The 49,365-nt window shown below is 73.3% G+C and carries 40 protein-coding genes, 1 pseudogene and 1 riboswitch; of the genes and pseudogenes, 17 read left to right on the top strand and 24 right to left on the bottom strand.

Going from position 1 to position 49,365, the window contains the following annotated elements; genetic code table 11:
- Positions 1–311, top strand: a pseudogene (locus ABZ693_RS03640) (hypothetical protein); the annotation flags it as partial.
- Between the two features lie 57 nt (positions 312–368).
- Here ABZ693_RS03640 and ABZ693_RS03635 read toward each other — a convergent pair.
- The 3 genes from ABZ693_RS03635 to glyA form a co-directional block, all read right to left on the bottom strand.
- Positions 369–959, bottom strand: coding sequence for a 2'-5' RNA ligase family protein (locus tag ABZ693_RS03635; protein WP_359872897.1), 591 nt, complete (start codon positions 957–959; stop codon positions 369–371).
- Positions 960–1,107: 148 nt separating this feature from the next.
- Positions 1,108–2,121, bottom strand: a complete 1,014-nt coding sequence (gene trpS / locus ABZ693_RS03630; protein WP_359872895.1) for a tryptophan--tRNA ligase — start codon at positions 2,119–2,121, stop codon at positions 1,108–1,110.
- 171 nt (positions 2,122–2,292) lie between these two features.
- Complete coding sequence (gene glyA / locus ABZ693_RS03625; RefSeq protein ID WP_359872893.1) at positions 2,293–3,564, bottom strand: serine hydroxymethyltransferase; 1,272 nt, start codon at positions 3,562–3,564, stop codon at positions 2,293–2,295.
- An 87-nt stretch (positions 3,565–3,651) separates the two neighbouring features.
- A riboswitch (ZMP/ZTP riboswitch) is annotated at positions 3,652–3,741 on the bottom strand.
- A gap of 110 nt (positions 3,742–3,851) precedes the next feature.
- Between glyA and rocD the strand changes: the two genes are divergently transcribed.
- Complete coding sequence (gene rocD / locus ABZ693_RS03620; protein ID WP_359872891.1) at positions 3,852–5,060, top strand: ornithine--oxo-acid transaminase; 1,209 nt, start codon at positions 3,852–3,854, stop codon at positions 5,058–5,060.
- A gap of 132 nt (positions 5,061–5,192) precedes the next feature.
- Here rocD and ABZ693_RS03615 read toward each other — a convergent pair whose 3' ends face one another.
- The 3 genes from ABZ693_RS03615 to ABZ693_RS03605 form a co-directional block, all read right to left on the bottom strand.
- A complete protein-coding gene (locus ABZ693_RS03615) occupies positions 5,193–6,383 on the bottom strand; it encodes a glutathionylspermidine synthase family protein (protein WP_359872889.1) in 1,191 nt (396 codons plus the stop codon).
- A 6-nt stretch (positions 6,384–6,389) separates the two neighbouring features.
- Positions 6,390–6,683, bottom strand: coding sequence for a hypothetical protein (locus ABZ693_RS03610; protein WP_359872887.1), 294 nt, complete (start codon positions 6,681–6,683; stop codon positions 6,390–6,392).
- A gap of 173 nt (positions 6,684–6,856) precedes the next feature.
- Positions 6,857–7,861, bottom strand: a complete 1,005-nt coding sequence (locus ABZ693_RS03605) for a GlxA family transcriptional regulator (RefSeq protein ID WP_359872885.1) — start codon at positions 7,859–7,861, stop codon at positions 6,857–6,859.
- A gap of 96 nt (positions 7,862–7,957) precedes the next feature.
- Here ABZ693_RS03605 and ABZ693_RS03600 point away from each other — a divergent pair, with 96 nt between their 5' ends.
- Positions 7,958–8,866, top strand: a complete 909-nt coding sequence (locus ABZ693_RS03600) for a dienelactone hydrolase family protein (RefSeq protein ID WP_359872883.1) — start codon at positions 7,958–7,960, stop codon at positions 8,864–8,866.
- A gap of 29 nt (positions 8,867–8,895) precedes the next feature.
- Here ABZ693_RS03600 and pdxR read toward each other — a convergent pair whose 3' ends face one another.
- Positions 8,896–10,362: a MocR-like pyridoxine biosynthesis transcription factor PdxR gene (gene pdxR / locus ABZ693_RS03595; protein WP_359872880.1), complete on the bottom strand. Its 1,467-nt coding sequence runs from the start codon at positions 10,360–10,362 to the stop codon at positions 8,896–8,898.
- 47 nt (positions 10,363–10,409) lie between these two features.
- Here pdxR and ABZ693_RS03590 point away from each other — a divergent pair, with 47 nt between their 5' ends.
- Together ABZ693_RS03590 and ABZ693_RS03585 are read left to right on the top strand one after the other, a co-directional pair.
- The gene (locus ABZ693_RS03590) at positions 10,410–10,958 is read left to right on the top strand and encodes a carboxymuconolactone decarboxylase family protein (protein ID WP_359872878.1); all 549 of its coding nucleotides are present in this window, start codon (positions 10,410–10,412) and stop codon (positions 10,956–10,958) included.
- Positions 10,955–11,767: an isocitrate lyase/PEP mutase family protein gene (locus ABZ693_RS03585; RefSeq protein WP_435842332.1), complete on the top strand. Its 813-nt coding sequence runs from the start codon at positions 10,955–10,957 to the stop codon at positions 11,765–11,767. Before ABZ693_RS03590 ends, ABZ693_RS03585 begins: the two co-directional genes overlap by 4 nt.
- Before the next feature lie 21 nt (positions 11,768–11,788).
- Here ABZ693_RS03585 and ABZ693_RS03580 read toward each other — a convergent pair whose 3' ends face one another.
- From ABZ693_RS03580 to ABZ693_RS03555, 6 genes are all read right to left on the bottom strand, one after another.
- The gene (locus tag ABZ693_RS03580) at positions 11,789–12,685 is read right to left on the bottom strand and encodes a serine/threonine kinase C-terminal domain-containing protein (RefSeq protein WP_359872877.1); all 897 of its coding nucleotides are present in this window, start codon (positions 12,683–12,685) and stop codon (positions 11,789–11,791) included.
- Position 12,686: 1 nt separating this feature from the next.
- On the bottom strand, positions 12,687–13,070 hold the full coding sequence (locus ABZ693_RS03575) for a hypothetical protein (protein WP_359872875.1): 384 nt from the start codon (positions 13,068–13,070) through the stop codon (positions 12,687–12,689).
- Positions 13,063–14,919, bottom strand: a complete 1,857-nt coding sequence (locus tag ABZ693_RS03570; RefSeq protein ID WP_359872873.1) for an AbeC-like domain-containing protein — start codon at positions 14,917–14,919, stop codon at positions 13,063–13,065. The genes ABZ693_RS03575 and ABZ693_RS03570 overlap by 8 nt, the downstream gene beginning before the upstream one ends.
- 278 nt (positions 14,920–15,197) lie before the next feature.
- Positions 15,198–16,187: a malate dehydrogenase gene (locus ABZ693_RS03565; RefSeq protein ID WP_359872871.1), complete on the bottom strand. Its 990-nt coding sequence runs from the start codon at positions 16,185–16,187 to the stop codon at positions 15,198–15,200.
- Positions 16,188–16,605: 418 nt separating this feature from the next.
- The gene (locus tag ABZ693_RS03560) at positions 16,606–17,265 is read right to left on the bottom strand and encodes a DUF3017 domain-containing protein (RefSeq protein WP_359872869.1); all 660 of its coding nucleotides are present in this window, start codon (positions 17,263–17,265) and stop codon (positions 16,606–16,608) included.
- Positions 17,266–17,267: 2 nt separating this feature from the next.
- Positions 17,268–18,128 carry a bifunctional methylenetetrahydrofolate dehydrogenase/methenyltetrahydrofolate cyclohydrolase gene (locus ABZ693_RS03555; protein WP_359872867.1) on the bottom strand — a complete coding sequence of 287 codons (861 nt, stop codon included), beginning with the start codon at positions 18,126–18,128 and terminating at the stop codon, positions 17,268–17,270.
- A 258-nt stretch (positions 18,129–18,386) separates the two neighbouring features.
- Between ABZ693_RS03555 and ABZ693_RS03550 the strand changes: the two genes are divergently transcribed.
- The gene (locus ABZ693_RS03550; protein ID WP_359872865.1) at positions 18,387–19,112 is read left to right on the top strand and encodes an RDD family protein; all 726 of its coding nucleotides are present in this window, start codon (positions 18,387–18,389) and stop codon (positions 19,110–19,112) included.
- A gap of 89 nt (positions 19,113–19,201) precedes the next feature.
- Here ABZ693_RS03550 and ABZ693_RS03545 read toward each other — a convergent pair whose 3' ends face one another.
- Complete coding sequence (locus ABZ693_RS03545) at positions 19,202–20,701, bottom strand: DUF2079 domain-containing protein (protein WP_435842330.1); 1,500 nt, start codon at positions 20,699–20,701, stop codon at positions 19,202–19,204.
- A 102-nt stretch (positions 20,702–20,803) separates the two neighbouring features.
- Between ABZ693_RS03545 and ABZ693_RS03540 the strand changes: the two genes are divergently transcribed.
- The 4 genes from ABZ693_RS03540 to ABZ693_RS03525 all read left to right on the top strand — a co-directional run bounded on the left by ABZ693_RS03540 (position 20,804) and on the right by ABZ693_RS03525 (position 24,617).
- Positions 20,804–21,649 carry an FHA domain-containing protein gene (locus ABZ693_RS03540; protein WP_359872861.1) on the top strand — a complete coding sequence of 282 codons (846 nt, stop codon included), beginning with the start codon at positions 20,804–20,806 and terminating at the stop codon, positions 21,647–21,649.
- Positions 21,646–23,130: a protein kinase domain-containing protein gene (locus tag ABZ693_RS03535; protein WP_359872859.1), complete on the top strand. Its 1,485-nt coding sequence runs from the start codon at positions 21,646–21,648 to the stop codon at positions 23,128–23,130. Before ABZ693_RS03540 ends, ABZ693_RS03535 begins: the two co-directional genes overlap by 4 nt.
- 54 nt (positions 23,131–23,184) lie before the next feature.
- Entirely contained in the window at positions 23,185–24,084 is a 900-nt protein-coding gene (locus ABZ693_RS03530) for a peptidoglycan DD-metalloendopeptidase family protein (protein ID WP_359872858.1), read from the top strand.
- A 143-nt stretch (positions 24,085–24,227) separates the two neighbouring features.
- Positions 24,228–24,617 (top strand): hypothetical protein, encoded by a 390-nt coding sequence (locus ABZ693_RS03525; protein ID WP_359872856.1) that lies wholly within the window; start codon positions 24,228–24,230, stop codon positions 24,615–24,617.
- Positions 24,618–24,704: 87 nt separating this feature from the next.
- Here the strand turns inward: ABZ693_RS03525 and purH are convergent, their stop codons facing one another.
- Positions 24,705–26,270 (bottom strand): bifunctional phosphoribosylaminoimidazolecarboxamide formyltransferase/IMP cyclohydrolase, encoded by a 1,566-nt coding sequence (gene purH, locus ABZ693_RS03520; protein ID WP_359872854.1) that lies wholly within the window; start codon positions 26,268–26,270, stop codon positions 24,705–24,707.
- On the bottom strand, positions 26,245–26,874 hold the full coding sequence (gene purN / locus ABZ693_RS03515) for a phosphoribosylglycinamide formyltransferase (protein WP_359872916.1): 630 nt from the start codon (positions 26,872–26,874) through the stop codon (positions 26,245–26,247). Before purN ends, purH begins: the two co-directional genes overlap by 26 nt.
- Positions 26,875–27,185: 311 nt before the next feature.
- Between purN and ABZ693_RS03510 the strand changes: the two genes are divergently transcribed.
- The gene (locus ABZ693_RS03510; protein WP_359872852.1) at positions 27,186–27,929 is read left to right on the top strand and encodes a hypothetical protein; all 744 of its coding nucleotides are present in this window, start codon (positions 27,186–27,188) and stop codon (positions 27,927–27,929) included.
- A gap of 93 nt (positions 27,930–28,022) precedes the next feature.
- Here the strand turns inward: ABZ693_RS03510 and ABZ693_RS03505 are convergent, their stop codons facing one another.
- Entirely contained in the window at positions 28,023–29,642 is a 1,620-nt protein-coding gene (locus tag ABZ693_RS03505) for a cell division protein PerM (RefSeq protein ID WP_359872851.1), read from the bottom strand.
- 119 nt (positions 29,643–29,761) lie between these two features.
- On the opposite strand from ABZ693_RS03505, the gene ABZ693_RS03500 reads away from it, so the two are divergent.
- On the top strand, positions 29,762–30,988 hold the full coding sequence (locus ABZ693_RS03500; protein WP_359872849.1) for a sigma factor-like helix-turn-helix DNA-binding protein: 1,227 nt from the start codon (positions 29,762–29,764) through the stop codon (positions 30,986–30,988).
- Positions 30,989–31,161: 173 nt separating this feature from the next.
- Here ABZ693_RS03500 and sucD read toward each other — a convergent pair whose 3' ends face one another.
- The 5 genes from sucD to ABZ693_RS03475 all read right to left on the bottom strand — a co-directional run bounded on the left by sucD (position 31,162) and on the right by ABZ693_RS03475 (position 38,604).
- Positions 31,162–32,046 carry a succinate--CoA ligase subunit alpha gene (gene sucD / locus ABZ693_RS03495; RefSeq protein ID WP_359872847.1) on the bottom strand — a complete coding sequence of 295 codons (885 nt, stop codon included), beginning with the start codon at positions 32,044–32,046 and terminating at the stop codon, positions 31,162–31,164.
- Between the two features lie 20 nt (positions 32,047–32,066).
- Complete coding sequence (gene sucC / locus ABZ693_RS03490) at positions 32,067–33,245, bottom strand: ADP-forming succinate--CoA ligase subunit beta (RefSeq protein ID WP_359872845.1); 1,179 nt, start codon at positions 33,243–33,245, stop codon at positions 32,067–32,069.
- 504 nt (positions 33,246–33,749) lie between these two features.
- The gene (locus ABZ693_RS03485; protein ID WP_359872843.1) at positions 33,750–34,958 is read right to left on the bottom strand and encodes a vWA domain-containing protein; all 1,209 of its coding nucleotides are present in this window, start codon (positions 34,956–34,958) and stop codon (positions 33,750–33,752) included.
- Positions 34,955–37,468: a DUF5682 family protein gene (locus ABZ693_RS03480; protein WP_359872841.1), complete on the bottom strand. Its 2,514-nt coding sequence runs from the start codon at positions 37,466–37,468 to the stop codon at positions 34,955–34,957. The genes ABZ693_RS03485 and ABZ693_RS03480 overlap by 4 nt, the downstream gene beginning before the upstream one ends.
- Positions 37,465–38,604, bottom strand: coding sequence for an ATP-binding protein (locus ABZ693_RS03475; protein WP_359872839.1), 1,140 nt, complete (start codon positions 38,602–38,604; stop codon positions 37,465–37,467). The genes ABZ693_RS03480 and ABZ693_RS03475 overlap by 4 nt, the downstream gene beginning before the upstream one ends.
- Positions 38,605–38,928: 324 nt before the next feature.
- Between ABZ693_RS03475 and ABZ693_RS03470 the strand changes: the two genes are divergently transcribed.
- Both ABZ693_RS03470 and ABZ693_RS03465 read left to right on the top strand, forming a co-directional pair.
- Positions 38,929–40,398 carry an SWIM zinc finger family protein gene (locus ABZ693_RS03470; RefSeq protein WP_359872837.1) on the top strand — a complete coding sequence of 490 codons (1,470 nt, stop codon included), beginning with the start codon at positions 38,929–38,931 and terminating at the stop codon, positions 40,396–40,398.
- A 54-nt stretch (positions 40,399–40,452) separates the two neighbouring features.
- Complete coding sequence (locus tag ABZ693_RS03465) at positions 40,453–42,036, top strand: DUF5691 domain-containing protein (protein ID WP_359872835.1); 1,584 nt, start codon at positions 40,453–40,455, stop codon at positions 42,034–42,036.
- 113 nt (positions 42,037–42,149) lie between these two features.
- On the opposite strand, the gene icmB is transcribed toward ABZ693_RS03465, so the two are convergent.
- The gene (icmB, locus tag ABZ693_RS03460; RefSeq protein ID WP_128976030.1) at positions 42,150–42,557 is read right to left on the bottom strand and encodes a coenzyme B12-dependent isobutyryl CoA mutase small subunit; all 408 of its coding nucleotides are present in this window, start codon (positions 42,555–42,557) and stop codon (positions 42,150–42,152) included.
- Between the two features lie 227 nt (positions 42,558–42,784).
- Here icmB and ABZ693_RS03455 point away from each other — a divergent pair, with 227 nt between their 5' ends.
- Complete coding sequence (locus ABZ693_RS03455) at positions 42,785–43,726, top strand: lipase family alpha/beta hydrolase (RefSeq protein WP_359872833.1); 942 nt, start codon at positions 42,785–42,787, stop codon at positions 43,724–43,726.
- Positions 43,727–43,923: 197 nt separating this feature from the next.
- Positions 43,924–45,525 carry a M23 family metallopeptidase gene (locus tag ABZ693_RS03450; RefSeq protein WP_359872831.1) on the top strand — a complete coding sequence of 534 codons (1,602 nt, stop codon included), beginning with the start codon at positions 43,924–43,926 and terminating at the stop codon, positions 45,523–45,525.
- A gap of 111 nt (positions 45,526–45,636) precedes the next feature.
- Here the strand turns inward: ABZ693_RS03450 and pcrA are convergent, their stop codons facing one another.
- Positions 45,637–48,138: a DNA helicase PcrA gene (pcrA, locus tag ABZ693_RS03445; protein WP_359872829.1), complete on the bottom strand. Its 2,502-nt coding sequence runs from the start codon at positions 48,136–48,138 to the stop codon at positions 45,637–45,639.
- A 351-nt stretch (positions 48,139–48,489) separates the two neighbouring features.
- Here pcrA and ABZ693_RS03440 point away from each other — a divergent pair.
- Positions 48,490–49,365, top strand: an 876-nt coding sequence (locus ABZ693_RS03440; RefSeq protein ID WP_359872827.1) for a coiled-coil domain-containing protein, incomplete at its 3' end; no start/stop codon positions are given.

Below are 49,365 nucleotides of genomic sequence, written 5' to 3'. Positions count from 1 at the left end.
GTGGACCGGCACCTTCGTACGCACGGCGCGGCGGTCCTCCGATTGCTGATGGATTGCTCGGCGAATCCTATCGTCGGGCGAAAGCTTCGGGGGCGGAGGGGCCGGCGTCCGAGGGGCCGGTGTCGGAGGGATCGGCGTCCGAGGGGCCGGTGGAAGCGGCGCTCGCGACCACGCCGGAGGCGGTCGCGACGGCGATCGAGCTGGGGCTGCGGCGCCGCTCGGAGACGGTGTGGGTGCCGGGCGCGCTGCGCGTGGTGATGACGGCGGTACGGCATATGCCACGCCCACTGTTCCGCCGCCTGCCGATGTGACCGGCGGGAAGGGAGCGGGCGAGGCGGCAGCGGGGAGGCATATGCCCCGCCGGGAGGTCAGCGCGTGGTGCTCGGCTCGTCGACCGGGCTGCCGCCCTGCGCCGGGACGGCGGTGATCGCCCGCCCGCTGCCGAACTCGTACTCGCAGAGCTTGCGCCACACCTCGTCCGCGCCCTGCTCGTACAGCGCGAAGGAACAGCAGGTCCACGCCGCCTCGAAGCCGGCCAGCTCCGCGAATGCCTGATCCATGGCCTCTTCGGCGATGCCGTGGGCGACGGTGACGTGCGGGTGGTACGGGAACTGCAGCTCGCGCGGCACGGGCCCGGCCTCGTCCCGGATGCGCTGCTGGAGCCGGTCGCAGCCGTCGGTGCCCTCGGCGAGCTTCACGTAGACGACCGGGGACACGGGCCGGAACGTGCCGGTGCCCTCCAGGCGCATCGCGAACGGGTCGCTGAGCGCGGCGATCGCGGCCAGGTGCGCCTCGACGGCGGGCAGCCGGCCGGCCTCCACCTCGGTCGGCGGGAGCAGGGTGACGTGCGTGGGAATGCTGTACGCGGCGGGATCGCCGAAGCCCGCGCGCCGCTCCTGGAGCAGGCTGCCGTGAGGCTCCGGGACCGCGATCGAAACGCCGAGCGTTACGGTCCCCACGTCGTTCTCCTCAGTCGTACGTCGTCGTCCGTCGATGGTCGGGTGCTGTCGGACGGTGCAGTCGCCAGTGTGCGTCCTGCACCGCCCTCCTGGCCAGGGCCCTTGGCCTCCGGGCCGCCGGTCCGCGGCTGCTCGGCCGCCGGTCCGCTCAGTGGCGGGCGGAAAGGAAGCCGATCCGCTCGTACGTCTGCGCCAGCGTCTCGGCGGCGACGACCCGGGCCTTCTCCGCGCCCTTGGCGAGGATCTTGTCCAGGGTCTCCGGGTCGTCCAGGTACTCCTGGGTGCGGGTCCGGAACGGCGTGACGAAGTCCACCATGACCTCGGCCAGGTCGGTCTTCAGGGCGCCGTACATCTTGCCCTCGTAGCTCTTCTCCAGATCCGCGATCGGCGTCTCGGTGAGCACGGACATGATGGTGAGGAGGTTCGAGACGCCGGCCTTCTCCACCGGGTCGTACCGGATCACGGTGTCGGTGTCGGTGACCGCGCTCTTGACCTTCTTCGCGGTGGCCTTCGGGTCGTCGAGCAGGTTGATCAGGCCCTTGGGGCTGGAGGCCGACTTGCTCATCTTGATCGTCGGGTCCTGCAGGTCGTAGATCTTCGCGGTCTCCTTGAGGATGTACGGCTCAGGGATCGTGAAGGTGTCGCCGAAGCGCGTGTTGAAGCGCTCGCCGATGTCGCGCGTCAGCTCGATGTGCTGGCGCTGGTCCTCGCCGACCGGGACCTGGTGCGCCTGGTAGAGCAGGATGTCCGCGACCTGGAGGACCGGGTACGTGAAGAGGCCGACGGTGGTGCGGTCGGCGCCCTGGCGGGCGGACTTGTCCTTGAACTGGGTCATGCGGGAGGCCTCGCCGAAACCGGTGAGGCAGTTCATGACCCACGCCAGCTGGGCGTGCTCGGCCACGTGGCTCTGGACGAAGAGCGCGCTGCGGTCGGGGTCGACACCGGCGGCCAGCAGCTGGGCGGTGGCGAGCCGGGTGTTGGCGCGCAGCTCGGCGGGGTCCTGCGGGACCGTGATCGCGTGCAGGTCCACCACCATGTAGAAGGCGTCGTGGGACTCCTGCAGCGCGACCCACTGACGCACCGCACCGAGGTAGTTGCCGAGGTGGAACGAGCCTGCGGTGGGCTGGATTCCGGAGAGCACACGGAGACGTTCAGAGGCCATGCCACTCATTGTCTCAGGTATGGACCCCGATTCCGGACGGGGGAGCGAAGCCGGTCCCCGGTCGCCCGGAAGCCCCGCGGCGGAGGAAACGACGGAGGGGACGGGGCCACCGGGCGGGCGGTGGGGGCCGGCCGTGGCCCGCCCCCACCCCTTCCTCCGCGGCGGCAGGCCTTACAGCGGCAGGCCCGGGGCCGGGAAGGCCGCCATCAGTTCGGCGACCTCCGACCGGATGACCTTCAGCGCGTCCTCGTCGCCCCGGCCCGCCGCCGCGACACCCCGGGTGATCCAGTCGGCGACGAGCGGCATATGCGTGTCGTCGAGGCCGCGGGAGGTGAGGGAGGGGGTGCCGATACGGATGCCGGAGGGGTCGAAGGGCCTGCGGGGGTCGTACGGGACGGTGTTGTAGTTGACGACGATGCCCGCCCGGTCCAGGGCCTTGGCCGCGATCTTCCCGGGGACCTCCTTGGCCGTGAGGTCCATGAGGATCAGGTGGTTGTCGGTGCCGCCGGAGACCAGGTCGAAGCCGCGCGCGAGGAGCGCGTCGGCGAGGGCGCGGGCGTTGGCGACGACGGCGTGGGCGTAGTCGCGGAAGGCCGGGCCGGAGGCCTCGTGGAGGGCGACGGCGATGGCGGCGGTGGTCTGGTTGTGGGGGCCGCCCTGGAGGCCGGGGAAGACCGCCTTGTCGATGGCCTTGGCGTGCTCGGCCCGGCTCATGAGCATCGCGCCGCGCGGGCCGCGCAGGGTCTTGTGGGTGGTGGTGGAGATGACGTCGGCGTGCGGCACCGGCGACGGGTGCGCGCCGCCCGCGATGAGGCCCGCGATGTGGGCGATGTCGGCGACGAGGACGGCGCCGGCCTCGCGGGCGATCCCGGCGTACGCGGCGAAGTCGATGGTGCGGGGCAGCGCGGTGCCGCCGCAGAAGATGAGCTTGGGGCGTTCGGCGAGGGCGAGGTCGCGGACCTCGTCGAAGTCGACGAGCCCGGTGTCCTGCCGTACGCCGTACTGGACGCCCCGGAACCACGTACCGGTCGCGGACACGCCCCAGCCGTGGGTGAGGTGGCCGCCCATGGGCAGCGCCATGCCCATGACGGTGTCGCCGGGCTTCGCGAAGGCGAGGTAGACGGCGAGGTTGGCCGGGGAGCCGGAGTAGGGCTGGACGTTGGCGTGGTCGGCGCCGAAGAGGGTCTTGGCGCGTTCGACGGCGAGGGTCTCGACCTGGTCGATGTTCTGCTGGCCCTCGTAGTAGCGGCGGCCGGGGTAGCCCTCGCTGTACTTGTTCTGCAGGACCGTGCCAGAGGCTTCGAGGACGGCGGCGGAGACGTAGTTCTCGCTGGGGATGAGACGCAGGGTCTCGGCCTGGAGGCGTTCCTCGGCGCCGACGAGGGCGGCGATCTCCGGGTCCGCGGCGGCGAGTGCGGGATGGTGGGTGGCGGCGTTGCTCATGGCGGTTCGCTCCTGTGGGAGGCGGGCTGCGGTCCCGGGTGCGGCCTGGTGCCGGCGAGCGGCGAGGGCACGGGACCGGTCGGTGTCCCGTGATGCCCAGGCGGGCGGCATCCCGTGTGTCTGCCCCGCGCGGCTCCCCCGGGGTCGGTTCCCCGTACGCCAGTCGCCGTGCGTGCGTCCAGGGTATCGGGCGCGACGCGGCGCGCAGGTTTCTTCGTCCCGCATCCGAGCGACGATAAGAACGGGGTGCCACACCCGCCCCTGGCCGCAGGACGATCGGAGATCCCGTGTCGAGGACGCAAGACGAGCTCGCTGCCGCGGACGCGCACAGCGCGCACAACTACCACCCCCTGCCCGTGGTCGTCGCCTCCGCCGAGGGGGCCTGGATGACCGATGTCGAGGGACGCCGGTACCTGGACATGCTCGCCGGGTATTCGGCGCTCAACTTCGGGCACGGCAACCGCCGGCTGCTGGACGCGGCGAAGGCGCAGCTGGAGCGGGTGACGCTGACGTCGCGCGCGTTCCAGCACGACCGGTTCGCGGAGTTCTGCGGGCAGCTCGCGGAGCTGTGCGGCAAGGACATGGTGCTGCCGATGAACACGGGCGCGGAGGCGGTGGAGACCGCCGTGAAGACCGCCCGCAAGTGGGGGTACGAGGTGAAGGGCGTGCCGGACGGGCACGCGAAGATCGTGGTGGCGGCGAACAACTTCCACGGCCGGACGACGACGATCGTCAGCTTCTCCACGGACCACGAGGCGCGCGACCACTACGGCCCGTACACGCCGGGCTTCGAGATCGTGCCGTACGGGGACCTGACCGCCATGGAGGCGGCGGTCACCGAGAACACGGTGGCGGTGCTGATCGAGCCGATCCAGGGCGAGGCCGGGGTGCTCGTGCCGCCGGACGGGTATCTGCGCGGGGTGCGGGAGCTGACGGCCCGGCGGAACGTGCTGTTCATGGCCGACGAGATCCAGTCGGGTCTGGGCCGTACGGGGCGGACGTTCGCGTGCGAGCACGAGGGCGTGGTGCCGGACGTGTACATCCTGGGCAAGGCGCTGGGCGGCGGCGTGGTGCCGGTGTCGGCGGTGGTCGCGGACCGGGACGTGCTCGGGGTGTTCCGGCCGGGTGAGCACGGGTCGACGTTCGGCGGCAATCCGCTGGCGTGCGCGGTGGCCCTGGAGGTGATCGCGATGCTGCGGACGGGCGAGTACCAGCAGCGGGCGACGGAGCTGGGCGAGCATCTGCACGCGGAGCTGGGGATGCTCGTGGGCGGCGGGGCCGTGGAGACGGTACGCGGGCGCGGGCTGTGGGCCGGCGTGGACATCGTGCCGTCGCACGGCACGGGCCGGGAGATCTCGGAGCGGCTGATGGCGCGGCGCGTCCTGGTGAAGGACACGCACGGGTCGACGATCCGGATCGCGCCGCCGCTGGTGATCACCAAGGAGGACCTGGACTGGGGGCTGGAGCAGCTGCGGGCGGTGCTGTCGGAAGGCTGACGGGCCGGCGGCACACCGCTGACGGGCGGGTCCGGGCCTCGGCCCGGGCCGGCCTGTCCGGCCAGGCCAGGCCAGACCAGACCAGGTCAGGACAGGTCAGGACAGGTCAGGACAGGCCGGTCAGAGGTCCGCTCAGAGGATGACGTGCGGGATGAAGCGGGCGTACCCGTCCGTGACCGGGCCCGACGACTCCCGGATGCCGAGTCCCGCCGCCTCGTCGCCGACGGTCCACGCGCCGAGCACGACCCGGTTGCCGTCGAAGTCGGGCAGCGGGGCCAGCTCCTGGTAGCAGAGGCGTTCGTCCCGTACGGCGGGCGTGGACACGCTGCCCGGCTCGTGCAGGGTGACGCCCTCGCCCTCGCGGCCGAGCAGCGGCTTCGCCGCCCATCCGGTGGTGGTGGCGAGTTCGCGCGGCCCGTCGAGGTAGGCGGGGAGCAAGTTCGGGTGGCCGGGGTGGAGTTCCCAGAGGATCGCCAGGAGCGCCTTGTTGGAGAGCAGCATCTTCCAGGCCGGTTCGATCCAGAGGGTGCTGCCGGTGCCGCCGCCGTTGTCGAGGGTGTCGAGGACGTGCGGCCCGAAGGTGTCCGTGGTCAGCCACTCCCACGGGTAGAGCTTGAAGCAGGCGCGGAGGAAGCGGAGCCGGTCGTCGACGAACCGTCCGGTGATCCGGTCCCAGCCGATCCGTTCGACCGACAGCGCCTCGGTGTCGAGGCCGGCCTGCTGGGCGGTCTCGCGCAGGTACGCGACGGTCATCAGGTCCTCGCCGAGCTCGTCGGCGTCGGAGTGGGCGAAGTGCACCGGGCTGCCGGGCGGCAGCAGATGGGCCTGCCGGCGCCAGGCGTCGACGAGCCGTTCGTGGAGGGAGTTCCACTGGTCGGCACCGGGGAACCGTTCCTCCATCCAGAACCACTGCGGGCTCGCGGCCTCCACCAGGGAGGTGGGGGTGTCGGCGTTGTACTCCAGCATCTTGGCCGGGCCCGTGCCGTCGTAGTGCAGATCGAACCGGCCGTAGAGGGACGGGAGTTCGGCCCGGCGGTGCCAGGACTCGGCGACCCGGGCGACGATCCGGGGATCGGTGATGCCGAGCTCGGCGAAACGATCCTTCTCGACGATGTGCGCCGCCGCCCCCAGGCACATGGCGTGCAGTTCCTCGACGACCTCCTCCAGCGCCTCCACCTCGGGCAGGCTGAAGGAGTAGTACGCGCTCTCGTCCCAGTAGGGGCGCAGCGAGTTGTCGGGGTACCGGGTCAGGGGGTAGATCAGGCCCTGCTCCTCGACCGTCCGCTGCCAGTCGGGGCGGGGCTCGATGGTGTGGCGCCGCATGCGGGATCAGCCGCCGGAGGAGGAGTGGCCGCCGAAGCCGCCGCTGGAGACCGCCGACTTGTCGAAGCTGCCGCCGCTGACCTTGCCGCTGCGGACCGAGCCGCCGTAGTAGTAACGGCCGGTGCTGGAACTGCCGCTGGAGCTGCTGCCGTTGCCGTCATGGCACTTGTAGTCGGGGAGCTCCTTGTACGTGACGGGGTCGATGCACCGTTCGTCGGGCTCCGAACCGCACGCCGTGAGCGTCGCCGCGAGGAGGCCCACCCCGCCGAGTACCACCGTGCTCGACCTGAGTCTGCGCATGATGACGCGTCCCCTTCCCCGTTCCCGTCGCGTGGTTGCGATCGCACAGTGTAGGCCCGCCACAGCCCGCCGCCCATGCCCGGGGCGTCCGGTCCGTTCGCGGGGCCGCCTTTCGTACGGCACGGGCTGCCCTTTCGTACGGTGTACGCCGGTCTGGGCCTCGGGAGGGCGTGTCAGTCCGTACGGCGGAAGGCCGCGCGGTACGCGGCGGGGCGGCGGCCGGTGTGCCGGGCGAAGAGGGCGGCGAAGGTGCCGGGGTCGCGGTAGCCGACCGCCGCGGCGACGGCGGCGACGGTCCGGTCGGTGGTCTCCAGGAGGTGCCGGGCACGGCGGACGCGGGCGGCCTGGAGATGGGCGAGCGGGCTGTGCCCCGTCTCGTCCGCGAAGCGCCGCAGCAGCGTCCGGGCGCTCACCCCGAAGGCGGCGGCCAGCGCCGTCAGGTCGTACCGGGCGGCGAGGTCCTGGTCGAGCCGGCGCATGACCCGCTGCGCGAACGCGCTGCCGGGCCGGGGCAGCAACTCCGGGTCGACGTACGGGGTCTGCGCGTCGCGCGCGTCGTCGACGAGCGCGATCCGTGCCGTCGTCCGCGCCACCCGGGCGCCGCTGTGCCGCCGGATCAGGTCGAGCGCGAAATCGTACATGGCGCTGAAGGCGGCGGTCGTCGTCACCCCGGTGTCGGTGACGACCAGGTCCTCGGCGCGGACGTCGGCCTCCGGGCAGCGGCGGGCCAGGTCGGCGGCGAACAGCCAGGCCGTGGTGGCGCGCCGGCCGCGCAGCAGGCCGGCTTCGGCGAGCAGGAAGGCGCCGACGCAGAGGGAGACGACGGCGGTGCCCTCGGCGGCGTACGTACGGACGGCGTCGATCTCGGGGGCGAGCGGCGCGAGCCGCGCGTCCAGGTCGGCGCCGGGAAGGAGCGCGAAACCGGGGACGACGAGGACGTCGACGTCGCGGCGCGGCGGGGTCACGTCCAGGGCCGTACCGCCCGAGGCGAGGACGCGGCGGCGCGGCGAGACGACCGAGACCCGGTAGCCGGGGGCGCCGGGCCCCGCGACGTGCGCGGCCATGGTCAGCAGGTCGGGTACGCCGAAGACCTCGGAGGCGAAACAGCCCGGGTAGGCGAGGACGGCGACGCGCAGCGCGTCCGCGCCCCCTGTGTGCTCCGACTCCGGCTTCCCCACGGCCCGCTCCCTCCCCCGACAGCGTGGCGAGATTACCCGTACACCTGGCGGTCCGGCCTCTCCCCCGGCCCCGGCCGGCCGGTCCACGCTGGCCCCATGAACGCTGATCCGAAGGACGAGGCCGACGCGACGGACGAGGCCGACGCGAAGAACGAGGCCGACGCGAAGAACGAGGCCGACGCGACGGCCGAGGCCGACGCGAAGAACGACCCGATCGACGACTTCGGCCGCCGTCGCGTCGACGTCGACGGGGTGGTGAAGACGGTGTACGTGGCCGGGGCCGGGCCGGGCGTCGTGCTGATGCCGGAGATGCCCGGCATCAGCCCGGACGTGCTGCGGCTCGCGCGGTGGGTGCGGGACGCGGGCTTCACCGTGTACGTGCCCTCCCTCTTCGGGACGGACGGCGCGTGGCCCACCGTCGAGGGCGGCCGGAAGGTCATGCGCCGGGCCTGCGTCAGCGCCGAGTTCCGCGCCTTCGGGGGCGGCGGGACCAGCCCCGTCGCGTCCTGGCTGCGCGGGCTGGCCCGGCGGGCGCACGCCGAGTGCGGCGGGCCGGGGGTCGGCGCGATCGGGCTGTGCTTCACCGGCAACTTCGCGCTCACCATGGCCGTCGACCCGGCGGTCGTCGCACCCGTCGTCAACCATCCGTCGCTGCCGCTCGACGACCCCGGCGGCCTGGAACTCGGCGAGGACGACGCGCGGGCGCTGCGCGAGCGGGCCGAGCGGAGCGGGCTCACGGTCCTCGCGTACCGCTTCGAGGGCGACCGCTGGTGCACGGGGCAGCGGTTCGCGGCCTACCGGGCGCTGCTCGGCGACGCGTTCGACGGGCGGGTGCTGCCGGACGGCGCGGCGAACCCGGCCCCGCCGCCGTTCTTCGCCGAGCTGGTCGGCACCCCGCACAGCGTCGTCACCGCGCACCTCGTCGACGAGGCGGGGCATCCGACGGTGCGGGCGCGGGACGAGATCCTGGCCCATCTGGCCGCGCGGCTGCGCCCGGATTCCTGAACACTGATGAAGACAGAGGGTGTTGCCCCTCAGGGCAGCACCCGCATGAGCGCCTCCAGCGCCCCCGACCAGGCGCTGTCCGGCGGGGTGCCGTAGCCGACGACCACGCCGTCGGCCACCGGCGGCGCGTCCGGGTGCCGGAAGCGGGCGACGCCGAGCAGGGCGACGCCGTGGGCGGCGGCGGTGCGGAGCGTGGACTGCTCGGTGCCCGGCGGGAGTTCGAGGACGGCGTGCAGTCCGGCCGCGATGCCGCGCACCCGGATGCCGGGCGCGTGCGCGGCGACCGCGGCCACCAGCTGGTCGCGGCGGCGGCGGTAGCGCAGCCGCATGGCCCGGACATGGCGGTCGTACGCGCCCGAGGCGAGGAACTCCGCGAAGGTGAGCTGCTCGGTGGAGCCGGACACCCAGTCGATGTCCCCTTTGGCCGCCGCCACTTCGTCGGCGAGGTGCTCCGGCAGCACCATCCAGGCGAGCCGCAGGCCCGGCGCGAGGGACTTGCTGGCGGTGCCGAAGTAGACGACCCGCTCGGGGTCGAGTCCCTGCAGGGCGCCCACGGGTTGGCGGTCGTACCGGAACTCCCCGTCGTAGTCGTCCTCCAGGATCAGCCCGCCCGCCGACCGCGCCCAGTCGACGGCCGCCGCCCGCCGGGCCGGGGTGAGCGCGCCGCCGAGCGGGAACTGGTGCGCCGGGGTCATCAGGACCGCGCCGATCCCGCCCATGCCCCTCAACTCCTCGGTCCGGGTGCCCTGTTCGTCGAGGCCGACGGCCGGGACGCGCAACCCCTGCCGGACGAGCAGGTCCCGGTGGACGCGGAGGCCGAAGGAGTCGACGCCCACCGCCCGTACCCCGCGCTCGTGCAACACCCGCCCCATCAGCTGGAGTCCGTGCACGAAGCCCGAGCAGACGACGATCCGGTCCGGGCGCGCGTGCACGCCCCGGGCGCGGGCCAGGTACTCGGCGAGCGCGGTGCGCAGTTCGATCCGGCCGCGCGGATCGCCGTACCCGAAGGCGTCGTTGGGCGCCGCCGTCAGCGCCTTGCGGGCGGCCTTGAGCCAGTCGCCGCGCGGGAAGGACGCGACGTCCGGGCGGCCGGCCAGCAGGTCGTAGGCGGGCACGCCGGCCATCCGGAGGCCGGGCGGCAGATCGTAGGCGTGCACACCGGGCGTCGCCCCGGCGGGCGGCAGCGGGCGGGGCGGGACGGCGGCCCGGCGGCGCGGCTCCGCGCGCGGGTCGGACCGCGGGGCCACCCGGGTGCCGGAGCCCTGCCGGGCGGTGAGCCAGCCCTCGGCGGTCAGTTCGGCGTACGCGTCGGCGACGGTGTTGCGGGCCATGCCGAGGTCGGCGGCGAGGGAGCGGGAGGACGGCAGCCGGGTCCCGGCCGTCAGACGTCCGCTGCGCACGGCCTCCCGCAGGGCGTCCATGAGGGCCTTGCGGCGGCCGCGGCCGGTGAGGTCCAGATGAAGATCGGAGCCGAAAGTGGCCCACTCGTTTGCCATGAGAATGGACCATACCGGGGGTCCTTCCGCGTCCTACGGTGGTCGGCATGACGACCACCGCACCGAACACCGCGCTCCCCGCCGACGCCGGGGACACCCAGGGGACCGAGCAGCCCGCGTACGCGCCCGAGCACAAGGCCCGGCTGGCGTTCGTCCAGCTGCACCCCGACTTCTACCAGGCCATGGTGGGCCTGGAGCGCGCCAACGCGAAGCACCTCGACCCCACCCTCTACGAGCTGATCAAGATCCGCGCCTCGCAGATCAACCACTGCGCGTTCTGCGTGGACATGCACAGCAAGGAGGCACTGGCGGCGGGCGAGACCACGCAGCGGATCATCCAGCTGTCCGCCTGGCAGGAGGCGCGGCACTTCTACACCGAGCGCGAACTGGCCGCCCTCGCGCTGACCGAGGCCGTCACCGTCCTCACCGACGGGTTCGTGCCCGACGAGGTGTACGCGGAGGCCGCCCGCCACTTCGACGAGACCGAACTGGCGCATGTCATCGGCGCGATCACGACCATCAACGCCTGGAACCGGATCGCCGTGACGACCCGTATGGTGCCGGGCCACCACAAGCCCCGCGCGGCCCAGCGGTGAGCACGGACCCGACGGCCGCGACGGCCACGTCGACGGCGGCCGCGACGGCGGGGACGGCGGCCGCCACGCTCCGGGCCCTGCACCACGACCGGCCCGCCGACCGCCCGCTGGTCCTGCCGGGGCCGTGGGACGCGTTCTCGGCGCGCGCGTTCGAGGAGGCCGGGTTCCCGGCCCTGGCGACGCCGAGCGCGGGCATCGCGGCGGTGCTGGGCTACGCGGACGGGCAGACTCCGCCGGACGAGATGTTCGCGGCCGTGGCGCGGATCGCCCGCGCCGTGTCCGTACCGGTCACGGCCGACGTCGAGGCCGGATACGGCCTGTCCGCCAAGGAGTTGGTCGCGCGGGTCCTGGAGGCCGGCGCGGTCGGCGTGAACCTGGAGGACACCGCCCCGGGGCGGGTCCTGCGCGATCCGCGCGAGCAGGCCGACTGGCTCGCGGAGGTACGGGAGGAGGCCGGCCCGGCGCTCGTGATCAACGCGCGCGTGGACACGTACCTCCACGGCAGCGGCAGCGGCAGCGGCAGCGGCAGGGTCGCCGAAGCCGCCGAGCGCGCCCGGCTGTACGCGGCGGCGGGCGCGGACTGCGTCTACCCGATCAAGGCGCCGGCCGCCGCTCTGCCCCGGCTGCGCGAGGCGGGCGTCGAGGGACCGCTCAACTTCCTCCCCCTGCCCGGCGATCCGTCGTTCGCCGAGCTGGGACGCCTCGGGGCGACCCGGATCACCTTCGGCCCGGGGCTGCTCCACCGCTCCCTGGCGGGTCTCGGCGAGCTGGCCCGCGGGCTGGCCGCCGACGCGGGGACGGCCGCGTAGGCGCGAGAGGACGGCCCGGGGTCACGAGGTGGTGGGCTTGAAGTACCTCAGGGCCGTGTCGAGGATCTCCCGCTGCTTGGGCCAGTCGGTGTCCGGCCCGCCGACGAGCACGATGCGGCGCACCGCGTCGTCGCCGACGAAGGCCCGGGCGACGACCTGGCGGCGGCCCTCGGAGCGGTGGTACGCGTACACCAGCTCGGCCTCGTCCGCCCCGGTCTCCTCAAGGCTGATCTGCTCGAAGTCGGGATTCTTGGCGACGTCCCGCGAGACCGTCTTCAGCGCCTCGTACGGGGTCAGGCCCGGCTCGCCGATCTCGAAGACCTGCATCAGGGAGGAGTCGTCGGGGGCGTTGAAGAAGACGCTGCCTCCGGCGGTGGTGCGGCTCCAGCCCTCGGGGACGGCGACGGTGAAGCCGTCCTCGTCCTCGACGATCCGGTAGCCGATCGGCGGCGTCGCGTCCGCGGAAGCGGAATCGGACGGCGAGGGGGAACCGGAATCGGACGGGGACGCGGAAGCGGAGTCGGACCCCGGCGCGCTCGCGCCAGGCGCGGCCGACGCGCCGTGGCCCGCACGACCGCTGTCTCCCCCGTCCCGGCCCCACAGCAGCCAGCCGCCGATCCCACCGGCCACCAGCACCGCGGCGGCGACGGCCGCGACGAGCACGTGACGGGAGGGGCCGGGCGTCGGCGGCTCCGGGGACCCGGGGGACGCCGGGACGTACGACGGCGGCTCCGGCGGAAGGGGTGGCAGCGGCGGAAGCGGAACCACTGGCCCGGTGCCCTGTCCCGTACCCGGAGCGGGGCGGGGTACGAGTCCGGGGGCCGGTTCCGGCACCGGCGGCGGGCCGGCCGGGGCCGGGCCCGACACCCAGCTCTGCGACTCGTCGTTCCACCACGCCCCGCCGCCGTTCCTGGCCATCTCAGCCTCCGAGCAGCACGGTGACGGCCTGCCCCACGGCCGCCGCCGAGGCGAACAGGCCGGTCAGCGCCCCGGCGTCGGCGAGCGCCTGGCGCAGCCGGGCCAGCCGGCCCTGTCCCGCGGCGCCCGACTCCTCGATCTCGCTCTCTGCTCCGGCGAGCTCGCCGTCGAGTCCGGCGGCCTGCGCGGGGTCGGCGAGCCGGCCCAGGTCGGCGCGCAGCTCCCGGATGGCGGCGAGCAGTTCCGCCTGCCGCGGGTCCTGTTCGCCCCCGGCCCCGGCTCCTCGTACGGTGAACTCGACGTGATTGTGGTCGCCGATGGTGACGTTGCCGCCGGTGTCACCGATGCGGATGCCGCCCGCCGCGGGGTTGTCGCGCTCAGCCACGCTTGCCTCCGGAGCCCTTCTTCGTCTTCGTGATGGTGACGGACTTGCTGCTGACCTTGTTGTGGTCGCCGACGGTGACGTTCCCCTGTGTCCCCTCGATGAACATCCCACCCTCGCCGACCTGCACGATCTTCTGCTCGAACTCGGCGGTCTCGTACCCGGCTTGGCGGAGTGCCACGGTCACCCCGTTCGCCACCCGGTCCTGGATGCTCTTCAAGTAGCGGCTGACGTCCATCTCCTGGAACAGGGAGGCGGCCGGTTCGGCGGCCAGTTCCCGGACGGACCGGAGCGGCCCCTCGGGCAGGGCCCGCCCGTATCCGCCCGTACTGAGCGCGCCCAGGTTCTTCAGCGCCCGCCAGAGGGTCACGAGGGCCTGTCCGGTGAAGTGCGAGGTCTGGCCGAGGGCCCAGACGGCCTTGCCGCCCTGGTGGTTGTGCCGGTAGCGGTGGGCGATCCGGTCGGCGTTCCGGTAGAGCGACGCGACCGGGCGCAGCACGTGCGGCGCCACCTCCAGCATCAGCATGCCGCCCTGGGTGTGGACGCGGACGAAGACGGTGGTGACGATCTCCTCGCCCCAGCCGCCGACCCTGATCCGCAGGAAGTGCCGGCGGGTCTCGCCGCCCTCCTCGATCGCGCCGGCGCGGTGCCGCTCGAAGTCCTCGTCGGTGTACGGGGCTTCGTCGCGGCTCGGCAGCCCGTCGATGGGCAGGAAGACCACCTCGTCGAGCTCCAGCTCGCGCAGCCGGTCGCGGACGACGCGGTCGTGCTGCGACGGCGGCTCGCGCAGCGCCTCCAGGAGCGGCACGATGTGGCGCAGGATGGCGCTGTTGTCGAGGGGTTCGGGCGGGCCGTCGAGGTCCTCGCGCGGGCGCAGCTCGACCGAGAGCGACCAGGTCTCGTAGGGCTTCCCGGCGCCGCAGAACGGATTTTCGGAGCGGTACATCACGAGCCGCGACGTCTGCTCCATCCTGACCTGCTCCCGCAGCCGGCGGAATCGCAGGCCGAGCGCCTGCTCGGCCGGGTCGCCGCGCGGATCGGCGAACCGGGCCCGGGACAGCTCCCCGGTGAGCGCGCGGGCGAACCAGCCGCGCTGCACCGCCGCGACCCCGGCCACCAGCGGCAGGACGGCGAACGCGACCAGGGCCTGCAACGTACCGATGCCCCACAGCGCGCCGACGGTCGGGACGAGCGCGATCCCGGGGATCAGTTCCTGGAGCGCGGCCAGGGGCACCAGAAGAGCCCTGAGCACGGTCGCGAAGAAGCCGATCGTGTCCGACTCGTCGCTGAAGAGGAGGTCCACGTACGTGACCACGGCGAGGACGTAGAGGAGGAGCGCGTACAGCCGGAGCAGGAAGGCGGGGACGGTACGGAGGAGGGGCGCCGGGAGGTCCTTGCCGTGGATCTTGCGCGCGAGGGCGAGCAGCAGCACGGGCACGATCAGGATCAGGACCAGGCCGCCGGTGAGGGCGTAGGCGACGATCCACAGGCCGAGGATGGCGGCGGATCCGCCGAGTTCGATACGGCGGGCGCGCAGGGCGTGGGCGAGGACGCGGGCGGCGTCGATGCCGAGGGAGGGCGCGACGACGCGCTCCTCGTGGACGTACAGCTCGTCGATGACGGCGTCGCGGAAGGCTTCGTCGAGGTACGCGCCGGCGCACAGCAGCCGGGTGGCCTCGCTGGCGGCGGGGTCCGCGCGCCGGAGGTCGCCGGGCGGGCGGACAGGGGGCGGCTTGGCCGCGAGCGGGCCGGGCGGAGGCGAACCGAGCGGAGGCGAGCCGGGCGAGGGCGACCCGAGCGCCGGCGGGCCCGATGAGGACGGGTCCGGTGTGGACGGGTCGGGCGCGGGCAAGTCTGCCGCGGGTGGGTCGGGCGCGGGCGGCGGTGGGCCGGGCGAGGGCTCCGGTGGCGGGCCTGGCTGCTGAGGCAAGGGTGACTGCGTCATTGTTCCCCCGAACAAGTGAACTACCCATGTGTGGCGCGGAATTGACGCGCCGTCGGCCATGCGGGGGGACAGCATAGAACGCACGACGCCCCCGGCCCAGTGGCCGGGGGCGTCGTGCGTGTACGGGTGTCGCGGAGAGCCGGGACTCGGTCCGAGCCGGGGCTCCGTCAGACCGGGAGCCGGTCTCAGATGAGGCCGAGCTCACGGACCGCGTCGCGCTCCTCCGACAGCTCCTTGACGGAGGCGTCGATGCGGGTGCGGGAGAACTCGTTGATGTCCAGGCCCTGGACGATCTCGTACCGACCGTCCTTGCAGACGACCGGGAAGGAGGAGATGAGGCCCTCGGGGACGCCGTAGGAGCCGTCCGACGGGATACCCATGGAGGTCCAGTCGCCCGCGGCGGTGCCGTTGACCCACGTGTGGACGTGGTCGATGGCGGCGTTGGCGGCGGAGGCGGCGGAGGACGCGCCACGGGCCTCGATGATCGCGGCGCCGCGCTTGGCGACGGTCGGGATGAAGGTGTCGGCCAGCCACGCCTCGTCGTTCACGACGTCGGCGGCGTTCTTGCCGGCGATCTCCGCGTGGAAGATGTCCGGGTACTGCGTCGCGGAGTGGTTGCCCCAGATGGTGAGGCGCTTGATGTCCTCGACGGAGGAGCCGGTCTTCTGGGCCAGCTGCGTCAGCGCGCGGTTGTGGTCCAGGCGGGTCATCGCGGTGAAGCGCTCGGCCGGGACGTCCGGGGCGGCGGCCTGGGCGATGAGGGCGTTGGTGTTGGCCGGGTTGCCGACGACGAGGACCTTGATGTCGTCCGCGGCGTTGTCGTTGATGGCCTTGCCCTGCGGCTTGAAGATGCCGCCGTTGGCGGCGAGCAGGTCACCGCGCTCCATGCCCTTGGTACGCGGGCGGGCGCCGACGAGCAGCGCGACGTTGGCACCCTCGAAGCCCTTGTTCGGGTCGTCGAAGATGTCGATGCCCTTGAGCAGCGGGAAGGCGCAGTCGTCGAGCTCCATGGCGGTGCCCTCGGCGGCCTTGACGCCCTGCGGGATCTCGAGGAGGCGCAGCTTGACCGGCACGTCCGCGCCGAGCAGGTGGCCGGAGGCGATGCGGAACAGCAGCGCGTAGCCGATCTGGCCGGCCGCGCCGGTCACGGTGACATTCACGGGAGTGCGGGTCATGGCGATCTCCGTAAGACAGCTGGCGGTGGGGTTTCCCTGCCCCTGATGCTGGATGTCTCCTCCTGATCGATCGATGTCTCGACGTGAAGAGATATCCGGCGATCAGGCTATCGGACCCGGAACCATCCGCACCCCCAACCCCTTGTGTGACGGCTCACTGCCGCCTCGGATGCACCCGGGTGCGCGCGGGCGCACCCGGATCCGCCCGCACGCCGCGTCCTCACCCCCACCCTCCCCCTCACGCAAGGTAGCGGAATGGTCACTTCCGTCACCTCCGTGCCACAACGCTCCGTCACACCTTGAACCCCGTTGGCACGTACATGACTCTTGATCACGGCGGCGCCCGCCCTCCCACGGGGGAGAGGACGGGCGCCGCCTGCGTGTCTTCACATGTCCGCGGGGTCAGCGGGGTCAGCGGTCAGGTCACCGTCAGATGGAGGACGTCCTCCAGGAACGGGATCCGCAGCCAGGGTTCCGGCTGCACCATCAGCGACAGGAACACGATCAGGCCGCCCATCACGCCGTACGTGATCATGTCGGTGAACCGCGAGCGCACCGCCAGCATCCCGACCGACGGCAGGCTCCGCCGCAGCACCGCGCCGGTCAGCAGCGCGGCCCCGATGAGCAGCCCGCCGATCCGGAACGCCTGCGGGAACAGGTCGGTGCCGACGACGAGCAGGCCGAGCCCGGCCAGCCCCAGCACGGTGAGCAGCGGCCACTGACGGGCGGGCGCGGGCGCGTCGCCGGGGGCCGCGCGGCCGCCGCCCTCCGGACGTACGGTCCCGGTGGTGAGCGTCGCGCGCGGGTGGCGGCGCGGCGCGCCGTCCGCGTCGCCCTCCTCGTGCGCCTCCTCCGTACCGCTCGCGTCCGTACCGCTCACGTCCGTACCGCCCTTGTCAGCCGGAACGGACGGCGCGTCGAGGCCGGCCCGCTGCGCGTCGGACGGCTCGGGCGACTCGGACGGCTCGGACGGCTCGGGCCGTCCGGCGGACTCGGGCTGCTGTTCGACGGACTCGGGCTTCTCGGGCTGCCCGGGCTGCCCGGGCACGGCGGCCCGGCCATCGGCGGCGGCGGACACGGTCAACGGATCCCGGCCGCGCGCTCCGCGGCCTCGACGACGTTGACCAGGAGCTGGGCGCGGGTCATCGGCCCGACACCGCCCGGGTTCGGGGAGAGCCAGCCGGCGACCTCGGCGACGCCCGGGTGCACATCGCCGACGATCTTGCCCTCGCCGTTGCGCGAGACGCCGACGTCGAGCACGGCCGCGCCCGGCTTCACGTCCTCCGGCTTGATCAGGTGCGGCACGCCGGCCGCCGCCACGATGATGTCCGCGCGCCGCAGGTGCGCCGACAGGTCGCGGGTGCCTGTGTGGCACTGGGTCACGGTGGCGTTCTCGGAACGGCGGGTCAGCAGCAGCGGCATCGGGCGCCCGATGGTGACACCGCGGCCGACGACCACGACCTCCGCGCCCGCGATCTCCACACCGTGCCGGCGCAGCAGCGTGATGATGCCGTTCGGGGTGCAGGGCAGCGGGGCGGGCTCGCCGAGGACGAGCCGGCCGAGGTTGGTCGGGTGCAGGCCGTCGGCGTCCTTGTCCGGGTCCATGAGCTCCAGGACGCGGTTCTCGTCGATTCCCTTGGGCAGCGGCAGCTGCACGATGTAGCCGGTGCAGGACGGGTCCGCGTTGAGTTCCCGGACGACCGCCTCGATCTCCTCCTGCGTCGCCGTCTCCGGCAGCTCCCGCTGGATGGAGGCGATGCCGACCTCGGCGCAGTCACGATGCTTTCCGGCCACGTACTTGCGGCTGCCCGGGTCGTCGCCGACCAGGATCGTGCCGAGGCCGGGGGTCACACCCCGCTCCTTGAGGACCGCCACGCGGGCGGTCAGATCGGACTTGATCGCGGCCGCGGTGGCCTTGCCGTCGAGAATCTGGGCGCTCATGCGGCCATCCTCCCGGATGACCCCCACCGGATTCCAATTCCGGTTCGCGAATCCGACCCTTAGGTTGCACTTACACAACTTCGCACGGTACTGACGCGTATCGACTGGACAAAAAGTCGCCAGCGTGAGGACGATGATCCGCGCAGTGCCGCGGGCAGTGCCGGGGGGCAAAACCGCTCATTTGTTGCGAAACACTTGGCGCATATTCCTCCGCTCGGACCGCGTCGTCCCCGCAGTACATAACGGAGGAAAAACTCGATGAGCTTCGGCGACCCGAACAACCCCTACGGCCAGCAGCCGCAGGGCGGTCAGCAGCCCGGCCAGCAGCCCGGTTACGGCTACCCGCAGCAGCCCGGCCAGCAGCCGGGTTACGGCTACCCGCAGCAGCCCGGCCAGCCGGGCGCGTACCCGCAGGCGCCGGGCACGGTTCAGGCCAACAACGGCTACATATCCCTGCACGGTCTCGGCACCGTCCAGGTCGCCTCGATGGGCCGTCGCCTCGGCGCGCGCCTGATCGACGGCGTCGCCATCACCGTCGTCTACTACATCCTGGCGGCCATCGGCCTGGCCGGTGTGGTCGGCGCCGGCACGACCATCGACGACTGCACGAGCGAGACCTACGGCACCGCCGCGTACCAGTCCTGCGTCGACGACCAGGCCGCCGCGCTGGGCGGAGTCTTCGCCGCCTTCTTCGGCGTGATCTTCCTGCTCTTCATCGCCACCATGCTCTACGAGTGGCTGATGATCGCCTTCGTCGGCGCCACGCTCGGCAAGATGGCGCTCGGCCTGAAGGTCGTCAAGGAGAACACCGGCGGCAAGCCGGGTCTCGGCGGCGGCTTCATCCGCTGGATCATCCCCATGGTCGGCTCGCTCGTCTGCGGTATCGGCGCGCTGCTCGTCTACCTGTCGCCGTTCTTCGACAGCACCGGCAAGACCCAGGGCTGGCACGACCGCGCCGCCGGCACGGTCGTCATCAAGAAGTAACGTTCCACTCCGCTCACGCCCCGAGGGCCGCCCGGCACGACGCCGGGCGGCCCTCGGTCGTTCTCCGCGGGAAGGTCCGCGGGCGCGCGTCACTGCCGCTTCAGCACCACGAACTGCCCCGCCTGCGCCGACACCGCGTACCGCGTCCCCGGATGCAGCTGCCCGGCGAGCCCCACCGGGTCGGTCACCGGCTGGGACCAGCCGGAGGCCAGGTCCAGGGCGAGATAGTCGGGACTGACGCTCGGCGCGCCGCCCACCCAGTAGACGGTGTGGTCGCCGGTGAGATGGGCCATGAGCGTCACGTTCGTCTCCACGCTCGTCCCCGCCGGCACCGCCGCGACCGCGCGCCGCGCGTCCAGGGTGCGGGCGTCCGTCCGGTACGTGTCGGCGCGCAGCAGCTCGCGCAGTGGCATGTCGAGGGTGTGCACCAGCGCGACCGCCGTGACCACGGGGACCGCGACCCTCCCGTACGCCACGAGCCACGGGCGCGGCGACGTACGCACCGCGCGGACCGCGTCGACCAGGGCGAGGAAGACCACCGGCATGAGGAGGGCGCTGTAGTGCCAGAGCATGCCCCAGTGGTTGGGGTCCTGGGAGAGGAAGCGCCAGCCGAGCGTCGGCAGCACGAGCAGCGCCAGCGGGGAACGCAGGCACAGGAAGCCGGTGATGCCGGCGAGGAAGAGGAGCATCTCCCACTTCTCGCCCTGGCCGAACGCGCCGAGGAGCGAGTCGAGCGGCGACAGGTCCGCGCCCTCGCCGGTCTTGTCGATCTTGGACCAGTAGTCGTACTGGCCGGCCTGGCTCGCCGCCGGGATGAGGACGAGCACGGTGAGCGCGAAGAAGGTGACGCCGAACGCGGCGAGCATCGCGCCGAGGCGCTTCTGCCCCTTGAGGAAGAGGACCGCGCCGACCATGGCCACGGTCAGGCCCATGTCCTCCTTGACGAGGACGAGCGGCGCGGCCCACAGGACGGCGGCGTTCCAGCGGCCGAGCAGCAGGGCCCGGCAGGTCAGGGCGAGCAGCGGGACGGCGAACGCGATCTCGTGGAAGTCGGACTTGACTGCCTCCTGGAGCCCCCAGGACAGCCCGTACGCGACGGTGAGCGCGATCCCGGCGGCCCGGCTGCCGAGCACCTGCTGGGCGGTACGGCCGACGATCGCGGCGGAGGCGGCGAACAGCGCGGCCTGCGCGAGGAGGAGGACGAGCGGGGAGGACCACAGCCAGTACAGCGGCGCCAGGAGCGCGGTCACCGGGCTGAAGTGGTCCCCGAGTATGAGAAAGCCGGGGCCCTTGATGTCGACGATCGGGGCGCGCAGTTCGGCATAGGCCCGGACGGACTGTTCGAAGATCCCGAGGTCCCAGGAGGGCGTGCGGAACCGCGCGTACTGCACCCAGGAGTAGAGGAAGTACAGCCCGCCGAGGACGGTCGCGATCAGCGCGTACGGACGGTACGGCGCGGGCGCGAGTGCCGCGGGCGGCGGTCCGCTGTCCCCTTCGGCCTCGGGCGCCGCGGGCTCCGCCTCGGAACCGTTCTGCACATCCAACACCGCGCCCCCAGGAACCAGCCGCCGACGAAAAGAGCAACTCATTAGAACAGAGGTCCCCCGACCGGCGGAATCGTCGGCGTTATGGGTTCGTTCAGCGCCGCTCGCTAGCCTTTTCCCAGGGCAGACCTCGGGGAAGGAAGCGCCATGTTCAGCGCCTTCGAACACACCGTACGTCCCACCACAGGAACCGCTCCCGGCACCGGTCCGGGCTGCGGATCCGGTACCGGATCCGGCACCGCGTACAGCATCGTCGTGGTGCCCGCGGGCGCCGCGGGCCCATCGGACCAGATCCGGCTGGCGCCCGGCGACCGCCTGCACTTCGGCCGGTGCGCGCCGCGGCCGGACGGCGGGCCGGGACAGCCGGCCCGTCATCTGCGCATCCCGCACCTCGGGGTGTCCCGCTCGGCGGGCGAGATCGTGGCGGCCGGCACCCACTGGGCGCTCAGCAACTTCAGCCCGGCCTCCACCTACGTCGTCGAGAACCCCGAGGGTGCCGGAGAGCACATCAAGGTGGCGCCGGGGCGGGTGGGCGCGCCGGTGCCGTTCGAGTTCTCGCGGATCGTGCTGCCCGCCGCCGGGGAACTGATCGACTTCGCGGTCTGGGCACCGCGCCACGACTACGTGAGCGGCGTCCCCGACGACGGGAGCGGCGAACCGACCGCGCTCGCCTTCCCGCTCGACCGTGACAAGCGCTACTTCCTGGTGCTCGCCGCGCTGTGCGAGCCGCGGCTGCGCGGCACTCCGCACGCGCCGCTGCCGACGGTGGACGCGGTGGCCGAGCGGCTGCGGCCGGTCTGGCCGGGTGCGAACCGGGCGGCTGTGCAGTGGAACATCGACTACCTCGCCGTGAAACTGCGCCTCAAGCCGGCCCCGGACAGCGCCGACGCGGGGCCGCGTCTCAACGGCAAGAAGGAGACGCTGGTGTCCCTGGCGCTCCGCTTCGACCTGGTGCGCGAGGAGGACCTGGAGGCGCTGGTGGTGGCCCGGTGACCGCGGGCTTCCCGCTGAGAGTGGAGCCCGGCTACCGGGTCGGCAGATGGGTGGTGGAAGGCCCGCTCGGGGCGGGCGCGTTCGCCAGCGTGTACGCGGCACGGCGGGCCGAGGACCCGACGGAGCTGGAGGAACTGGAGGAACTGGAGGACCGGGAGGAGCGGGAGGAGCGGGAGGACCGGGAGGACCGGGAGGAACCCGAGGAGCCGGAACCGGGGCCCTCGGTCGAAGGGCCCGGGGACGAGGTCGCGCTGAAGTTCCTGCCGACCGGCACCTGCACCCCGCGCGGCCTGCGCCACCTCAAGGACCTCGTCGAACGCGAAGTGGAGCTGCTGAGCCGCTTACGGGCGCCGCGGCTCATCCGCCTGTACGAGACCCTCACGGTCGACGACCCGGCGGACCCCGAACTCGACGGCGCCACCGTCCTCGTCCTGGAACGGGCGGACCGCTCCCTCCAGTCGCTGCTCGGCGCGTCCGGCACCGAGTCCGGGATCGACACCGCCCCCGGCCTTCTCACCGAGATATGCGAGGGCCTCCACCAGCTCCACGGCGCCGGCTGGGTACACGGCGACCTCAAGCCCGGCAACGTCCTGCTCATGCCGGACGGCACCGTCCGGCTCGGCGACTTCAGCACCGCCGGCGAGCTGGAGGGCACCCACGCGTACGGTCCGGGCATCGGGACCCCGGACTACACCCCGCCCGAACTGCTCTGGCCGGAGATGGGCGCGCGCGGCACCCAGGTCCGGCCGAGCAGCGACATCTGGGCCTTCGGCGTCCTCGCCCACCTGGCCCTCACCGGCGTCCACCCCTTCCCCGGCGGCACCCCGGCCGCCCGCCGCGACGCCGCCGTCCGCTACGCCCGCGGCACGGACGACCTGCGGCTCTCCCCCACGCTTCCGAAACCGTGGCACGCGATCGTCGCGGACTGCCTGAGCCGTACGCACGAGACCCGGGTCCCGCACGACGCCACGCTGCTCCTGGAACGCGTACGGCGGGCCGCGGCGGGCGAGACACCCCGGCAGCGGCCCTGGCCGGTGCGGCATCTTCTCCTGAGCACGGGCCTGCTGGCCTCCGGCACGGCCCTCGGTCTCGTCGCCGGACTGTTCGTCTGGGGCCGGGGCGGCACCGACCCGGGCTACGAGCGCTGCGCTCCCGGAGCGGTGTGCTTCTTCAGCCGCCCTGACGGCAAGGGGGACATCTGCCTCTGGCAGGGCAGCTCCGCGGACTGGAGGAAGACGGAGGCCTGGCGCTGTCCCTGGCTGAAGGCCAATCCGGTCCTGTCGGTGTTCAACAACGGCTTCGGCCCGGAGGAGGGCACGCCCGTGCCTGCCCTGAACTACTACGCCGAGGCCGGGCGCAAACGGCTCCTGGGCTGTCTGGCCCAGGGCACCCGGCTCAACTTCGCCGAGCCGATCCGTCCCCTCTCCCACGAGTGGACCGTGCGGTGCACCGCACCCTCGGAAATCCGAGTAACAGCCTGACGGCGTGCGCGGCCAAGGTGGACTCATCCGACAGAGGATGGGGGAACCAGCTTCATGTCCGTCACATCACTCCGCACTCGCCCCGCGCTCACCGCGCTCGCCGCGTTCCTGGCTCTCGTGGCAGCGGTCCTCGGCCTCGGCACGGCCGTGGGCCCCGCCGCCGCCGCGACCACCGCCGCCCTGCCCCCCAAGCCGGCCTTCCAGATGCCGTTCGCCTGCGGCACGAAGTGGGACCTGGACGCCTACGACTCCACGCACAACCCGGCACTCGACATCGTGGCGGAGGGGAACCCGGGTTCCGACGGTCGGCCCGTCTACGCCTCCGCGCCCGGCACGGTCTCCGCCGTCTACGTGGACACCGGTTCCGGCAACACGATCCAGATCAGCCACGGCAACGGCTGGTTCACCGCCTACTACCACCTGCAGGAAGCCCCGGACGCCTTCGTCCGCAAGGGCCAGCAGGTCAACGGCGGCACCCGCATCGGCAGCGTCGGCAAGTCCGGCAAGAACTCCCACGACTGGGCTCACCTGCACTACGAGCAGCGCTACCGCGCCACCGGTGACTTCACGGACCAGAACGACCGCGTCCCGGTCCACTTCAACGGCGTCCAGTACACCGGCGTGGGCGAGAGCTGGACCTCCGTCGCCAGCCGCAACTGCTCCACCCCGCAGCCGTACGCGAACTGCCCCGCCGGCAACGTCTGCTTCTACTCCGGCGCCGACGGCACGGGCGAGGTCTGCAAGACCGACTCCGACAACCCCGGCATCAACTGCGGCCTGCGGAAGTCCTACTTCAACAACGGCACCGCGCAGGAGGGTTACGACCACGCCTACGTCGGCTTCGCCGAAGGCGGCTCCCAATGCCTGCACTTCGGCGCGGCGGAGGGCCAGGGCAACTTCCCCTCCGGCGGACGCACGATCACGTCGGTCCGGTGGGGCGGCGAGTGCCCGTAGGGCTCCCCTGAGGCACCTGCAACACCCGCATCCGCACGCGCCTTGAGGCACCAGGCGCACGAGCGGGCGGGCCGGATTCACCGGCCCCGGGTCCGCGCGACCCGTCATCACTCATCGAAGGACTCTCACCAAAGGAGCGCACCATGCGTAAGTTCGGCACAGCCCTCGCCACCCTCGGGCTCGCGGCCACGGCCCTGCTCATCCCCGCGACGGCGGCCCAGGCCGAGTCCGGCAGCACGCGGCAGAGCGCCGAGGCGTCCGTCATGGCGACGAAGTACTACTTCAACACCTGGAGCAACGCCACGAGTTACCGGGACGCGAGCAACTTTGCCCCCATGGGCACTCTGTGGGCCGGCCGGAACTACTTCTACTGCCAGGAAGCAGGGCAGCGAGTATGGGACAGCGCCAACAACTACAACTACTGGTGGGCCAAGACCGACGACGACAGCGGCCACAGCGGCGTGTACGTGTCGGCCACGGCCTTCTCGGTGGGCGGAAACGACCAGCCGATTCCCGGCCTGCCCAAGTGCTGACCGACCGCTGACCTTACGCGGCAGGGCCGGAGGCCGGGGCGCGCAGCCCCGGCCTCCGGCCCTGCCGGTGTCAGCGGGTGTCGACTGTCAGTGGAAGAAGTGGCGCGTGCCCGTGAAGTACATCGTCACGCCCGCCTTCTTCGCCGCCTCGACCACCAGCTCGTCGCGGACCGAGCCGCCCGGCTGGACGACCGCCTTGACGCCCGCGGCGGTGAGGATCTCCAGGCCGTCCGGGAACGGGAAGAACGCGTCCGAGGCCGCGTACGCGCCGCGCGCCCGCTCCTCGCCCGCCCGCTCGACGGCCAGCTTGGCGGAGTCGACGCGGTTGACCTGGCCCATGCCGACGCCGACCGAGGCGCCGCCCTTGGCGAGCAGGATCGCGTTGGACTTGACCGCGCGGCAGGCCTTCCAGGCGAACGCCAGCTCGGCCAGCTCCGCCTCCGACAGGGCCTCGCCGGTCGCCAGGGTCCAGTTCGCCGGGTCGTCGCCCTCGGCCTGGAGGCGGTCGGTGACCTGGAGGAGGGCGCCGCCGTCGACGGGCTTGACCTCGACCGGGTTGGCCGGGGCGCCCTCGGCGCGCAGCACGCGGATGTTCTTCTTCTTGGCGAGGATCTCGACGGCGCCGTCCTCGTAGCCGGGGGCGACGATGACCTCGGTGAAGATCTCGGCGACCTGCTCGGCCATGGCGACCGACACCGGGCGGTTGACGGCGATGACACCGCCGAACGCGGACAGCGGGTCGCAGGCGTGCGCCTTGCGGTGGGCCTCGGCGACGTCGGCGCCGATCGCGATGCCGCACGGGTTGGCGTGCTTGATGATCGCGACACAGGGCTCGGTGTGGTCGTACGCGGCCCGGCGCGCGGCGTCGGTGTCCGTGTAGTTGTTGTACGACATCTCCTTGCCGTGCAGCTGCTCGGCCTCGGCGAGGCCGCCCGTGCCGTCGACGTAGAGCGCGGCGCCCTGGTGCGGGTTCTCGCCGTACCGCAGGACGTTGTTGCGGGTGTACGTGGCGCCGAGGAAGTCGGGGAAGCCCGAGTCGTCGGCGGCGGCGTAGTCGTCGGCGAACCAGCTCGCGACGGCGACGTCGTACGCGGCGGTGTGCCGGAACGCCTCGGCGGCGAGCCGCTTGCGGGCGGTCAGGTCGAAGCCGCCGGCCTGGACGGCGGCGAGCACGTCGGCGTACCGCTCCGGGCTGGTGACGATCGCCACGGACGGGTGGTTCTTCGCCGCGGCGCGCACCATCGACGGGCCGCCGATGTCGATCTGCTCGACGCACTCGTCCGGGGTGGCGCCGGAGGCGACGGTCTCACGGAACGGGTAGAGGTTCACGACGACCAGGTCGAAGGGCTCGACGCCCAGCTCGGCGAGCTGCGCGCGGTGCGACTCCAGGCGCAGGTCGGCGAGGATGCCGGCGTGGACGCGCGGGTGCAGCGTCTTGACGCGGCCGTCCAGGCACTCGGGGAAGCCGGTCAGCTCCTCGACCTTGGTGACCGGGACGCCGGCCGCGGCGATCTTCGAGGCGGTGGAGCCGGTGGAGACGAGCTCGACCCCGGCCTCGTGCAGACCGCGCGCCAGCTCTTCGAGCCCCGTCTTGTCGTAGACGCTGACGAGCGCGCGGCGGATGGGCTTAACGGTGTCCGTGTTCACCGACATGAACCTTTCGTCCCTCAATGCTGTAGCCGTTGCGGGCGAGGCGCCCCACGACCTCGACGAGCAGCGAGCGCTCGACGTCCTTGATGCGCTCGTGGAGCGCGGCTTCATCGTCCTCGTCCCGTACCTCGACCACGCCCTGGGCGATGATCGGGCCGGTGTCGACGCCGTCGTCGACGAAGTGGACGGTGCATCCGGTGACCTTGGCCCCGTAGGCGAGTGCGTCGCGCACGCCGTGGGCACCGGGAAAACTGGGCAGGAGCGCCGGGTGGGTGTTGACGACCCGGCCGCCGAAGCGGGCCAGGAACTCCTTGCCGACGATCTTCATGAATCCGGCCGAGACGACCAGGTCCGGCTCGTACGCGGCGGTGGCCTCGGTGAGCGCGCGGTCCCACGCCTCGCGGGTGCCGAAGTCCTTGACCCGGCAGACGAAGGTGGGCAGCCCGGCGCGCTCGGCGCGCTCCAGTCCGGCGATGCCGTCGCGGTCGGCGCCGACCGCGACGATCTCGGCACCGTAGCCCTCGGGGTCGGCGGCGATCGCGTCGAGCAGCGCCTGGAGGTTCGTGCCGGAGCCGGATACCAGGACGACGAGGCGGGCGGCAGCCACTGAGGTCACTCTTTCCATGGTGTTTGTGCGGTCGTACGAATGAATCGCATCCCCCGATACGGGGAACCCTACGAAGAGCGCGACCGCGAGCAACGATACCGGCACTCGGGACGGCCCCCACGGGACGGGGGCCTGACCGGGAGGTAGCGTCAGGGTCCGAAGGGCCGCCAGGCCGGGCCGCACCGGGGCTGCACGAGGGTCAGCGCGAGGGCCGCGGCCGGGTACGACCGCGCTCGCCGATCGCACGAACACGCGACGGCGCGGGTGCGCGTACGACAGCCGACAGACGACAGAGGGAAGACGTCCAGCAGATGCCGGATCGCCAGTCCACGAACGACAACAACCCGTTCGCGCCGCCGCCGGAGGGTCGTCCGGACCAGCCGTGGAAGCCCCGGACCTCTCCGGGCGCCGACGGTTCGGGCTCCGCGGAGGCCGGGGGGTCCGAGGACGGTTCGCCGTCCGGTCCGGGCTGGAGCAGCAGTCAGCCCGGCCGGTCCTCGGACGGATGGGGCCGCCGCCCCGACCGGCCGGGCGACTCCGGCGGCCCGGGCGGCGGTCCGGGCGGCTCCGGTGGCGGTCCGGGCGGCTCCGGCGGCCCGGGCGGCTCCGGCGGCCCGGAGGGCGGGCAGGGCCCGGGGCTCCGCTGGGACCCGACGGACCCGGCGCAGCGGCGGGCACGGTACGCGGTGCTCTCGGGCATGTGGGCGTTCTTCTTCTCGTTCTTCGTGCAGGAGATCGCCCTGCTGCTCGGCGCGCTCGGCGCGTACTGGGCGATCAGCGCCCTGCGTTCGCGCCCGAAGGCCCCGGAGACGCCGCTGTCGCCGGCCCAGACCCTCGCGGTGGCCACGGCCACGCGCTCGAAGCAGGTGGCGGCGATCGGCGGTCTGGTCGCGTCGACGGTGGCGCTGATGATCGTCGCGAGCAGCTTCGCGGTGCACATCGCCTACCGCGACTTCTACCAGTGCCGGGACGACGCCCTGACCCAGCAGAGCCGCCTGGCCTGCAACGACCTGCTGCCGAAGCCGCTGCAGAACACGTTCGGGGTCCGGGAGTAACCGAGGCGATCACCGGAACAATCCCGCGGTGCGGTGCTCCTTCGTCGACGGCGCTCGCCCCCGCGGAGGTCCGGCACCACCGGTAGAGCGCCGTCAGCCCGGCTTCGGAGGCTCCCAGGCGGCGGGCATCACGCCGTACCCGTCCTCGCCCGTGTCGTCGTCCAGGCCCTCCAACGCGTCGAGGGCTTCGAGCGCGTCGAGGCGGGCCAGTGCGCCCGCCGACGCGCCGCCGTGGACCGGAGAAGGGGCCGGTACGGGGAGGGGTGCGGGTCGCGCGCCCGGCGTGGGAGCGGCCGACGGCGGCCCCGGCGGACCGCCGCGCCGGACCAGCCGGCCCCAGGCCCGCGCGCTCCCGGTCCGAACGCTCCGCTGCTCGGCGTCCGGCTTCCCGGCTCCCCGCTTACCCGCTTCCGGCTTACCCGCTTCCGGCTTCCCGGCGGGCGCCGGTACGGGCGCGGCCATCACCCGTGCCGCCGTCGCGCGGCGGGCCGACCAGCGGCCCCAGGCCCCTACCACCAGCGCCGTCGGCACCCCGAGCACCGCGCACCACAGCGCGGCGGCCGGGCCGGTCTGCCACCACACCGGACCGAAGGCGGCGAGCCGGCCCGCGCCGAGCGGGCCGCCCGCGAGCGCCGTGAGGAGCGCGACGGCCACCCCGCAGAACCCGGCCGCCCCGAGGGCGGCGAGGGCCGCGTGCCGGGCCGGCCGGTCGTGCGCGGACCGGCCCGCCCGGCGGCCGAGGGCCAGCCCCGCGAGCACCGGGACGGCGCCGGCCGCCCAGTGCGCCCAGCCGGCGGGGCCGGGGCCGGGCAGCGCGGCGAGCAGCGGGAAGTCGGGCCGGGCGGGGGTGGCGGTGTGCCCGAGCGGGCCGAACGGGCCGACGAGGGCGCCGGTGCCGAGGACGAACCCGGGGCCGAGACCGTACGCCACGCCCCACACGACGGCGTTCGGCAGCAGCACGAGCGCGAGCAGGGTGACGGCGAGCCGCCCCGACCACTCCCCCGCGAGCGCGCCGAGCGACATCTGTACGGCGCCGACGTGCCACAGCAGCGCGCCCACGACGAGCAGCCCGCCCGCGCCGAGCAGGGCGGCGAGCGCGTGCCCGGCGGCGCCCAGTGCGTCGGCCGCGGTGCCCCGCCCGGGCAGCGGGCGGCCGTGCGCCGACCAGGCGCCCACGCAGGCCGCGGTGAACACCGTGACGGGCGTCCAGCAGCCCGCGCTGACCAGGTCGGCGGGGAACGCGCCGGCCTCCGTGTAGATCACCACCACCGCCGCGACCAGCAGATATCCCCCGGTGACGGCGGCGACGGCGCCGGCCGGCGAGGGGACGGGCCGGGTGTCGCCGGGGTCGAGGGTGTCCCGGGCGGCCCGGTGCGCGAGATACATCGGCAGGACGCAGAGCAGCAGCGGGGTGACGCCGAGCGGCGCGGGCACGCCGGAGACGGTGTCCGTACGGATCAGATCGGCGCCGTGGGCGAGCAGCCACAGTCCGGCGGCGGTGTGCAGGGCGCTGTCGGCGCCGCCGTCGGGGTACGGCGAGGAGATCCAGACCGCGGTCACGAGAACGGCGAGCGCGCCGATGCCGAGACAGGCCGCGACCCCGCCCCGTACGAAAGCGGTGGCCAGCGCGGCGGATCTGCGGCCCTGGACGGGGACGTCGTCGGGCGCCGGGGGCGGAACGGGGGACGGGCGCGGGGCGGTCAGGTGGGTCACGGGGGTCATGCTGCCAGCGACACGCTGCTTTGCCCGCGTAACGGGCGAATACAGGGGGTGTCGATCAAAATACGTTTATGTACTTTTCCGCTCAGGGCCGCACCCGCGGGAGGTAGCCGATGAACCCGACCCCTCCGCCCGTCGCGCTCCCCTCCCCCAAGGAGCGGCGCCGGCTGCGAGAAGCGCTCGCGCTGAGCGAGGAGCAGGTCGCCCAGGCCCTCGGCGTCACCCGGGCCACCATCAGAACCTGGGAGACCGGCCGGGCCTCGCCCAAGGGGCGGGAGCGGCAGGAGGCGTACGCGCGGCTGCTCGGCGTGTACGAGGAACCGGCCGCGCCCGGTGCGGAACGGCCCGCCTGGCTGACCTCCGAGGCCACCGCCGACGCCCCCGGGGAACGGCTGAAATCGAAACCGGATCCGGAACCGGAACCGGAGGCCCCGGAGACGGCCCCGGTCCCGCCCGTTCCAGCCGCCCCGCCCACCCCGGCCGTCGGCCTGACCCCGCACGAGGCGTTCGACGCGCTCTACGCGTGCGTCATGCCCGGCCTCCTCCACCAGACCTACCTGCTCACCGGCCGCCGCCGGCTGGCCCGTGAGTCCGTCGCGTGGGCCTTCCGGCACGCCTGGCAGCACTGGCCCGAGGTCGCCCGCGACCGCGACCCGGCGGGCTGGGTGCGCGCGGCGGCCCACGACTACGCGCTGTCGCCCTGGCACCGCTTCCAGAGCCGCCACCGGCGCGCCGACGCCCCGCCCGCCGACCCCGCCCGGCGCGAGCTGCTCGCCGCGCTGCAGGCGCTGCCGACCCCGTACCGCCGCACCCTGCTGCTCTACGACGGCCTCGGCCTGGGCCTGCCGGAGACGGCCGCCGAGACCGAGGCGAGCACCCCCGCCGCCGGGAACCGGCTGCTGCACGCCCGTACGGTCATCGGCCGCCGCATCCCCGGGCTCGCCGACCCCGAGGACCTGCGGCAACAGCTGTCCACCCTGGTCACGGACGTACCGGAGACCGCGAAGACCGCGGAAGGATCCGAGGAAGCGAAGGAAGCGGAAGAAGCTGAGGCGGCGAAGGACATCGCGCGCTCCGTGCGTACCGGCACCGAGCGCGGGGTGCGGCGGACGACCCGGGTCGTCATCGGGGTGACCGCCTCGCTGATCGCCGTCACCGCCTTCACCGCCGTGACCGCGCCCGACCGCTACATCCCCGTGATCGCGCCCGGCGAGGCCGTCGAAGGCGTCCCGGTGCTCGGCGGCCCGCAGAAGCTGGGCCCGCAGGACCTGCGGCTCCGCGACAAGCTGCGGAAGGCCCCGAACCCGGGCCCGGAACGCCTGGTCCCCCAGGCCGAATAGGCCGCACGAAGCAACCCGTCCACATGGATCCGTGCACACGAATCCACACAGCCGAACCCAAACAGGCGAACCACACAGGCGAATCCGCACACAGGAACGAAAGGGGCCCCGCCCCCGCCCGGTTTCCCGGGAGGGGGCGGGGCCCGCTCACGTCAAGCGATGTGCCCGCTGATTCAGCCCGCGAGGATCGCGCGCGCCAGCTTGGCGGTCTCGGTCGGGGTCTTGCCGACCTTGACACCGGCGGCCTCGAGGGCCTCCTTCTTCGCCTGGGCGGTGCCGGAGGAGCCGGAGACGATGGCGCCGGCGTGGCCCATGGTCTTGCCCTCGGGGGCGGTGAAGCCCGCGACGTAGCCGACGACCGGCTTGGTGACGTTGGCCTTGATGAAGTCGGCCGCACGCTCCTCGGCGTCGCCGCCGATCTCGCCGATCATGACGATCAGGTCGGTCTCCGGGTCGGCCTCGAAGGCCGCCAGGGCGTCGATGTGGGTGGTGCCGATGACCGGGTCGCCACCGATGCCGACGCAGGAGGAGAAGCCGAGGTCACGGAGCTCGTACATCATCTGGTACGTCAGCGTGCCGGACTTCGAGACCAGGCCGATACGGCCCGGCTTCGTGATGTCGCCCGGGATGATGCCGGCGTTGGACTGGCCCGGGGTGATGAGACCGGGGCAGTTCGGGCCGATGATCCGGGTCTTGTTGCCCTTCTCCACGGCGTACGCGTAGAACGCGGCGGAGTCGTGGACGGCGATGCCCTCGGTGATGACCACGGCGAGCGGGATCTCGGCGTCGATGGCCTCGACCACGGCGGCCTTGGAGAAGGCCGGCGGGACGAAGAGGACGGAGACGTTGGCGCCCGTCTTCTCCATCGCCTCGGCGACGGTGCCGAAGACCGGGATCTCGGTGCCGTCGAAGTCGACGGACGTGCCGGCCTTGCGCGGGTTCACGCCACCGACGATGTTGGAGCCGTCACCCAGCATGAGCTTGGTGTGCTTCATGCCCGTGGCACCGGTCATGCCCTGGACGATGACCTTGCTGTCCTTGTTGAGGAAGATAGCCATGGCTGTTCAGTCCCCGTCCCTTACTTCGCAGCCGCGAGCTCGGCGGCCTTGTCGGCCGCGCCGTCCATGGTGTCCACACGCTGCACGAGCGGGTGGTTGGCGTCGGACAGGATCTTGCGACCCAGCTCCGCGTTGTTGCCGTCGAGGCGCACGACCAGCGGCTTGGTGACCTCCTCGCCCTTCGAGGCGAGGAGCTGGAGGGCCTGGACGATGCCGTTGGCGACCTCGTCACAGGCGGTGATGCCACCGAAGACGTTGACGAACACGGACTTGACGTCCGCGTCGCCCAGGATGATCTCCAGGCCGTTCGCCATGACCTCGGCGGAGGCGCCGCCACCGATGTCGAGGAAGTTGGCCGGCTTCACGCCGCCGTGGTTCTCACCGGCGTACGCGACGACGTCCAGGGTCGACATGACCAGGCCCGCGCCGTTGCCGATGATGCCGACCTCGCCGTCGAGCTTGACGTAGTTGAGGCCCTTCTCCTTGGCGGCGGCCTCGAGCGGGTTGGCGGCGGCCTTGTCGGCCAGGGCCTCGTGGTCGGGGTGGCGGAAGTCCGCGTTGTCGTCCAGGGAGACCTTGCCGTCGAGCGCGATGACGTCGCCGGAGGCGACCTTCGCGAGCGGGTTGACCTCGACGAGGAGCGCGTCCTCGGCGACGAAGGTCTTCCACAGGGTCACCATGACCTCGGCGACCTTGTCCGCGACCTCGGCCGGGAACTGGGCCTGGGCGACGATGGCCTTCGCCGTCTCGATGTCGACGCCCTTGTTGGCGTCCACCGGGACCTTCGCGAGCTTCTCGGGGGTCTTCTCGGCGACCTCCTCGATATCCATGCCACCGGCGACGGAGGCCATGGCGAGGAAGGTGCGGTTGGTGCGGTCGAGGAGGTACGAGACGTAGTACTCCTCGAGGATCTCCGGAGCGGTCTCCGCGATCATCACCTTGTGGACCGTGTGGCCCTTGATGTCCATGCCCAGGATGTCCGTCGCGCGGGCGACGGCCTCGTCCGGGGTGGCGGCCAGCTTGACGCCGCCGGCCTTGCCGCGGCCGCCGACCTTCACCTGCGCCTTGACGACCGACTTGCCGCCCAGTCGCTCGGTGGCCTCGCGCGCCGCCTCAGGCGTGTCGATGACTTCACCGGCCAGCACCGGTACACCGTGCTTGGCGAAGAGGTCCCTCGCCTGGTACTCGAACAGGTCCACGCGCGTCCCTTTTCTAGATGATCGCGGTTCGTTGTCTGCGTGGGCGTGCCGCGGAGGGCAACGTGACTGCGCTGTCACAAGGGAGGCGTGCACGGTGACCGTGGACGCGGCATGTCCGTCTCGCAGGTTATCTCCGAGGGACCGGGGACCCTAAATCGCGGCTGGCGACCGAGCGGTGATAACCGTCACAGACCGTAGGTGGGGCGGGGTGGCGCGCGGCACCGGGGGCGGGTCCGCGGGGGCCCATCCCGGCAGGCGGGGAACGGGGTTCACGCCCTGCCCGGGACGGGGTCGCGGCACAACGGGCCGGGCGGACCCGGGTGTGATATGGACCTCAATCACGCGCTCGCGTCCGTCCGGGTGGCGGTCCCGGCGACGGAATCCGTACGCCCCGGACCCGTATCCCCCGCGCGCCGAGCCGCTCACCGGGTCGCTCGCCGAACCGCGCACCGAGCCGCTCGCCGCCAGGGGCCTCTGGGTCACGGCACAGGGCCGGCCGGCCCGTCAGCTTTCCGGTATCGGCAGCGGGCGTTTCTCCAGCGCGGCCGCCATGACCTCCGGGAAGAGGTCGGGGGTGCAGGCGAAGGCGGGGACGCCGAGCTGGGCGAGGGCGGCGGCGTGCTCCCGGTCGTAGCCGGGCGCGCCCTCGTCGGAGAGCGCGAGGAGGGCCACGAACTGCACCCCGGACGCCTTCATCGCCGCGACCCGCTTGAGCATCTCGTCCCGGATGCCGCCCTCGTACAGGTCGCTGATGAGGACGACGACGGTGTCGGCGGGGCGGGTGATCCTCGACTGGCAGTAGGCGAGCGCGCGGTTGATGTCCGTACCGCCGCCGAGCTGGGTGCCGAAGAGCAGGTCGACGGGGTCGTCGAGCTGTTCGGTGAGGTCGACGACGGCGGTGTCGAAGACGACGAGCCGGGTGGCGAGCGCGCGCATCGAGGCGAGGACGGCACCGAAGACGGCGGAGTAGACGACGGAGGGCGCCATCGAACCCGACTGGTCGACACACAGCACGACCTCCTTCTTCACCGCCCGCGACGCCCGCCCGTGGCCGATCAGCCGCTCGGGGACGATCGTGCGGTGCTCGGGGAGGTAGTGCGCCAGGTTGGCGCGGATGGTGCGGTCCCAGTCGATGTCGCGGTGCCGGGGCCGGCTGATCCGGGCCGAGCGGTCCAGGGCGCCGGTGAGGGTGGTCCGGGTCCGGGTCGCGAGCCGCGCCTCCAGGTCGTCGACGACCTTGCGGACGACGGTCCGCGCGGTCTCCCTGGTGGTCTCCGGCATGGCCTTGTCGAGCGACAGCAGGGTGCCGACGAGATGCACGTCGGGCTCGACGGCCGCCAGCATCTCCGGCTCCAGGAGCAGCGTGGCCAGGCCGAGCCGGTCGATCGCGTCGCGCTGCATGACCTGGACGACGGAGCTCGGGAAGTACGTACGGATGTCGCCGAGCCAGCGGGCGACGGACGGCGCGGAGCCGCCGAGCCCGCCGTGCCGGTCCCGGCCGCCGCGGGACGTCCTGCCCTCCCCCTCCTTCTTGTCGTCCTTGCCGTACAGGGCGGTCAGCGCGCCGTCCATGGCGGCGTCGGCGCCGGTCAGGGCGCGGCCGGTGCCGTCGGCCGGGCCGCCGCCGAGGACCAGCCGCCAGCGGCGCAGCCGCTCGTCGGACGTGGTCGCGGACGTGGCCGCGGTCCCCGGCGGGTTCAGGGGGGTGCTCACGCGGGGACCTCCGTGCCGAGGATGAGGTGGAGCAGGGGCAGAACGGCGTCGGCGCGCCGCTCGTCGAGGACGTCGGCGAACCCGGGCGGGCCGGACGCCGGGCGGCGCGGGCCGGTGGCGGCGGGGCCGCGGGCGGCGAGTTCGCCGAGGGTGCGCCGTACACCCGGCTCGAACGAGGCGAACGTACGCCGCAGCAGCGGCAGCACCCCGGTGAACGCGTCGTCCGGTACGCCGCTCAGCCAGGCGTCGACCAGGCCGAGCAGCCGCTCGTCGTGGACGAGCAGCAGTCCGCCGCCCGACGCGCCGCCGACGAAGCCCTCGATCCACGCGGCGGCGTCGGCGGGCGGCGCGGCCGGTGAAAGGGCGAGGCCCATCAGACGGGCGGCCTCGTCGTCGGCGAGCCGTCCCTCGTCGAGCAGCAGCCGGGCGGCCCGCCCGCGCACCACCCCGGGCACCCGTTCCCGTACGGCGAGGCGGCCGAGCACCGCGGCCCACCGCCCGACGATGCCGTCGCCTGGGGCTCCCGGAGCATTCCGATCCTCGGTTCGCCTGTCCTCGGCAGAGCCCTCTGTGGAGCCCCCGGTCCCGTCGGCCGTGTCCTCGTCGGGGTCCTCGGCCGGGTCCTCGGCCGGGTCCTCGCTCGCGACGGGTCCCGTCGGAAGCAGGGCGATCGCCGCGTGGACGGAGTCGAGGCGGGCGCGCATCTCGGCGGCGGCGTCCGCGTCGAGGCCGGCGCAGGCGGGCGGGAGGCCGACGCAGATCCGTTCGGCGAGCCCGGCGGCGACCTCGGCCAGCGCCGCCGTGTCGGTGGCGCGCACGTCCCCGTACCGCAGGGCACGGGCGAGCGCGGGCAGGGCCTGGGCCAGGTGGGAGACGTCGGCGTCGAGCGCGGCGCGGTCCGCGAGGGCGCGCAGGACCGCGGGCAGGGCGTCGGTCAGTCCGGCGAGCAGGCACTGTTCGGCGAGGGCGGTGACGGTGGCGAGGTCGCCGGCCCCGCCCGCCCGGGCCTGGGCCCGGGCGGTGGCGGCGGCCTCGACGGTGGTGCCCCATACGCCCGCCTCGGCGACCTGGACGTGCAGCTCCGGCCGCCAGCGCAGCCGCCAGCTCTCCCGGAACGTACCGGTGGAACCGCGTCCCGCCACCGGCTCGCCCCAGTCGACGCCGAGGAGCCGCAGCCGGTGCAGCAGCCGGCTGCGGGTGGCGTCGTTGTCCTTGCGCAGGTCGAGTTCGAGATCGCGCTCCCGCGCCTCGGGTTTGAGGCGCAGGGAACGCTGGAGCCGTTCGAGGTCCCGCTGGAGCGGGACGGCGGGGGCGCCGTCCGGGACGGTGCCGAGAACGTCGCCGACCACGAGCCGGTCGTGGATCAGGCCGAGCGGCACGTCCGAGCCGTCGCCCATGACGGCCCGGACGGCGTCGGTGGTCTCGTCGAGCCCGGGCCGCGGCCGGCCGCGCAGCACGGCGAGCGAGTCGGCGAGCCGTACGGCCTCGATGACATGGGCGGAGGAGACGGCGAGGTCCTCGTCCCGCAGCAGTCCGGCGACCTTCGTCAGCCAGCGGACCACGGGCCGGTCGGGCGCGGTGAACAGGTGCGCGTACCAGCCGGGGGACTCGATGCCCGCCCCGTACCCGGAGCGCCGGGCGAGTCTGCGGTGGGTCCACGGCACCCACGTCATCGCGGTCTTCACCTTGGGCAGGCCCCGCAGCAGGGCCCGGTCGGCGGTGGCGGTGCCCGTGCGGCGCAGGGCGGGGACGTGCCAGGCGCCGCAGACCACGGCCACGTCGTCCCCGTACCGCTTGCGGGCGGCCCGGAGCTGGATCCGCATGTACGCCTCGCGGACCGGGTCGCGGGCGTGGCCGCCGTGCCCGTACGCCTCGCGCAGCGCGCCCATCGCCTCGGCGACGGCCTCGAAGGGGGCGAACGGGTCGGTGGTGCCGCGCAGTTCGAAGGAGTCCTCCCACCAGCGTTCGGGATCGTCGTATCCGGCGGCCGCGGCGAACTCGGCGAGCGGGTCGACGCGCAGGCCCGCCTGCCCGTCCGGTCCCTCGCAGCCCTCGCCGTCGCCTTCGCCTTCCCCGTCGCCCCAGGTGGGGTCGGCGGCGGCCAGCGTGTGTGTGGCGGGCAGGTCGATGAAGCGGACCTCGGCACCGTGCGCGAGGGCCCAGCGGATCGCGACCCACTCGGGCGAGAACTCGGCCATCGGCCAGAACGCGGCCCGGCCCGGATCGTCCACCGCGTGCGCGAGCAGCGCGACCGGGGGCCGCATCTCCTCGTCGGCGGCGAGCGCCACGAGCGCGTCGGCCTCCGGCGGGCCCTCCACCAGGACCGCCTTGGGCCGGCCCGCGTCGAGGGCGGCGGCGACGGCGCGGGCGGACCCGGGCCCGTGGTGCCGCACCCCGAGCAGCAGCGGCCCGGCGGGAACCTCGGCGGGAACCTCGGCGGGAGCCTCGACAGAAACCTTGGTGGCGGCGGAGCCCGTCCCGACATCCGTCCGGTCGTCAGCGCGGGTCATGCGCTCACCTCGCGGCAGGCACGGTAGAAGTCCTTCCAGTCGTGCCGCTCTCTCACCACCGTCTCCAGGTACTCCTGCCAGATCACCCGGTCGACGGCCGGATCGCGGACCACCGCGCCAAGGAGTCCGGCGGCGATGTCGCCGGACCGCAGCACCCCGTCGCCGAAGTGCGCGGCCAGCGCCAGACCGCCGGTCACGACGGAGATCGCCTCGGCCGTGGACAGCGTCCCGGACGGCGACTTGAGCTTCGTCCGGCCGTCGGCGGTCACCCCGTCGCGCAGTTCGCGGAAGACGGTGACGACCCGGCGGATCTCCTCCACGCCCTCCGGCACGGCCGGCAGGTCGAGCGAGCGGCCGATCTGGTCGACGCGCCGGGCCACGATGTCGACCTCGGCCTCCGGGGTGGCGGGCAGCGGCAGCACGACCGTGTTGAAGCGGCGGCGCAGCGCGCTGGACAACTCGTTGACGCCGCGGTCGCGGTCGTTGGCGGTGGCGATGAGGTTGAAGCCGCCGACGGCCTGCACCTCCTCGCCGAGTTCGGGGATCGGCAGGGTCTTCTCGGACAGGATGGTGATGAGGGTGTCCTGGACGTCCGCCGGGATGCGGGTCAGTTCCTCGACGCGGGCGGTCATGCCGTCCGCCATGGCGCGCATGACGGGGCTGGGCACGAGGGCGTCGCGGCTGGGGCCGTGGGCGAGCAGCTGCGCGTAGTTCCACCCGTACCGGATGGCCTCCTCGGGCGTGCCGGCGGTGCCCTGGACGAGCAGCGTGGAGTCGCCGCTGACGGCGGCGGCCAGGTGCTCGGACACCCAGGTCTTGGCCGTGCCGGGCACACCGAGCAGGAGCAGCGCGCGGTCGGTGGCGAGCGTGGTGACGGCGACCTCGACGGTACGGCGCGGGCCCACGTACTTCGGTGTGATCACCGTGCCGTCGGGCAGCGTCCCGCCGAGGAGGTAGGTGGCGACGGCCCAGGGCGAGAGCCGCCAGCGGGCGGGGCGCGGACGGTCGTCGGCGGCGGCGAGCGCGGCGAGTTCGTGGGCGAAGGCGTCCTCGGCGTGCGGCCGCAGGGCCTGCTCGACGGTCTGCTCGACGGTCTGCTCGGCAGCGACGTCCGTGGAGTGTTCGGTCAGGGTCATGCGAGTCCCCCTTCAGATCGTTCGACCTGCTGTGCGATCCACGGTGCACCATCCCACTGACATCCGGTCAGGGACGGTGGAAATCCCAGGTCAGGCGCCTTGTCAAAGCGGGTAGGGGCAGACGGCGACGTGCTCCGATCCGACGCTGATCCGCACCCGGGAACCGTCCGCCTCGGCGGGAACGGGAGCCGTGGTCGCGGCGTCCGCGGGGGCGTCTGCGGCAGGCTCTCCGTTCGGACCGGCATCCCCACAGGGTCGCAGAGCCGTGACCGCCACGACCGCTCGCGTGTCCGGATGTCAGTGGCGACCCGTACGGTCGTTCCCATGACTGAGCAGGGGGAGCGCTGGACGTCGGAACAGGTGCTGGCTCTGGCTCCTGACGACGCGTCGCGCAAGGCGGGAAGCAAGCTGGGCACACCGGGCCCGTGGTCCGGCACGGGGTGGGGAGGCCAGGGGGCGAAGGAGGGGGCGGGGGCCCTCTGGGGCCGGTGCGCGGGGAGCGGCAGGACGTCGTACCGGGCGGCCGTGGACCTCGCGGGCCCGGCGTACACGTGCTCCTGTCCGAGCCGGAAGTTCCCGTGCAAGCACGTCCTGGGACTGCTGCTGCTCTGGGCGGGGGACGCTCACGAGGACGGCGACGGAACGGCGGCGCGGGTGACGCGCGCCGAGGGGGCTCCCGACTGGGCGGAGAGCTGGCTCGCGGAGCGCCGGACCAGGGCGGCCGCGGCGCCGGCCGCGCCCGCCGACCCGGAGGCGGCCCGCCGCCGGACCGAGCGGCGGGCGGCGCGGATCACCGCGGGCGCGCAGGAGCTGGAGCGGCGCCTCGCCGATCTGCTGCGCGGCGGTCTCGCGGCGGCCGAGCAGACGGGGTACGGGCTGTGGGAGGAGACCGCGGCCCGCATGGTCGACGCCCAGGCGCCCGGACTCGCGAGCCGGGTAAGGGAGTTGGGGGCGCTGCCGGGTTCGGGTCCCGGCTGGCCGGTACGGCTCCTGGAGGAGTGCGCGCTGACCCATCTGCTCGACCAGGCGTGGCTCGCGGGCGACCGGCTGTCGGCGCCCCTCGCGGCGACGGTCCGTATCCGGGTCGGTCTGACGGCCTCGCCCGAGGGGCCCGTGCTGCGCGACCGCTGGCAGGTTCTCGCCCAGTACGACACCGCCGACGCGCGTCTGACGACCCGCCGGATCTGGCTGTACGGCCACGACGGCGGGCACACGGCGCTGCTCCTCTCCTACGGCGCGGCGGGCCGGGCACCGCAGCGGGCCCTGCCCGTCGGCACCGTCCTGGACGCGGCGCTGCGGCCGTACGAGGGAGGGGGCCCGCGCGCCGAACTGGTCGAACAGTTCGCCGCCCCGTCCCCGACGGCCGGTCCGCCCCGCGGCGGTCCGGTCGGCGCGGCCCTCGACGCCTACGGCCGCGCCCTGACCGACGACCCCTGGCTGGACGCCTGGCCGGTGACCCTGACGGATGTCGTCCCGGCCCGCGCGGAGTACGGCTGGCAGCTCGCGGACGCCGGAACCGGGCGCAGCGGGACCAGCGGGACCAGCGCGACCAGCGCGACCAGCGCGATCGGCACCGGGAACACGGACACCAGAGACATCGGCACCGACCCCACGGCCACACGCGAGGCGATACCCCTGACCCGGGCCGCCCAGGAACGGGCCGGCCTGTGGCGGCTGATCGCCCTGTCCGGCGGCGGCCCGCTGACGGTCTTCGGCGAGGTCGGCCACCAGGGCTTCAGCCCGCTGGCCGCCTGGTCCCCGGCCGCGCCCGCCGAAACGGTGCCGCTGATGTGAACCCGGGCCGCTCCCCGTCCCTCTATCCCGTGAAAGACCCGTCTGGAGGAGTCCATGGACGCCTGGGAAGAGCTCGTCACGTCGGCCCTGCTGGGCACGGACCGCAAGCCGCCCGCGACGGGCGCCGGGGACGCCGCGCCCGTCGCGCTGCTCGGTGCCGCCGCCGTGCGGACCGTACGGCGCAGGGCGGGGCTGCGCCCGGGACCGGCCGCGCCCGCGCTCGAAGCGGCGCCCGAGGACGGGCGCGGGGCGCTGCCCGAGGCGGCGCGGCGCAGACTGGGACAGTTGCTGGCCGGGCGCTCCGCGCCGTCCGCCGGGCGGCGCGGGGCGGTCCCGGACCTGACCGAGCTGCTGCCGCAGTGGCTGGCGGCCGCGAACGAGCGCGGCTACCGGGCCCCGGCCGCCGCGCTGCCCGCGCTCCTCGACGCGGCCCGCGCCCGGACCGACCTGCGGCCTGCGGCGCTCGCCTTCGCCGGGCCGCGCGGACTGTGGCTGGCCCGGCTGAACCCGGACTGGAGGTTCGCGCTGCGCGGCACCGCCGGCGGCGGCACCCTGCCCGATCCGGCGGACGAGCCGGCGGTCCTGGCGCTGTGGGAGGAGGGCCTGTTCGCGGAGCGGGTCGCGCTGCTCGCGGCCGTGCGCGCGCGGGACGCGGAGCGGGGCCGGGCGCTGCTCGCGTCGACGTGGGGCACCGAGCGCGCCGAGGACCGGCTGATGTTCCTGGACTCGCTGCGGGCCGGACTGGGCCCGGCGGACGAGGAGTTCCTGGAGGCGGCCCTGTCCGACCGCAGCCGCAACGTCCGTGCCACGGCCGCCGAGCTGCTGTCCGCGCTGCCGGCCTCCGCGCTGGCCGGGCGGATGGCGGAGCGGGCCGCGTCGTGCGTGTCCCTGGACCGTACGGAGGGGGCGGAGACGATCGTCGTCGAGGCGCCGCACGAGTGCGACGCGGGCATGGTGCACGACGGCGTGGCCGCGACCCCGCCGACGGGGCGCGGCGAACGCTCGTGGTGGCTCGGCCAGTTGGTCGAGGCCGCGCCGCTGGACTGCTGGAGCGCGCGGTTCGGCGGCCGGGACCCGGAGCGGATCGTGGCGCTGCCGGTCACCGACGACTGGCGCGCCGAACTGCACGCGGCGTGGTGCCGGGCGGCGGTCCGCCAGCGGGACGCGGACTGGTCGCGGGCGCTGCTGGGTGCCCCCGGCGCGCCGCAGGCCACCGGCCCGGGATCGTCCTCGCTCGCCGAGCGGGCCCGGCTGCTCTCCACGCTTCCGGCGGAGGAACGGGCCGCGTGGGTCGCCGCGTTCATCGCGGCGCACGGCCTGTCGGAGGCGTTCCAGCTGCTCGGCGTCTGCGCGGTCCCGTGGTCGGACGGGCTGGGCGGGGCGGTCGTCGACGCCCTGGACATCGCCCGGGACGCGGGCAGTTACCCGTGGAGTTTCAGCGGGGTGATGGGCCTGGCCGAGCGCTGTCTCGCGCCGGCCGCCGCGCCTCGCCTCGCGGTGCTGACCGTCCTGCCCGCCGAGGAGTCCGAGGACGTCTCCCCCGGCGCGGGCGGCTACTGGGCGGAGGCGTTCCAGCGGCTCGTCGCGACCCTGGAACTGCGCGCCGCCATGCACGCCGAACTGGCGGGAGACGCCTGACCGGCACAGGGATCGGGGGTTACACGTACGGGGGAGATACGCGTACGGGGCGGGGCCGGCCCGAAGGCCCGCCCCGCCCCGTACGGCGGGAAGTCCCGTGAACGCGCGGACCGTCAGGCGGCCACGCGGACGTTGGCGTTCACCCAGTCCACGATCGACGCCGTCGTCGCGCCCGGGGTGAAGATCGCCGCCACGCCCTTCTCCTTCAGCGGCGCGATGTCCGCGTCCGGGATGATGCCGCCGCCGAAGACCTTGATGTCCTCGGCGTCGCGCTCCTTGAGCAGCTCCAGCACCTTCACGAACAGCGTGTTGTGCGCGCCCGAGAGGATCGAGAGGCCGATGGCGTCGGCGTCCTCCTGGATCGCGGTGTCGACGATCTGCTCGGGCGTCTGGTGCAGCCCGGTGTAGATGACCTCCATACCGGCGTCGCGCAGCGCCCGCGCGATGACCTTGGCTCCACGATCGTGGCCGTCGAGACCCGGCTTGGCCACCACCACGCGGATCGGACCGGTCACACCCATCACTGCCTCCACATGCGACCCCCGCGCCTGTTTGCCGGGGAGGTGAACGAACGTTATCGCCAGCATCCCGTACCTGTCCGTTTCGCGGTGGCAGGGGAGGGGGAAATCACACGTGGGATGTCGACGGCTCCTCGCGGGAGCCGTGAGAGGCCGGTCGCCGCGGTTCCGTTCGCCGCCCGTCGCAGGGCGCGGGACGCGGCGCTCCGCCGTACCGGACGGAGGTGGCGATGGACCACCGCGCCCCGAATCCTCGTGCCGACCGGCTGAAGGCCCTCGCCTTGGAGCTGGCCGTGTTCGCCGGTCATCTGGTCCTCTACCCCTCGGGCATGGTCACCGAGCGCCACCGGCCCCCACCGGGTCCGGACACCTCTCCCCGTACGGCCGGCACCGCACCGGACGCGCCGGACACGCGCGACAACGGCCAGGTCTCGCCGGGCACGCGCGACAACGGCGGGATCTCGGCGGACAGCGGCCCGCGCCCGGTGGTCCTGCTGCACGGTTTCGTCGACAACCGCTCCGTGTTCGTCGTGCTGCGCCGCGCGCTCGCCCGGGCCGGCCGGGGCCGCGACCGGGTCGAGTCGCTCGCGTACTCCCCGCTCACCTGCGATCTGCGGACGGCCGCCGAGCTCCTCGCCCGCCAGGTGACGGACCTCCTCGCGCGCAGCGGGCACACCGAGGTCGACCTGGTGGGCCACAGCCTGGGCGGTCTGATCGCCCGCTACTACGTGCAGCGTCTGGGCGGTGACACGCGGGTGCGCACCCTCGTCATGCTCGGCACCCCGCACGCCGGCACCACTTTCGGGTCGCTGGCCGACGCGCATCCGCTGGTACGCCAGATGCGGCCGGGCTCGGAGGTGCTGCGCGAACTGGCCCTCCCGGCGCCGGGCTGCCGGACCCGGTTCGTGAGCCTCTGGAGCGATCTGGACGAGGTGATGGTCCCCGTCGAGACGGCCCGCCTCGACCACCCTGACCTGGTCGTGCGCAACGTCCGGGTCGGCGGCATCGGCCACCTCGCGCTTCCCGTCCACCCGTCGGTCGCCGCCGAGGTCCTGCGGGCCCTCGCCGACGGCGAGGCCGATCCGGCGACGGGGCCGGGGACCGGGACGGGTGCCGGAACCCCGGACGGAGCGTCGGACGCGACCCCGGACGAGGACGCTTCCGCCGCCTGACGGGCCGCCAAACCCCTCCCCCATATCGAACACTCTTCGAACGCAAGGCCAAAGCTCTCTCCGCTACCCGCCGAAAGACAGCCGATTGCCCGTTTCCTGGCGGCTCGGAACCCGCCGAAGATTGTCCGGCCCGCGTACCGCCGGGTACAGTCACGCCACTGCTTGACCCCCTGCTGCCGAGGCGAGAGAGATAGTTGGTGAACGACCAACAGCACCCCCACGCCGGGTATGTCACGGACGCCACCCAGACGGGCAGCTACCCCGCAGACCCATTGTTCGGTGCCTACGCGACCGCCGATTACGACGCAGGTCAGAGCGGTCACGCGCAGTACGTCTCCCAGGATTACGGCAGCTACGCCGGGTACGCCGACACCTACGACGCCCAAGGCGCCTACGGCACCACCCAGTGGGACACCGGCGCCGGCTCCTACGCGTCCGGCCTCGCCGACGCGTCCACGGCCACCGCCACCGCGTACGACTCCGGCACGTACACCGCCACCGGGCAGTGGGACGCGACCGCCTGGACCGAGGCCCAGCAGACCGGCACCGGCTCGTACGACGCCGACGCCTTCGCCGCGTACGGCAGCCACGGCGGCTACGACGCCACCGCCACCGCGCAGTGGACGGCCCCCGGCTTCGAGACCGGCGCCTTCGACGCCACCGCCTGGAACCAGGCCGCGCCGGAACCGGTCGTCCCGCAGCAGTACGGCCCGGAGCAGTACGAGACGCAGGCGTACGAGCAGCAGACGGCGTACGACCAGCACGCGTACGACCACGCGGTGTACGCCGAGCCGGAGCACCCCGCGACGCAGATCCAGCCGCAGATCCGGCTCACGGATCCCGAGCCGGAGCCCGAGGCCGAGCCCGCCGGGCGGCAGGACGCCTTCCACGACGCCGACACCATGCTCGCCATGGAGGCGATCCCGGAGGCGGCCGCCACCTTCGACTCCGACCGTCACGACCGCTATGACAACGAGGCGGACGCCGGCTACGCGGAGTACGAGGACGAGCCCGCCGCCCACCCCGGCCGCCGCGCCGCCGCCGGGGGCCGCGCCCGCCGCCGTACCCCCGCCAAGCGCTCCGCCCTCCTCACCGTCGCCGTCCCCTCCGTCTGCGTGATGGGCGTCGCCGGCATCGCCGCCGCCTCGGTCAGCGGCCTCACCGACCGCGCGCCGGAGAAGCCGAAGAAGGAGACGACCGCCCTCGCCGCCGACCCGGCGTCCGTCAAGGCGATGGCCGCGAACAGCAAGCTCGACACGCAGCTCGCCGCGCTCAGCGCCGACGCCCGCGACTTCGGCGACCGCGCCAGCCGCACCCAGGAGCGCATCGATCTGAAGCAGCGCCAGGAGGCGGAGCGGAAGAAGCGCCAGGAGGAGGCGGCCCGCCGCGAGGCGCTGCGCCCCAAGTTCGCGCTTCCGGTGAAGATGCACCAGCTCAGCGCCCGCTACGGCCAGGCCGGCGTCAACTGGATGTCCCGGCACACCGGCATCGACTTCCCCGTGTTCACCGGCACGCCCGTGATGGCCGTGACCGACGGCACCGTCCGCACGCAGCTGAACAGCGCGTACGGCAACATGGTCATCCTGACCGCCCCCGACGGCACCGAGACCTGGTACTGCCACCTGAGCAGCGCCAAGATCCGCTCCGGCAAGGTCCAGGCCGGCGACGTCATCGCGTACTCCGGCGACTCCGGCAACTCCACCGGCCCGCACCTGCACCTGGAGGTCCGCCCGGGCGGCGGCGCGCCGATCGACCCGCTGCCCTGGCTGCTCCGGCACGGTCTCAACCCGCTGAGCTGAGCCACCCCGGCTCGCCTCGCAGAAGCCTTAGGGAAAGGCCCCGGTCACCGCGTCCATCGCGCGGTGACCGGGGCCTTGTCCATCAGCTCGTCAGATCGTCGGACCGTCCGGCTACAGCTTCTCGACCGGCGCGTACCGCAGCACCAGCCGCTTCGGCTTGTCGTCGCCGAAGTCGATCGTGGCCTGCGCCTTGTCGCCCTCGCCCGCCACGGCCATCACCGTGCCGAGGCCGAACTGGTCGTGGGTGACCCGGTCGCCGGCCTGGAGCGAGATCACCGGCTTGTCGGAGGTCCGCCGCGTGGCGAAGCCCGAGGGGCCGGAGCGGGCGCGCGAGGAGGACAGCGAAGAGGTGATCCCCGAGACCGGCCCGGCGGGCTTGGCCATCGGCCCGGTCCGCTTCCACTCCAGGTACGCGGCGGGGATCTCCTCCAGGAAGCGCGAGGCCGGGTTGTACGAGGGCTGGCCCCAGGCGCTGCGCATCGCGGACCGGGTCAGGTACAGCCGCTCGCGGGCGCGGGTGATGCCCACGTACGCGAGGCGGCGCTCCTCCTCCAGCTCCTTGGTCTGGCCGAGGGCGCGCATGTGCGGGAACACGCCGTCCTCCATGCCGGTGAGGAACACCACCGGGAACTCCAGGCCCTTGGCGGTGTGCAGGGTCATCAGGGTGATGACGCCCGCGCCCTCCTCGTCCTCGTCGGGGATCTGGTCGGAGTCGGCGACGAGCGCGACCTGCTCCAGGAACTCGGAGAGCGTGCCACCCTCCTCGCCCCGCTCCTGCTCGAATTCCAGGGCGACGGCGGCGAGTTCCTGGAGGTTCTCGACGCGGGTCTCGTCCTGCGGGTCGGTGGACGCCTGCAGCTCGGCGAGGTAGCCGGTCCGTTCGAGCACGGCCTCCAGGACCACGGCGGGTCCGGCGCCCGACTCGACGATGGTGTGTAGCTCCTCCATGAGCGTGTTGAAGCGCTTGACGGCGTTGGCGGAGCGGGCCGCCATGCCGTACGCCTCGTCGACGCGCCGCAGCGCCTGCGGGAAGGTGATCCTCTCGCGCAGCGCGAGGGCGTCGATCATCGCCTCGGCGCGCTCGCCGATGCCCCGCTTGGGGACGTTGAGGATGCGGCGCAGCGGCACGTTGTCCTCGGGGTTGGCGAGGACGCGCAGGTAGGCGAGGACGTCACGGACCTCCTTGCGCTCGTAGAAGCGCACGCCGCCGACGACCTTGTAGGGCAGGCCGACGCGGATGAAGATCTCTTCGAAGACACGGGACTGGGCGTTGGTGCGGTAGAAGACGGCGACGTCGCCGGCCTTCGCGTCGCCCGCGTCCGTGAGCCGGTCGATCTCGTCGGCGACGAACTGGGCCTCGTCGTGCTCGGTGTCCGCGACGTAGCCGGTGATCTGCGCGCCGGCGCCCGCGTTCGTCCACAGGTTCTTGGGACGGCGGGACTCGTTGCGCTCGATGACCGCGTTGGCGGCGGACAGGATCGTCTGGCTGGAGCGGTAGTTCTGCTCCAGGAGGATCGTGGTCGCGTCCGGGTAGTCCTCCTCGAACTGGAGGATGTTGCGGATCGTCGCGCCGCGGAAGGCGTAGATCGACTGGTCGGCGTCGCCGACCACGCACAGCTCGGACGGGCCGAGGTCCTCGTAACCGGTGCCGACCAGCTCGCGGACCAGGGTGTACTGGGCGTGGTTGGTGTCCTGGTACTCGTCGACGAGGACGTGCCGGAAGCGGCGGCGGTAGTGCTCGGCGACGTCGGGGAACGCCTGGAGCAGGTGCACCGTCGTCATGATGATGTCGTCGAAGTCCAGGGCGTTGGCCTCGCGCAGCCGCGCCTGGTACATCCGGTACGCCTCGGCCAGGGTCTTCTCGAAGCCTCCCCCAGAGCCTTCGGCCTGGGAGGTACCCCCAGCGGCCTGGTCGGCGAAGGTCTCCTCGTCGATCAGCTCGTTCTTCAGGTTCGAGATCTTGGCGCTGAAGGACTTCGGCGGGAACCGCTTCGGGTCGAGGTCCAGGTCACGGCAGACCAGGGACATCAGACGCTTGGAGTCGGCGGCGTCGTAGATCGAGAACGACGAGGTGAAGCCGAGCCGCTTCGACTCGCGGCGCAGGATCCGGACGCACGCGCTGTGGAACGTCGACACCCACATGACGTTGGCGCGCGGGCCGACCAGCTGCTCGACGCGCTCCTTCATCTCGCCGGCGGCCTTGTTGGTGAAGGTGATCGCCAGGATCTGGCCGGGGTGCACGTGCCGGGTGGACAGCAGGTGCGCGATGCGGTGGGTGAGCACCCGGGTCTTGCCGGAGCCGGCGCCGGCGACGATGAGCAGCGGGGAGCCGGTGTGGACGACGGCGGCGCGCTGCTGCTCGTTCAGCCCGTCGAGGAGCGCGGCGGGGTCGACGACGGGGCGGTGGGCGCCGTCGCGGTAGTACGCGTCCCGGTCGGCCGGGGGCGCGTCGAAGTGGTCCCCGAAGAGGTCGTGCGGGACCTCCTCCGTGACCGGCGCGCCGGAGTGGTCCCCGTGATCGCCGTGGTCGTCCTCGGGCGGAGGCGGGGGCTCCTCCGCGGAGTGGTTCTGGAGGCTCGCCAGGAAGCTGTCGTCAAAGAGGCTGTTGCTCATCGCTTCTCGAGTCTAGGGCGCCGCACCGACACTCCGCCGCCGTCCGCGGATTCCCTTCCCTGTGTGAGGCGTCCGGCACCGAGGGTGAGACCGGGCGGGCGCCGTGCGGGAGATCATGACGGGGGTCACGACGGAGGTCACGACGGAGGTCACGAAAACGTATCGGGCCTATCGGACATCGGGCTTCCCACCCGCCCCACGGGTCGCTAGCGTGCACGCCCAGGCTGCCTGTCCCCAACCCCCTCCCCGGTGTCGGCGACCAGCGTCGAGCGGGCGGCCCACGCCGATCAGGCCCGCCTCCCCCACGGCCGTCCCCCACGCGGCCGGGCGCCCTCGGCGTCCAGGAAGGAGATGCCGGCCTTGGCGTCCCACCGCAAGCCGCGCACGACCCGCCCCCACTCCCCCGCCGTCGGCGTCACGACGGCCGCCCTCGCCTCCGTCACCCTGCTGTCCGCGCAGGCCCCGAGCGCCCAGGCGGCGCCGGCCCCGCGGCAGTCCGTGGAGGACGTCCAGAAGCAGGTCGACCGGCTGTACCGGGAGGCCGGTGTGGCGACGCAGAAGTACGACCGGGCCAAGGAGGCCACGGACGGCCAGCGGCGCAAGGTCGGCCGGATCCTCGACGACGTGGCCAAGCGCACCGCGGAGATCAACGAGTCCCGGCGCGAACTCGGCTCGTTCGCCGCCGCCCAGTACCGGGCGGGCGCGGTCGGCCCGACCGCCACCCTGATCTTCGCGGACAGCCCGCAGGACTACTTCGAGCAGTCACATCTGATGGACCGGCTGACCGAACGCCAGCGCACGGCCGTCGCCGACTACGAGACGAAGCGCGCCGCGGCGGCGAAGGAACGGGCCGCGGCGACCAAGAGCCTGGAGCGGCTGACCGCCTCGCAGACCGAGCTGCGGACCAGCAAGCGGACGGTGCAGGACAAGCTGGCCGAAGCGCGCACACTGCTCGACCGGCTGACGGCCGAGGAGAAGGCCCGGCTGGAGAAGCTGGAGCGCGAACGGGAGGCCGAGGCACGCCGCAAGGCGGAGGCGCGGGCCAAGGCGGAGGCGGAGAAGGCGCGGGCCGAGGCGGCACGACAGGAGGAGGCCGCGAAGGCCGCCCCGACGCCCTCGCGGCCGGGGACGTCGGCCCCGAAGCCGAGCACGCCGCCCCCGCCGTCCACGGGCGGCGGCTCGTCGTACGCGGCCAAGGCCGCCGAGGTGCTGGCCTTCGCCCGCGCG

This window comes from Streptomyces laurentii (assembly GCF_040635425.1).
Classification (GTDB): domain Bacteria; phylum Actinomycetota; class Actinomycetes; order Streptomycetales; family Streptomycetaceae; genus Streptomyces; species Streptomyces laurentii.
This window is presented reverse-complemented; position numbering and strand designations above follow the sequence as displayed.

Excerpts from the sequence above, each read along its gene's own strand:
- ABZ693_RS03590 (WP_359872878.1), top strand. The coding sequence starts at position 10,410 with ATGACGACCACCGCACCGAACACCGCGCTCCCCGCCGACGCCGGGGAC.
- ABZ693_RS03500 (WP_359872849.1), top strand. The coding sequence starts at position 29,762 with ATGAACCCGACCCCTCCGCCCGTCGCGCTCCCCTCCCCCAAGGAGCGG.
- purH (WP_359872854.1), bottom strand. The coding sequence starts at position 26,270 with ATGTCGGTGAACACGGACACCGTTAAGCCCATCCGCCGCGCGCTCGTC.
- ABZ693_RS03510 (WP_359872852.1), top strand. The coding sequence starts at position 27,186 with ATGCCGGATCGCCAGTCCACGAACGACAACAACCCGTTCGCGCCGCCG.
- ABZ693_RS03565 (WP_359872871.1), bottom strand. The coding sequence starts at position 16,187 with ATGACCCGCACTCCCGTGAATGTCACCGTGACCGGCGCGGCCGGCCAG.
- pdxR (WP_359872880.1), bottom strand. The coding sequence starts at position 10,362 with ATGGCAAACGAGTGGGCCACTTTCGGCTCCGATCTTCATCTGGACCTC.
- ABZ693_RS03455 (WP_359872833.1), top strand. The coding sequence starts at position 42,785 with ATGGACCACCGCGCCCCGAATCCTCGTGCCGACCGGCTGAAGGCCCTC.
- ABZ693_RS03530 (WP_359872858.1), top strand. The coding sequence starts at position 23,185 with ATGTCCGTCACATCACTCCGCACTCGCCCCGCGCTCACCGCGCTCGCC.
- pcrA (WP_359872829.1), bottom strand. The coding sequence starts at position 48,138 with ATGAGCAACAGCCTCTTTGACGACAGCTTCCTGGCGAGCCTCCAGAAC.
- ABZ693_RS03540 (WP_359872861.1), top strand. The coding sequence starts at position 20,804 with ATGTTCAGCGCCTTCGAACACACCGTACGTCCCACCACAGGAACCGCT.
- trpS (WP_359872895.1), bottom strand. The coding sequence starts at position 2,121 with ATGGCCTCTGAACGTCTCCGTGTGCTCTCCGGAATCCAGCCCACCGCA.
- ABZ693_RS03550 (WP_359872865.1), top strand. The coding sequence starts at position 18,387 with ATGAGCTTCGGCGACCCGAACAACCCCTACGGCCAGCAGCCGCAGGGC.
- ABZ693_RS03600 (WP_359872883.1), top strand. The coding sequence starts at position 7,958 with ATGAACGCTGATCCGAAGGACGAGGCCGACGCGACGGACGAGGCCGAC.
- ABZ693_RS03610 (WP_359872887.1), bottom strand. The coding sequence starts at position 6,683 with ATGCGCAGACTCAGGTCGAGCACGGTGGTACTCGGCGGGGTGGGCCTC.
- icmB (WP_128976030.1), bottom strand. The coding sequence starts at position 42,557 with ATGGGTGTGACCGGTCCGATCCGCGTGGTGGTGGCCAAGCCGGGTCTC.
- ABZ693_RS03555 (WP_359872867.1), bottom strand. The coding sequence starts at position 18,128 with ATGAGCGCCCAGATTCTCGACGGCAAGGCCACCGCGGCCGCGATCAAG.
- ABZ693_RS03615 (WP_359872889.1), bottom strand. The coding sequence starts at position 6,383 with ATGCGGCGCCACACCATCGAGCCCCGCCCCGACTGGCAGCGGACGGTC.
- ABZ693_RS03545 (WP_435842330.1), bottom strand. The coding sequence starts at position 20,701 with ATGAGTTGCTCTTTTCGTCGGCGGCTGGTTCCTGGGGGCGCGGTGTTG.
- ABZ693_RS03470 (WP_359872837.1), top strand. The coding sequence starts at position 38,929 with ATGACTGAGCAGGGGGAGCGCTGGACGTCGGAACAGGTGCTGGCTCTG.
- ABZ693_RS03525 (WP_359872856.1), top strand. The coding sequence starts at position 24,228 with ATGCGTAAGTTCGGCACAGCCCTCGCCACCCTCGGGCTCGCGGCCACG.
- glyA (WP_359872893.1), bottom strand. The coding sequence starts at position 3,564 with ATGAGCAACGCCGCCACCCACCATCCCGCACTCGCCGCCGCGGACCCG.
- sucD (WP_359872847.1), bottom strand. The coding sequence starts at position 32,046 with ATGGCTATCTTCCTCAACAAGGACAGCAAGGTCATCGTCCAGGGCATG.
- ABZ693_RS03580 (WP_359872877.1), bottom strand. The coding sequence starts at position 12,685 with ATGGCCAGGAACGGCGGCGGGGCGTGGTGGAACGACGAGTCGCAGAGC.
- ABZ693_RS03465 (WP_359872835.1), top strand. The coding sequence starts at position 40,453 with ATGGACGCCTGGGAAGAGCTCGTCACGTCGGCCCTGCTGGGCACGGAC.
- ABZ693_RS03480 (WP_359872841.1), bottom strand. The coding sequence starts at position 37,468 with ATGACCCGCGCTGACGACCGGACGGATGTCGGGACGGGCTCCGCCGCC.
- ABZ693_RS03475 (WP_359872839.1), bottom strand. The coding sequence starts at position 38,604 with ATGACCCTGACCGAACACTCCACGGACGTCGCTGCCGAGCAGACCGTC.